Origin of the sequence: Vandammella animalimorsus (assembly GCF_002285285.1) — a bacterium.
GTDB lineage: Bacteria > Pseudomonadota > Gammaproteobacteria > Burkholderiales > Burkholderiaceae_C > Lampropedia > Lampropedia animalimorsus.
The window spans coordinates 57,672-102,625 of the sequence record NZ_NSJF01000008.1; the positions used below are offsets into that span (position 1 = coordinate 57,672).

Annotated in this window: 42 protein-coding genes and 2 pseudogenes; 24 read left to right on the top strand and 20 right to left on the bottom strand. The window is 66.9% G+C overall.

Features of this window, described 5'->3' with window-relative positions:
• Positions 1-101: 101 nt before the first annotated feature.
• The 9 genes from CK620_RS12790 to CK620_RS12830 form a co-directional block, all read right to left on the bottom strand.
• The gene (locus CK620_RS12790; RefSeq protein WP_095539917.1) at positions 102-473 is read right to left on the bottom strand and encodes a dihydroneopterin aldolase; all 372 of its coding nucleotides are present in this window, start codon (positions 471-473) and stop codon (positions 102-104) included.
• A 49-nt stretch (positions 474-522) separates the two neighbouring features.
• Complete coding sequence (locus tag CK620_RS12795; protein ID WP_095550631.1) at positions 523-1,839, bottom strand: O-antigen ligase family protein; 1,317 nt, start codon at positions 1,837-1,839, stop codon at positions 523-525.
• Positions 1,817-2,668: a glycosyltransferase family 2 protein gene (locus CK620_RS12800; protein WP_095550632.1), complete on the bottom strand. Its 852-nt coding sequence runs from the start codon at positions 2,666-2,668 to the stop codon at positions 1,817-1,819. Before CK620_RS12800 ends, CK620_RS12795 begins: the two co-directional genes overlap by 23 nt.
• A gap of 193 nt (positions 2,669-2,861) precedes the next feature.
• Entirely contained in the window at positions 2,862-3,281 is a 420-nt protein-coding gene (locus CK620_RS12805; RefSeq protein WP_095550633.1) for a glycerate kinase, read from the bottom strand.
• Positions 3,282-3,323: 42 nt separating this feature from the next.
• Positions 3,324-3,863: a hypothetical protein gene (locus CK620_RS12810; RefSeq protein ID WP_143326103.1), complete on the bottom strand. Its 540-nt coding sequence runs from the start codon at positions 3,861-3,863 to the stop codon at positions 3,324-3,326.
• 13 nt (positions 3,864-3,876) lie between these two features.
• Positions 3,877-5,334, bottom strand: coding sequence for a phosphatase PAP2/dual specificity phosphatase family protein (locus CK620_RS12815; protein WP_095550635.1), 1,458 nt, complete (start codon positions 5,332-5,334; stop codon positions 3,877-3,879).
• Between the two features lie 23 nt (positions 5,335-5,357).
• Positions 5,358-7,151, bottom strand: a complete 1,794-nt coding sequence (locus tag CK620_RS12820; protein ID WP_095550665.1) for a bifunctional alpha/beta hydrolase/class I SAM-dependent methyltransferase — start codon at positions 7,149-7,151, stop codon at positions 5,358-5,360.
• Between the two features lie 284 nt (positions 7,152-7,435).
• Positions 7,436-11,287, bottom strand: a complete 3,852-nt coding sequence (gene recB, locus CK620_RS12825; protein ID WP_095550636.1) for an exodeoxyribonuclease V subunit beta — start codon at positions 11,285-11,287, stop codon at positions 7,436-7,438.
• Between the two features lie 43 nt (positions 11,288-11,330).
• Positions 11,331-11,915: a DUF4124 domain-containing protein gene (locus tag CK620_RS12830; protein WP_095550637.1), complete on the bottom strand. Its 585-nt coding sequence runs from the start codon at positions 11,913-11,915 to the stop codon at positions 11,331-11,333.
• A gap of 280 nt (positions 11,916-12,195) precedes the next feature.
• On the opposite strand from CK620_RS12830, the gene CK620_RS12835 reads away from it, so the two are divergent.
• From CK620_RS12835 to CK620_RS12860, 6 genes are read left to right on the top strand one after another with little or no spacing between them, the layout of a single operon-like run.
• Entirely contained in the window at positions 12,196-13,062 is an 867-nt protein-coding gene (locus CK620_RS12835; RefSeq protein WP_095550638.1) for an ABC transporter ATP-binding protein, read from the top strand.
• Positions 13,062-13,856, top strand: a complete 795-nt coding sequence (mlaE, locus tag CK620_RS12840; protein ID WP_095550666.1) for a lipid asymmetry maintenance ABC transporter permease subunit MlaE — start codon at positions 13,062-13,064, stop codon at positions 13,854-13,856. Before CK620_RS12835 ends, mlaE begins: the two co-directional genes overlap by 1 nt.
• A gap of 55 nt (positions 13,857-13,911) precedes the next feature.
• Positions 13,912-14,421 carry an outer membrane lipid asymmetry maintenance protein MlaD gene (mlaD, locus tag CK620_RS12845; RefSeq protein WP_095550639.1) on the top strand — a complete coding sequence of 170 codons (510 nt, stop codon included), beginning with the start codon at positions 13,912-13,914 and terminating at the stop codon, positions 14,419-14,421.
• A gap of 37 nt (positions 14,422-14,458) precedes the next feature.
• Positions 14,459-15,241, top strand: a complete 783-nt coding sequence (locus tag CK620_RS12850; RefSeq protein ID WP_095550640.1) for an MlaA family lipoprotein — start codon at positions 14,459-14,461, stop codon at positions 15,239-15,241.
• Between the two features lie 60 nt (positions 15,242-15,301).
• A complete protein-coding gene (locus CK620_RS12855) occupies positions 15,302-15,940 on the top strand; it encodes an MlaC/ttg2D family ABC transporter substrate-binding protein (protein ID WP_095550641.1) in 639 nt (212 codons plus the stop codon).
• Positions 15,941-15,953: 13 nt separating this feature from the next.
• Positions 15,954-16,292, top strand: a complete 339-nt coding sequence (locus CK620_RS12860) for an STAS domain-containing protein (RefSeq protein ID WP_238946133.1) — start codon at positions 15,954-15,956, stop codon at positions 16,290-16,292.
• A gap of 207 nt (positions 16,293-16,499) precedes the next feature.
• On the opposite strand, the pseudogene CK620_RS12865 reads toward CK620_RS12860, so the two are convergent.
• Positions 16,500-16,826: pseudogene (locus tag CK620_RS12865) on the bottom strand (winged helix-turn-helix transcriptional regulator); the annotation flags it as partial.
• Between the two features lie 113 nt (positions 16,827-16,939).
• Here CK620_RS12865 and CK620_RS12870 point away from each other — a divergent pair.
• Together CK620_RS12870 and CK620_RS12875 are read left to right on the top strand one after the other, a co-directional pair.
• On the top strand, positions 16,940-17,953 hold the full coding sequence (locus tag CK620_RS12870) for a zinc-binding alcohol dehydrogenase family protein (RefSeq protein ID WP_095550668.1): 1,014 nt from the start codon (positions 16,940-16,942) through the stop codon (positions 17,951-17,953).
• A 427-nt stretch (positions 17,954-18,380) separates the two neighbouring features.
• Positions 18,381-20,390 (top strand): BCCT family transporter, encoded by a 2,010-nt coding sequence (locus CK620_RS12875; RefSeq protein ID WP_238946134.1) that lies wholly within the window; start codon positions 18,381-18,383, stop codon positions 20,388-20,390.
• A gap of 74 nt (positions 20,391-20,464) precedes the next feature.
• Here the strand turns inward: CK620_RS12875 and ampD are convergent, their stop codons facing one another.
• The 8 genes from ampD to ypfJ all read right to left on the bottom strand — a co-directional run bounded on the left by ampD (position 20,465) and on the right by ypfJ (position 28,140).
• Positions 20,465-21,061: a 1,6-anhydro-N-acetylmuramyl-L-alanine amidase AmpD gene (gene ampD / locus CK620_RS12880; RefSeq protein WP_095550643.1), complete on the bottom strand. Its 597-nt coding sequence runs from the start codon at positions 21,059-21,061 to the stop codon at positions 20,465-20,467.
• Positions 21,062-21,156: 95 nt separating this feature from the next.
• The gene (locus CK620_RS12890) at positions 21,157-23,076 is read right to left on the bottom strand and encodes a sigma 54-interacting transcriptional regulator (RefSeq protein WP_238946135.1); all 1,920 of its coding nucleotides are present in this window, start codon (positions 23,074-23,076) and stop codon (positions 21,157-21,159) included.
• A 30-nt stretch (positions 23,077-23,106) separates the two neighbouring features.
• A complete protein-coding gene (locus CK620_RS12895) occupies positions 23,107-24,753 on the bottom strand; it encodes an acyl-CoA synthetase (protein ID WP_420894228.1) in 1,647 nt (548 codons plus the stop codon).
• A gap of 181 nt (positions 24,754-24,934) precedes the next feature.
• Entirely contained in the window at positions 24,935-25,270 is a 336-nt protein-coding gene (locus tag CK620_RS12900; protein WP_095550644.1) for a thioredoxin family protein, read from the bottom strand.
• Positions 25,267-25,521: a cysteine-rich CWC family protein gene (locus CK620_RS12905; protein WP_238946136.1), complete on the bottom strand. Its 255-nt coding sequence runs from the start codon at positions 25,519-25,521 to the stop codon at positions 25,267-25,269. Before CK620_RS12905 ends, CK620_RS12900 begins: the two co-directional genes overlap by 4 nt.
• Positions 25,522-25,532: 11 nt before the next feature.
• A complete protein-coding gene (locus CK620_RS12910) occupies positions 25,533-26,474 on the bottom strand; it encodes a phosphatidate cytidylyltransferase (RefSeq protein ID WP_095550645.1) in 942 nt (313 codons plus the stop codon).
• A complete protein-coding gene (locus tag CK620_RS12915) occupies positions 26,471-27,253 on the bottom strand; it encodes a lysophospholipid acyltransferase family protein (protein WP_095550646.1) in 783 nt (260 codons plus the stop codon). The genes CK620_RS12910 and CK620_RS12915 overlap by 4 nt, the downstream gene beginning before the upstream one ends.
• A gap of 38 nt (positions 27,254-27,291) precedes the next feature.
• Positions 27,292-28,140, bottom strand: a complete 849-nt coding sequence (gene ypfJ / locus CK620_RS12920; RefSeq protein WP_095550647.1) for a KPN_02809 family neutral zinc metallopeptidase — start codon at positions 28,138-28,140, stop codon at positions 27,292-27,294.
• A 337-nt stretch (positions 28,141-28,477) separates the two neighbouring features.
• Here ypfJ and CK620_RS12925 point away from each other — a divergent pair, with 337 nt between their 5' ends.
• From CK620_RS12925 to CK620_RS12950, 7 genes are all read left to right on the top strand, one after another.
• Entirely contained in the window at positions 28,478-29,599 is a 1,122-nt protein-coding gene (locus tag CK620_RS12925; RefSeq protein WP_095550648.1) for a 3-deoxy-7-phosphoheptulonate synthase, read from the top strand.
• A gap of 300 nt (positions 29,600-29,899) precedes the next feature.
• Positions 29,900-30,058: a hypothetical protein gene (locus tag CK620_RS14145; RefSeq protein ID WP_179290657.1), complete on the top strand. Its 159-nt coding sequence runs from the start codon at positions 29,900-29,902 to the stop codon at positions 30,056-30,058.
• On the top strand, positions 30,055-30,480 hold the full coding sequence (locus CK620_RS12930; protein ID WP_095550649.1) for a hypothetical protein: 426 nt from the start codon (positions 30,055-30,057) through the stop codon (positions 30,478-30,480). Before CK620_RS14145 ends, CK620_RS12930 begins: the two co-directional genes overlap by 4 nt.
• Before the next feature lie 75 nt (positions 30,481-30,555).
• Entirely contained in the window at positions 30,556-31,164 is a 609-nt protein-coding gene (locus CK620_RS12935) for a GTP-binding protein (RefSeq protein WP_124855659.1), read from the top strand.
• Positions 31,165-31,168: 4 nt separating this feature from the next.
• Positions 31,169-32,500 (top strand): phosphatase domain-containing protein, encoded by a 1,332-nt coding sequence (locus CK620_RS12940; RefSeq protein WP_095550651.1) that lies wholly within the window; start codon positions 31,169-31,171, stop codon positions 32,498-32,500.
• 104 nt (positions 32,501-32,604) lie between these two features.
• Positions 32,605-33,006: a hypothetical protein gene (locus CK620_RS12945; protein WP_095539892.1), complete on the top strand. Its 402-nt coding sequence runs from the start codon at positions 32,605-32,607 to the stop codon at positions 33,004-33,006.
• An 85-nt stretch (positions 33,007-33,091) separates the two neighbouring features.
• Positions 33,092-33,508, top strand: coding sequence for a roadblock/LC7 domain-containing protein (locus CK620_RS12950; RefSeq protein ID WP_238946137.1), 417 nt, complete (start codon positions 33,092-33,094; stop codon positions 33,506-33,508).
• A gap of 91 nt (positions 33,509-33,599) precedes the next feature.
• On the opposite strand, the gene CK620_RS12955 is transcribed toward CK620_RS12950, so the two are convergent.
• Positions 33,600-34,472 (bottom strand): acyl-CoA thioesterase, encoded by an 873-nt coding sequence (locus CK620_RS12955; RefSeq protein WP_095550652.1) that lies wholly within the window; start codon positions 34,470-34,472, stop codon positions 33,600-33,602.
• An 89-nt stretch (positions 34,473-34,561) separates the two neighbouring features.
• Here CK620_RS12955 and CK620_RS12960 point away from each other — a divergent pair, with 89 nt between their 5' ends.
• From CK620_RS12960 to CK620_RS13000, 9 genes are all read left to right on the top strand, one after another.
• Entirely contained in the window at positions 34,562-35,533 is a 972-nt protein-coding gene (locus CK620_RS12960; protein WP_179290658.1) for a DUF3025 domain-containing protein, read from the top strand.
• Positions 35,534-35,642: 109 nt separating this feature from the next.
• Positions 35,643-36,503, top strand: coding sequence for a protease HtpX (gene htpX, locus CK620_RS12965; RefSeq protein WP_095550654.1), 861 nt, complete (start codon positions 35,643-35,645; stop codon positions 36,501-36,503).
• A 188-nt stretch (positions 36,504-36,691) separates the two neighbouring features.
• Positions 36,692-37,507 (top strand): prolipoprotein diacylglyceryl transferase, encoded by an 816-nt coding sequence (gene lgt, locus CK620_RS12970; RefSeq protein WP_095550655.1) that lies wholly within the window; start codon positions 36,692-36,694, stop codon positions 37,505-37,507.
• A 120-nt stretch (positions 37,508-37,627) separates the two neighbouring features.
• Entirely contained in the window at positions 37,628-38,350 is a 723-nt protein-coding gene (locus CK620_RS12975) for a response regulator (RefSeq protein WP_095550656.1), read from the top strand.
• 68 nt (positions 38,351-38,418) lie between these two features.
• The gene (locus CK620_RS12980; protein WP_095550657.1) at positions 38,419-39,672 is read left to right on the top strand and encodes an ATP-binding protein; all 1,254 of its coding nucleotides are present in this window, start codon (positions 38,419-38,421) and stop codon (positions 39,670-39,672) included.
• Positions 39,673-39,800: 128 nt separating this feature from the next.
• Positions 39,801-40,748, top strand: coding sequence for an oxygen-dependent coproporphyrinogen oxidase (gene hemF, locus CK620_RS12985; protein WP_095550658.1), 948 nt, complete (start codon positions 39,801-39,803; stop codon positions 40,746-40,748).
• A 104-nt stretch (positions 40,749-40,852) separates the two neighbouring features.
• Complete coding sequence (gene rsfS / locus CK620_RS12990) at positions 40,853-41,587, top strand: ribosome silencing factor (protein ID WP_095550659.1); 735 nt, start codon at positions 40,853-40,855, stop codon at positions 41,585-41,587.
• 223 nt (positions 41,588-41,810) lie between these two features.
• Complete coding sequence (gene tldD / locus CK620_RS12995) at positions 41,811-43,358, top strand: metalloprotease TldD (protein WP_095550660.1); 1,548 nt, start codon at positions 41,811-41,813, stop codon at positions 43,356-43,358.
• Between the two features lie 242 nt (positions 43,359-43,600).
• On the top strand, positions 43,601-44,602 hold the full coding sequence (locus CK620_RS13000; protein WP_420894229.1) for an LLM class flavin-dependent oxidoreductase: 1,002 nt from the start codon (positions 43,601-43,603) through the stop codon (positions 44,600-44,602).
• 44 nt (positions 44,603-44,646) lie between these two features.
• Here the strand turns inward: CK620_RS13000 and CK620_RS13005 are convergent.
• A pseudogene (locus tag CK620_RS13005) lies at positions 44,647-44,954 on the bottom strand (4-hydroxy-2-oxovalerate aldolase); the annotation flags it as partial.

The following is a 44,954-nucleotide window of genomic DNA, read 5'->3' on the forward strand; positions in this document are numbered from 1 at the left end:
CGTCACACGCGCCCTGCCGGGACATGGGATGCAGCCGCCCCAAGGGGTCTTGTTGCAATTGGTTGCATCCGGTGCCTGGCGGTCAGCGCCCGCGCTGGGCGCTACCACTGGCCGGTTTCCATGCGGATGGCCACCTCGCAGTCGTCGAAGATGGCCAGCTTGGCGATGCGCACGCGCACGCCGATGACGCCGGGCAGCTGCATCAGCCGGTGCGAGACCTTGCCGATCAGCGTCTCCAGCAGGTTGACGTGCTCGGCCGTGCATTCGTCGATGATGATCTGGCGCACCTTGCGGTAATCCAGCACGCTGTGGATGTCGTCGTCAGCGGGCAGCAGCGGCTGCGTGCCCTGATGCAGCTCTGCATCGACCTGGATGGGCTGTGGGGCATTGCGTTCGTGCGCCAGAATGCCCAGATTGGCATCAAAGCGCAGGCCGGTCAGGGTCAGGGTCTGGGCGCCTTTGGTGTGGTGCATGGCAGTGACGCAGAGCAGCGAAAAGGAAGACGAGGTGGCCAGCGCAGAATCATGCGCGCCGCTCCAAGCGGCACAGCGCGGCCCAGCACAGTATGAGCATGAACAGGTAGAACATGGTGCCGCTGTTGTGCGCGAAGAACACCTGCGTCCAGCCAAAGCCGATGTACATCAGGACGATGGCCGAGCCCATCAGGCGCAGCGCCCACCATTGTGCCTGCTGCCATGGCGGCGGCGCTGCGGCCAGCAGTGCTGCCTGGCGCCGGCGGCTGGGCCAGAACAAGGCCAGTGGCACGCCGTAGAACGCCAGCAGCAACGCCACGCCCAGCAGCCCGCGCTTGGAGAACAAATCCAGCACCTCGTTGTGGGCGTGGTCGAAGTAAGTGGTGTTGATGTCGAATTGGCCAGCCTGCGCCAAGCGCAGCTTTTCCTGCTTGTAGCCGGCATCGCCCCAGCCCAGCCAGGGCTTTTGCTGGCCCATGTGCCAGGCCAGGCGCCAGTGCTCCAGGCGGTGCCCGATGGATGTACTGGCATCGCCCTGGGCCTGATAGGCAGCCACCTCCGTGCCCATCAGCTGCAGGCGCTGCACGACCTGTGGCAGGCTGACGGCCAGCGGCACCAGCAATACCAGCAGCAGGGCCGCCCATGGACGAGCCAGCCAAACTGTTCGGCTGGCGCGGGCTGGCTGGCGCCCAGGCAGGCGCAGCACTGGCCAGGCCAACAGCGGCAACAGCAGCAGGGCCAGCCAACCGCCGCGCGTGAGCGAGAGCACAGAAGCGCCGAATGCTGCGCCAATGGCCAGCACCAGCCCCAGCCGCATGCCCGGCCGCAGCCGTTGGTAATGGCAGGCCAGCACGATGCCGGCCAGCACCGCCAGCAGCAGCGCCAGGTTGCCAAACTGGATGGCATTGGTGTGGCCGGCGGCCCTGGCCATGCCCAGGCCGTAGACCTGCCACAGCGCGATGCCGCCGGCCCCCAGGCAGCCGGCCAGCAGGCCTTTTTCCAGCGCCTGGGCGCTGGGCGGGTGGGCCAGCGCATAGCCCAGGCAGGGCAGGGCCAGGGCGTATTTGCTGAACCGGTCCCAGCGCGCCGAGCCGGCCTGGGCATCGGCCTGGATGGCCCACATCAGCCCCATGGCCAGGATGGTGGCCGCCAGCAGCCAACTGCCAGCGCTCAGGCGTGGCAGCGTTCTGGGCCAGTGGTGCAGATTGGCCAGCGCCAGCAGCAGCAGCAGCAGCGCCCCCCAGGAATAGCCCGAGGGCAGCCACAGCGCCAGCGCTGGCACCAGGAAAGCCGCCACGCTGGTGGCGCGCTCCCAGCGCCCCTGCGGCGCGCATGGACTGGCTTCAATGGTGGCGGCGCTGGACATCGTCACTGAGGCGCTCGTAGTCGTAGCGCAGCGCTGCATAGCGCAAAAAGCTCTCCAGCGCCTTGAAGAAGCAGTAGAGGAAGCCCGCACCGCCGCCCAGCAGGCCCAGGCGCAGCAGGTAGTAGCGCACAAAGGCCACCAGCGCTGCGGCCAGGCCGCGCAGCACGCCGCCGCGCTTGCCCTGGGTCTTGCGCTTGGCCGCGCCCAGCATGGCGTACTGCATCACCTTGGACATGGAGGTGCTGACGTCGGGGTTGGTGTAGTGCACCAGCAGGGCCTGGATGTCCTTGCGCGGCGCGGGCGTGCGCAGCAGGGCCTCCTCGTGCACCACCCCCTCGAAGCGCTCGATCAATTGCCGTGGGAACAGGCGCACGACCCGGGTGCGCGACATGGTGCGCGGCAGCACCCGGCCGAATGCCACCAACTGCCAGCGGATGCACCAGACGGCCTGCCGGTCGTCCTGCGCGACGATGGCCAGCAGCTCCTTCTGGAAGGCTGGCGAGATCACCTCGTCGGCATCGAGGAAGAAGACGAAATCGCCGCTGGCGTGGTCCAGCAGGCGGTTGCGCTGCACGGCAAAGCCGTGCCAGTCCGCATGCACATGCACGGCCGCGCCCATGCTGCGGGCGATTTCCACCGTCCTGTCGGTGCTGCCAGCGTCCACCACCACCACCTCGTCGGCAAAGGCGGCACTTTGCAGGCATTGGCCAATGTGCCGCTCTTCATTGCAGGCCAGTACCGCGATGGTCAGCCGGGGCCGCTGGGCACCTGCGGGTGCCCGGCCAAGGGCCAGGGGGGCGGTATGGGAGTGTGGCAGCTCGCGGTCCATGGTGGGGCAGGCAAGGCGAGGGGCTAACGAAAAGCGGTGCGGGCAAGGCTGGGCGCGCAGGGCAAAATCCGCCAGCGGGGCGGCAGTGCGGGCGCAGCCATCGTCAAAAACCCGCCATTATCGGCGCGCCGCCAGGGCGCAGCCCATCCTGCGCAGCACTTTTTCTGGGGGCGCCGTGCGCTTGCAGCCATGTTCATGGCGTAGTGTGCCCAGCGGCATCGCTGGGGCGGCTCAGTTGCCAGCTCGCCAGACGGCCCGCACGAAAGCGGCAATCCAGCCAAGCTCCGCCCGGGTCTTGCCAGCGGTAGACCTCCTCGGCCTGGCCCAGCGGGCCTTGCGGCTCGCCCAGCGCGCGGGTGTGCTGCACGACCTGCAGCAGCGTCATGCCGGCCTGCAAGCGGCTGTTGAGCATCACGGCGCTGGAGACAAAACCCTTGGGCGAGCTGGCCGCCGCGCGCAGCACGCGCAGCACCCGGCTCAGGTGCAGCAGCACGAAGAACACCACCGCGCCCAGCGCCAGCATGAAGCCGGGCCAGCCGCGAAAGACAAATCCGGCCATGAGCAAAGCCACTGCGGCGCTCAGCCACAGCAGCAGTTTCAGTGTCGCTTGCATGGGGCGCGATTGTATCGGCGGCTGCTCATTGGCCTGCCGCCATCAAGTGCGCACCAGCACCAGCAGCGCCAGGGCCAGGGCCAGGGTTGCAGCCTGCAGCAGCAGCCAGCCGGCTTGCCGGCGCAGCAGCCGCAGGCAGGCGCGTTGGCGTTGCGGCCAGGGGCGCGGCGGCGTTGCATTGCGGCCTGGCTGCAGCCCCAGGGCCTGCAGGGCCGCATCGAGCTGGCTGGCCGCCTGCTGCGCATCACTGGCGTGGCAGGCCAGCCAGCCTAGCAGCTGCGCGTCGATGGCCGTGCGCGCGGCGGTGAGCTTTTGTGCCAATGCGGCCAGCAGGCTGATGGCCAGGCCCAGCGCCGCCCACAGACCAAGCTGGCTGGGCCAGGGCCAAGCGGTGGTTGCCAGAGCCGCCAGCACCAGCAGCGCCAGCCCAGCCAAGGCGTTGCTGCAGCCATCGATCAGTCGGCCTTGGCGCAGCACGGCCGCCAGCACGGCCCATTGGTAGCGTTGCGCGCTGGCCTCGGCCGCAGCGCTGGGGGCTGATGCTGGAGGGCATGACACCGGGCATGGCGTCGGGCCAGGCATGGCGGGCTTCCCTTCAGTCATGTGCACAGGCCCCGGGTTGCGGGTGGATGGCCGGTTCGTTGGTCAACTCGATGGCCAATTGCGCCAGCACGGCGCGGTGGCTGGCGTGCAGCACGGCCTGGGGGCGGGCCGCCTGCAATCGGGCGACGGCCGCGGCCGGGCTGGCGGCGTGGCCGTAGCGCAGCAGCCAGGCAGCCACGGCCATGGCGCTGCGCGAATAGCCCAGCGCGCAGCACACCAGCACAGCCTGGCCGGGCGCTTGGCGGCGCGCCGCCTCAATGGCGTCTGCGGCCTGCAGGCATTGCTCGGCCGTGGGGATCAGCAAGTCCAGCCAGGGCAGGGCCGTGTAATGCGCCAACTGGCGGTGTACGGCGCGCGGGCAAGGCAGCTCGGCGCACAGGTCGATCAGCGCGGCGCATTGCGGCGGCAGCTCGGGCCCAGGCCGCGCCGGCATGCGGCCCAGCCACAGGCCTGGGGCGATGGCGTTGGGCTGCGGGTGGCGCCGCGTCCACCAGTGGCGGTTCAGCCAGGCCGCCAGCGTGTAAGGAGCCAGCAGCCAGCGGCTGGCTGTGCTGTGGCGGCCATCGGGGCGCTTCTGAAAACCTGCACTGCCCCACCGGGCGTAATGGCCGGCCACCAGCAGCAGCGCCGTGGCCGGCCACAGCAGCCACAGGGCGGCGGGCTGGCCCAGGCTGGTCAGCAGCGCGGCCAGCGCCGTGCAGGCCAGCGCCCCGCCCAGGTAGCGCCGCGCCAGCCGGCGTCGGGCGGCGTCGGACGGGGCCGGGCCGGTGGCGGTGTGCGCCATTGGCGGCATGGGCCAGAGCCAGGCGGCCAACAAGCCCAGCAGCGCGCCGGTGGGCAGGTCGATGAAGTGGTGCTGCCAGGTGGTCAGCACCGACAGACCGATCAGCGCAAACCAGCCGTGCAGCAGCCAGCGAGCCCAAGGCGCTTGCAGGTGTCGCCCGTACAGCAGCCAGAGCACCACCAGCAGCGCGATGTGCAACGAGGGCGCCTGGTTGAAGGGCTTGTCAAAGCCCATCAGCGCATCGAACAGCAGGCCGAAGACGCCGTCGATGGCGGGGCGCTGCCAGGCAAAGCGCAGCGGCCACAGCAGAAAGCAGGCGATGGCCACGGCCTGCACTGTCAGCAGCCGCCGCCAGTGCGTCAGCAGCTCTTGGCGCGAGCGGCAGACGAACAGCGACAGCGCGTAGAGCAGGTTGATGGACCAGTAGGGCACGATGGTCCAGGGCCACAGCGGGATGTGGCGCTCCCAATCGAACACCACGCTGCCCACGCCCTGGCTGCCCCAGTGGCCCAGGGCGCGCTGTTCGGCCGCGTAGTTGGCCAGGCCATAGCTGGTATAGAACAACACGGCCAGCGCCAGCAGGCGCCACAGCGCTTGCCGCCAAAGGCCGGGCGGGCGCGGTGGCCGGATGGTGCTGGCGTTTGGGGTGGCGGTGGCGTGGGCCATGGCGCATCCTCGGCAACAGGCTTTCAGCCCAGGCGCTGCGCCAGCGAAACGCTGAAGATGCCCCAGCGGTCGATGCGCTGGGTCAGCTTGCGAAAGCCGGCGGCGGCCACCAGCTCGTCCATCTCGGCCTGGCTGCGCAGGCGCATCACCCAGGGCTGGCCGCCGCGGTGACTGCTCAGGGCCCGGGCGATGAGCTCCTGCTGCGGGTGCCAGGGCTGGCCGGTGTAGATCAGGTAGCCGCCCGGGGGCACGGCCTGGGCCAGCCCGGCCAGCGAGCGCGCCACCAGCGCGTTGTCGTCAAACAGCTCGTACAGGCCGGAGACCACGGCCAGCGTGGGGCGCGGCTGCAGCTGGGCCAGGTCTTGCTCGTCGAAGGCGTCGCCCTTGGCAAAGCGCGCCACGTCCGCCAGGCCCTTGGCGGCGATCAGGGCCTGGCCGTCGCGCACGTTGATATCGCTGTAGTCGCGCAGCAGCAGCTGCTCGGGCAGCGGGATCCCGGCTGGGCGCTCGGTAATGGCTTCGAGCATGTAGCGGCCGTGGCCTGCGGCGATGTCCACCATGCGCAGCGGCTGGCCGGCCTCGTGCAGGCGCTGCATGGCCAGGTGCAGCAGCTCTTCGAGGTGGCGCTTGCGCTGGCGGATGCCGCGCCAGCCGATGGAGTTCAGGTAGTTGCGATCCATGAGGCGGCCCAGCGCGCTGGGGCTGTCGGCCCGGTTGCGGTACACGTAGTCCAGCGTGCTGCCGGAGTCGAAGCCGGTCTCGAAGCCCAGCTTCAGCCCGTTGGAGAAGCGGCTGCCCCAGCGCAGCGCAGCGCGCTGCAGCTGCCAGTAGCGCTGCGCCAGCGAGCCTGGCGGCAGCGGCGCGGCCAGCGCCTGGGCCTGGGCGCAGCCGGGGCCGGCGCGGTCGGCCTGGCGCAGGCTGGGCGGCGCGGGCGCGTCCCAGGCGGCGAGGATGAAGCGCCGCGCCTGGGCCACGGCATGGGCACGGTCGCGCTCGCCCAGGGTGTCGTGGTAGAAGCCCGGCAGCACGATGTGCTCTTTGAGGCTGGCGCCCAGGCGCTCGAAAAAGCGCTGCTGCGGGCCGGTGCGCACCACAAAGTCGCTGCCCGAGACGAGCAATTGCGTGGGCACTCGGATGGCCTGGGCGTCGGCGACGATGCGCTCGGCCGTGTCGTACAAATCCAGCAGCACGTTCACGGCAATGGGCCGGGTGATCAGCGCATCGCTGGCGTAGCTGGCCGCGCGCTCGCGGTCGTGCGTCAGAAAGCGCGGCTTGACGTAGCTGTTGACGAAGAACTTGCCGCGCAGCCTGTGCAGCAGCTTCAGAGCGGGGCGAGCAAAGGGCACGTACAGCTTGATGTCGAAGGCCGGCGCGGCCAGCACCTGGGCGCGGATCGGCGGCGCGTAGTCGTGCACCCAGGTGGCGGCCAGCACCGCGCCCACGCTTTGCGCCACCAGGGCCATGTCCTGCGGGGCCACGCCGTGCTGCTGCTGCAGGTGTTGGGCAAAGCTTTGCAGGTCGCGCACATTGGTGGCAAAGCCCGGGCTGTCGCCGCGCTCGCCGTCCGACAGGCCGTGGCCGCGCGCATCCCAGGCGAAGAACTGGAACTGCGGCAGCGCCAGCTCCTCGACCAGGTGCGCCATGCGCCCCGAATGCTCGTGGCCGCGATGCAGCAGCACGATGGTGGGCGTGGGCGCTGCCGCCTGCACGCCATAGGCCGCATCGCCCTGTGCTGCCGGCGCTGCAGGCAGCACGGCCGGCCAGTGTCGGTAAAACAGCGACAGCCCGTCGTGCGTGGTGAAGCGCCGCTCCTGCATGGGTCGCGCTGCCGGGTGGGTGTTGTTGTGGGCAGGGGCGCTGGGCAGGTCGGGCTGCGGTGGCAGTGGCTGGTGTGGCATGGCGTTGACCCTCATTGGTTTGGTGTTTGGGCTGATTGGCAGGCAGGCGGAGCCGGGCACGGTGCCCAGGGTGCCGCCTGTGCGTCAATGGAGGGGTTATCGCAGAGTGATCCTGGCGCAGGGCTTTTAGGGCCTGCGCGTATCACTTCATGCTACCGTCGGAGGCGGCAGGCCGCCCTTTGGGGTGGCTTGCCCAGACCAACTCAGGCCGATGCAGGCGCGGCCAACAACGCGTCCATCTCGGCCAGCGCCGCAGCCGGCAGCGACAGGTGCAGCAGCCCGCCGTCGGCGTGGTCGGCGCCGCGCAGAAACCAGTACAGCAGGCCGCCCAGGTGCTGGTTGCTGTCGTAGCCGGGCAGGCGCTGCAGCAACAGCCGGTGCAGCGCATGGCCGTAGAGCAGGGCTTGCACGTCGTAGCGGTGCGCCAACATGGCTTCGCGCAGCGCGGCCGCGTGGTAGCTGGCCGGGCCGGGGCCGAGCCGGTTGCTCTTGTAGTCCAGCACCCAGAAGCGTTGGCGGTGTTGCAGCACCAAGTCGGCCGCGCCCATCAGCATGCCGTGCCATTGGCGTGGCTGCAGCGCGGGGCGATCCAGCCCGGGCCAGAGGTGGGCGCGGCAAATGGCGTCGATGGCCTGGGCGCTGGCCAATTGCGGCTGCTGCGCCACGGGCAGCCAGAACTCCATTTCCGGCAGGCAGTGCTCCAGCTCGCACAGGCGCGGCGCGGCCGTGGCCTGCAGCGGCAGTGGCGTGGCCAGCAGGCGGTTGAGCCATTGCTGCAGCGCCGGCCAGTGCTGCTGCATGCCCGCCAGAGTGGCCTGACGCTGCAGGCGTGCGACCTGGGCCGGATTCAGTTGTGTGGGAAAGCCCTCGGCCTGCAGCCATTCCAGTGCTTCGTGTATCCAGTTGCCCAGCTGGGCGCTGCCGCGCAGTGCATGCCAGGCTGGGGCGGCAGGCTGCGCTGGCGCGGCCCATGCAGGGTTGGGCGGTATGGCGGGCCATTCGTCCTGTGCGCCCAGGGCGGCCGGCGGTGTCAGCAGGGTCAGGGTATCGGCCAGGGCGTGTGGCGCTGTCTCCACCCTGGCTTCTGCTTCTGCCTGCGCTTTTTCCTCTGCGGTGGCAGGCTCTGGCGGTTGTAGTTCGCGCACCAGCGCACTGAAGCTGGCAATGGCGAAATGCTGGTCGGTGTGGCCAGGGTAGGCTTGCGGCGCGCGCCAATGCCGCAGGGGCTGCTCGGGCTGGTAGCGCGTGCTGGCTGCGTGCGCGGCGGCGGCCTGCACCTGGATGGCGGCGCAGGGTTCGGCCCAAGCGCGCAGCTGCGGCAGCCACTGCGCATCGTCCAGCTCGCTGTCGCCATGCACCAGATAGCCCAGGGCGCTGCGGTGCAAGGCGTTGACCTTGGCGCGCGCGCCGGGGTAGATGGGCACGCCCAGCCACAGCGCGTGGCGCGCCCGCGTCAGCGCCACGTACAGCAGGCGCAGCGCCTCGCGGCGCTCTTCTTCGCCCGCATCCTGCCCGGTGGGGCTGGGCGCGGCGGGCGTGCGGGCGCTGGATGCGCTGGGCGGGCGCTCGCCGTGCGAGGCAAAGGGCAGCATGACCACCGGGTATTCCAGCCCTTTGCTTTTGTGGATGGTGACGATCTGGATCAGCTGGGCATCGCTTTCGAGCCGCACGATTTGCTCTTCGGCCTGCATGGCGCTGTTCGCGCCCTGCTGCGCCTGCTGGATTTGCTGCGTGAAGTGGCGGATGAGCTGGTGCTCGGCTTCGCAGCCGACACTGGCCTGCTGCAGCAGCTCGGCCAGGTGCAGCACGTTGGTGAGGGTGCGCTCGCCGCGGCCGTCCTCGGCGGCCAGCCATTGGCGCGCCAGGCCCAATTGGTGGATGCTGTGGCGCAGCATGGGCAGCACGCCCTGGCGGCGCCAGATGTGCTGCAGCTGCTGCAGCAATTGCAGCTGCGCGTCCAGCAACGCTTCCTGCTCGGCCCCGGCCAGCAGGCTGGGCAGGGGCCAACCCAGCAGAGCGGTGGCAAAGGCGGCGCGCGCGCGGGCCACGTCGCCGGGCTGGGCCACGGCCTGCAGCCACAGCAGCAGGTCGCGCGCTTCGGCGCTGGCATAGACCGACTCGCGCCCGGAGAGGTACACCGCATGCAGCTGGCGCTGGCGCAGGGCGCGCTGCAGCAGCGCCGCGTCCTTCTGGTTGTGCACCAGGATGGCGATGTCGCCGGGCTGCAGGCGGCGCACGGCGCGGGGGCTGCCGTCTGCGCCGGCCTCGTACAGCGTCAGCTGCTCGCGTTGCAGCCAGGTGACGATCTGTTCGGCGCAGAGTTGGGCGAAGTGCTCCCAGGCCTCGTCCTTGGGCTGGGCCTGTTCGGGCACGCACAGCGTCATCGCGGTGAGCGCCTGCGCGCCAGCGGCTTGCTGCGGCCCCAGCCACTGGCCCAGGCCTTGGGCCTGCACAGGCTCGAACGGCAGCGGGCTGGGCTGGGCCTCATGGTCGCGAAAGCGAAATGCGCCCGGCCCGGGGCGCTGCTCGGCCTGGCTGAAGACGTGGTTGACGGCCTGCACCAGCGCCTGGCTGGAGCGGAAGTTGGTGTCCAGCGCGTCGTGGCGGCCCTGGGTCTGGCGCTTGGCCGCCAGGTAGCTGTGGATGTCGGCGCCGCGAAAGCCGTAAATGGATTGCTTGGGGTCGCCAATCAGCAGCAGGGCGTGCTCGGCCAGGTCGCGCTCGGGCTGGTAGAGGGTGTTGAAGATCTGGTACTGGCCGGGCGAGGTGTCCTGGAACTCATCGATCATGGCCGCCGGGTACTGTGCCAGCAGCTGCGCGCGCAGCGCTGCGCCATGCGCGCCGGCCAGGGCCTGTTGCACGCGCAGCAGCAGGTCGTCGAAGTCCATCACGCCCTGCTGGGCCTTGAGCTGCTGCCAGCGCTGGTGTGTGGCCGCCAGTGCGAAGGCCTGCGCGGCCTGGCCCAGGTTGGGCAATTGATCCAGGCGTTGTAGCAGGGTCTGCAATTGCGCGATTTCCTCGGGCAGCTCTTGCGGCGTCAGCGGCGGGGCCTGCGGGCGGCGCGCCTGCTGCAAGCCTTCGAGGCTCAGGCGCTGCCGGGCGGCGGCGGAGTCGCTCAGGCCGGCGATGTGCGGCGGCGGTGGCTGCTGCCGCGCCCATTGGCGCAGCGCTTGCAGCCTGGGCTGGTAAAAGCGCGCCTGCAGCTTGCGGCCATCCCAGTGGCTTTTGTGGGGGCTGCCCGCAGCGATTTGCGCATCCAGCCAGTTTTGCAGTTGATCGGCTTTTTCGTCCCAGCCGGCGGCCCATTGCGTCAGCAGCGCCTGTTGCTCTTGCAGGGCCTGCGCCAGCCAGTCGCCCAGAGCCTGGCCGGCCAGTGCGGCGTCAGCGGCGGCGTGCTCCAGAAAGGGGGCTTTTTGCAGGCGGCGGCTTTGTGCCAGCCAATGCTGGGCATCAGGCCAGAGGGCCTGCACGCGCTGCAGCACATCGCCCTGCAACGGATAGACGTGGTTGCGCCAGAAATCCAGCGCCGCCACGTCCCACAGCTGGGCGCTGTCGCTGCCCAGCTGAGCCTGGCCGAGCTGGCCGGTGAGCGCGGCGTGGTCTTGCAGGACTTTGTGGCACCAGGCGTCGATGGTGTGGATGGCGGCCTCATCCATGCCCTGGGCGGCCAGCTCCAGCCGCCAGGCGGCCAGCTCGCGCTGCGCGCCGGGCGGGTAGTGCGCGCGCAGTGCGTGCAGCAGTGCGTCGGCCTGGTCGAGCTGACCGCGGAAAAAGCGCGTGGCCTCGTGCAGGCGTTCGCGGATGCGGGCGCTGAGCTCCTGGGTGGCGGCGCGGGTGAAGGTCAGCACCAGGATGTGCGGCGGCGTCAGCGGGCCAAAGGGCGGCGCAGCGCTTGGGTCGTGGGCCGCGCCGCCGTGGCCCAGCACCAGCCGCAGGTACAGCGCGGCAATCGTCCAGGTCTTGCCCGTGCCGGCGCTGGCTTCGATCAGGCGGCTGCCCTGCAGCGGCAGGCGCAGGGCCAGCGGCGGGGCGGCCGCATCGGCAGCGGCCGTCATGCCGATGTGGCGGCGCGCGCAGCGGCCTGGCGGGGGCGGCGCATCAGCAGTTCTCGCGCACGATGGCCTGGGCGCGCTGGCGCTGCGCCTCGCGCGTGGCGTCGTCCATGTAGCCGGCGTTGCCCTTGGCGTCGGTGGTCATGACGCGGCGGCCAGGCTCCAGGCGCTTGAGCGTGGCCTGGGCGGCGGCGCATTGGGCTTTGCGCTTTTCGGCGTTTTCGCGCCGGATGCGCTCGTTTTCCTGGGCGATGCGCTCGTTCTCTTGCTTGATCTTGGCGTTTTCCTCATCTTGCGCCGCCTGCTCGCGCGCCTGGGCTTCAGCCTGGGCCTTGGCTTGCGCGTCAACGCGGGCTTTGAGCTCGGCGTCCTCGCCAGCGCTGCTCTGGGCGGGGGCGCTATCGCCGTTCTCGGTGCTGACCGGCGCGGCCGCTGCGGGGGCGGCCGGGGCGGCGTCGCGCGGCGCCTTGAGGATGCGGTTTTGCGGCACGTCCGGCGGGGGCGGGCGATCGCTGTACACCTTGCGGCCGCTGCCATCAAGCCATTGCCACTGGGGCTGGGCCTGCAGGGTGCCCAAGGCGCCCAGGGCCAGCGCGGCGGCCAGCATCATGCGAAGTGAAGTCTTGCTCATGGATCAGGTCCCTCTCTCTTTGGATGGATGGGCTTGGCTGCGGCGCGCTGGCGCACAGTGCCAGGCTGGGGCACTGCTTCGCAGCAAGGGGCCAAGTGTAGCGGGCCGGGGTCGGCCAGGGGCGGACAATGTCCGTGCGATGGCATTTGCATCCACGTGGCAGCACTGATGCTGGCCAAGCGGCTGGGAAATCACTTCGCTAGAATGGCCCGCTTGCCCGCTCTCGGGCGGCCTGGCAGGCCATTGCAATGCCCAAGACCCAGGCGCTTTTTTGACTTGTATGACATTCGGACCCAACCAAGCCGGTGCCGCCGCGCCGCTGGTGCAGATTCGCAATCTGCATTTCGGCTATGGCGAGCGCCCGATCTTGCGCGACGTGAGCCTGCAGGTGCCGCGCGGCAAGGTCACGGCCATCATGGGAGCCTCCGGCGGTGGCAAGACCACGCTGCTGCGGCTCATCAGCGGCCAGCACCTGCCGCCTGTGGGCAGCGTGTTCTTCGATGGCGTGGACGTGGGCGCGCAAACGCACAAGGGGCTTTATGCGCTGCGTCGGCGCATGGGCATGCTGTTCCAGTTCGGTGCGCTGTTTACCGACATGACGGTGTTCGAGAACGTGGCCTTTCCGCTGCGCGAACACTCGCATCTGCCCGAGGCTGTGCTGCGCGACGTGGTGCTGATGAAGCTCCATGCCGTGGGCCTGCGCGGCGCGCGAGACCTGTACCCGAGCGAGATCTCCGGCGGTATGGCGCGGCGCGTGGCGCTGGCGCGGGCCATTGCGCTGGACCCGGAGCTGATCATGTACGACGAGCCCTTTGCCGGCCTGGACCCGATTGCGCTGGGCGCGACAGCGCGGCTGATCCGCCGCCTCAACGATGCGCTGGGCACGACCAGCATCCTGGTCTCGCACGATCTGGACGAGACCTTCGCCATCGCCGATCACGTGGTGATTTTGGCCAATGGCGCCATTGCCGAGCAGGGTGCGCCGGCGCAAATTCGTCAAAGCAATGATCCGCTGGTGCGGCAATTCGTGCAGGGTGCTTTCGATGGGCCGGTGCAGTTCCACTACCCAGGCCCTGGGCTGGAAGAGGATTTTGGCTTGCCGCGATTGAGCGGGCGTGCAGAACGCGCAGCAGGAGGGCCGCCATGATGCAGCGTTGGTGGCAACCGGCCGAGGTGGGTGCGCGCGTGCGCCAGCTGTTGGCCAACTGGGGCTATGCGGCGCGCCTGTTCGTGCGCCTGTGGTTGCCGGGCTTGTTGTCGCTGCGGCGGTTTTCGCTGGTGCGCGACCAGGTGTTTTTTCTGGGCAACCGCTCGCTGACCATCATCGCCGTCTCAGGCCTGTTCGTCGGCAGCGTGCTCAGTCTGCAGCTGTACTACATCCTGCAGAGCTTTGGCTCGGCCCAGACCCTGGGCATGGTGGTGGCGCTGGCGCTGATCCGAGAGTTGGGGCCCGTGGTCACGGCGCTGCTGTTTGCCGGGCGCGCGGGCACTTCCCTGACGGCGGAGATCGGCCTGATGCGCGCGGGCGAGCAGCTCAGCGCCATGGAGATGATGGCCGTCGATCCCGTGCAGCGCATTCTGGTGCCGCGCTTTTGGGCAGGGGTCATCGTCATGCCGCTGCTGGTGGCCATCTTCAACGCGGTGGGCATTCTGGGCAGTTGGCTGATCGGCGTGGTGATGCTGGGCGTGGACGCAGGCGCGTTCTGGGGGCAGATGCAAAGCAATGTCGGCGTCTTCACCGACCTGCGCCAGGGGCTGGTCAAAAGCGTGGTGTTCGGCATTGCCGTGACCTTCGTGGCCCTGCTGCAAGGTTACGTCGCGCGGCCAACGCCCGAGGGCGTCTCGCGCGCCACCACGCGCACCGTGGTGCTGGCCTCGGTTGGCGCGGTGCTGGCACTGAACTTTTTGCTCACGGCCGTGATGTTCACGCCGGCCCATTGAGCACACAAGGGTCGCTGCACTTAGCGCGGCACATTGAGAGGAAAGCACAACAGCTATGCAGAAATCGAAAGTGGATGTTTGGGTCGGCCTGTTCGTCATGGCCGGCTTTGCGGCTTTGGTGTTCCTGGCGTTACAGGCGGCCAATTTGCTGAGCATCAACTGGCACAGCCGCAGCTACCAGGTGCAGGCGCACTTCGACAACGTCGGCGGACTCAAGCCGCGCGCGGCCGTGCGCAGCAGCGGCGTGGTCGTTGGGCGGGTGCTGTCCATCGGCTACGACGACACGCTCTACCGCGCCAAGGTGGTATTGGAATTGGACGAAAGTTACAAATTCTCGCGCGACAGCTCACTCAAAATCCTCACCAGCGGCCTGCTGGGCGACCAGTACATCGGCATCGAGCCCGGTTACGAGGATGAATACCTGCGCCAGGGCGACACCATTGCCGCCACCCAGTCGGCCATCGTGCTGGAAAACCTGATCTCGGCCTTCATGTTCACCAAGGCGGCCGAGCCTGCCGGCGGCACTGGCAGCGGCCAGGCCGCCAGCCAAGGCGGCAGCCAGTGATGCCGACCACTCAAATCCCCATGAGGGGCCTCAATCCATGCCATACCCACCACCCCGCGCCCGAAACCCGCTGACCTTGGCCCTGGCCGCCGCGCTGCTGACCGCCTGCGCCACGACTGGGCCGCATGGCGTGGGGCAGGATCCGCGCGATCCCTTCGAGGGCTTTAACCGCCGCATGTACCAGTTCAACGAAGGGCTGGATCGCGCTGTGCTGCGCCCCGTGGCCACCGGCTACCAGAAGATCGTGCCCAGTCCGGCGCGCACCGGCGTGGGCAATTTCTTCGGCAACCTGGGCGATGCCTGGTCCTTCGTCAACAACGGCCTGCAGCTCAAGGGCGAGGCCGCCATGAGCAGCTTCTTCCGCGTGGCCGTCAACAGCACCTTTGGACTGGGCGGCCTGCTGGACGTGGCCTCGGAAATGCGCCTGCAGCGCTACAAGAGCGACTTTGGCCTGACGCTGGGCCATTGGGGCGTGCCCACCGGCCCTTACGTCGTGCTGCCGCTGCTGGGCGCATCGTCGGTGCGCGATACGGCAGCGCTGCCGGTGGACATCTACGGCCATCCGCTTGCCCAGCTCAAACCGGCTGCGCACCGCTATGGATTGCGCGCGCTGGACATTGTGGACACGCGCGCGCGGCTGCTGCGCGCCAGCGATACGCTGGGCGATGCCGCGCTGGACCCTTACCTGATGGTGCGCGACTTTTATTTCAGCCGCCGTGGTCAGGCCGCAGGCAGTGATGGTCGCATTGACGCTGAGGCCAGCGATGGCTACATCCCGGAGGAGGATTACGGCGATACCCCCGCCCCTGCCGCGCAGTGAGCAGGCAGGCCGCAGCCGAGCGCGCCCGGGCGCGCTTGAAACCGAGAAAGGAATGACCCCATGCTGATGCAATCCATTTACCGCCGTTTGGGCGCAGCCCTGCTGGGCGCAGCTGCCCTGCTGGCCGCCGCGCCAGCGGCTGTGCAGGCGCAGGACTTGGCCCCCAATGCCATGATCGAAAAAGTCACCCAGGATGTGCTGGGCGAAATCCGCAGCAATCGTGGCGTACAGGCTGGCAACATTGCCGCCGCCACCGAAGCCGTGGACCGCGTGGTGATGCCGCACATCAACTTCCCGCGCATGACCGCAGCCGCCGTCGGCCCTGCCTGGCGCAGTGCCTCGCCCGAGCAGCGCCAGCAAGTCATTGCCGAATTCAAGGCCATGCTGATCCGCACCTATGCCGGCTCGCTCGATCAGGTTGGCGATCTGCAAGTCGTCGTATTGCCCATGCGCGCCCAGGCCGATGCCAATGATGTGCTGGTGCGCTCTGAAGTGCGCGGTGGCGAGCAGCCCATCCAGCTCGACTACCGCCTGCAAAAGACCCCTGGCCAGGGCATGGGCTGGAAGGTTTACAACGTCAACGTCATGGGCGCGTGGATCGTCGATTCCTACCGCAGCCAATTCCAACAGGAAATCAGCGCCGGTGGCATTGAAGGCCTGATAAAGTCGCTGCGCAACCACAACCGCAAAACCTCTTGAACCTGCCCCAACCATGACTGTGCAGCCCGCTGACCAACCCGCCATCGTGCCACTGCCCACCCGCCTGACCCGCGATGAGGTGACGCAGTGGGTGCGCAGCATCCAGCCGCAGCTGCAGGCAGCGCGCAGCGCTGGCCATGCCGTGCTGCTCGATGCCTCGGCGCTGCGGCAGTTTGACTCCTCAGCCCTGGCCGCGCTGCTGGCGTTGCGCCGCGAAATCCTCGCCCAAGGCATGCAATTTGCTGGCGTGGCCGGCATGTCGGCCACCCTGCAGTCGCTGGCCGATGTCTATGGCATCGAAGAGCTGCTGCCCCCGAGCGCGCCCGATGCGGCCGACAATGCAGGATCTTGAATGCCTTGCACGACTTCGAGCAACCGGAACCGGCCACTGGCCGGTTTTTTTGCGCTTCCTGAACAGAGGTTTGGCCGCTATTCACGCCACGGTTGGAGAGGACTTGTCAGAAAAAACGGGCGCGAGGGATGGGCGCGAGGGGCGTGTGTGCTGAGCGCGCCGAGTGCAGACCTTTCTGGAAGGCCATCATGCTGAGGGGCGGCGCACGTGCGCATCGCCCCACGCTTTCAGGGCGTGGATGACAGGGGCCAGCGTTTGGCCGTATTCAGTGAGCCGGTATTCGACCCGGGGCGGCACCTCGGCGTACACCGTGCGCGCCACCAGGCCGTCGCGCTCCAGCTCGCGCAGCTGGTTGGTCAGCATGCGCTGGGTGATGTGGGGCAGCAGGCGGCGCAATGCGTTGAAGCGCAGCACCTGCTGCGTGAGCAGGCGGTAGAGGATCACGCCTTTCCATTTGCCGCCAATCAAGGCCAGTGTGGCCTCGACCGTGCAGCCGGTGGCGCAGGTGAAGGTGTCGTGCGGGATGCGGGCCATAGTAGTTCCTTTTTCGACACTATAGGCGTTTTATGTGCGTTCTTTTCTTCTTATGGTGTAGCAGTAAGAATCGCCGGTGTGTTTTAACAGTCTGAAAGGAATCCACCGTGATGATGAAAGCCATTGGCTTCAGCCAGCCCCTGCCCGTAGCCGACCCGCGCTCGCTGGAGGACATTGAACTGCCCATGCCTGTGTGCGGCGCGCACGACCTGCTGGTGCAGGTACAGGCCATTGCCGTCAACCCGGCCGACGCCAAGGTGCGCGCCTCGGCCCGGCCCGCGCCCGGGACCTGGCGCGTGCCCGGCTGGGACGCGGTGGGCCGCGTGCACAGCGTGGGCGCGCGCGTGGCCGGCTTTGCGCCGGGCGATAGGGTGTTCTACGCCGGCAGCATCGACCGGCAGGGCACCTATGCTCAGTGGCAGAGCGTGGACGCGCGCATCGCCGCCCATGCCCCCGCGAACTGGTCCGACGAGGACGCGGCCGCCCTGCCGCTGACCGCCCTGACGGCCTGGGAGGTTCTGTTCGACCGTCTGCGCGTCGATGTGCCCGTGGCTGGCGCGGCCCCGGCCATCGTCGTCATTGGCGGCGCGGGCGGCGTGGGCTCCATCACGCTGCAGCTGGTGCGGGCGCTGACCCCGCTGACGGCCATTGCCACGGCCTCGCGCCCGCAAAGCGCGGACTGGGCGCGCCAGATGGGGGCGCAGCACGTGCTGGACCACAGCCAGCCACTGGCGCCGCAGCTTCAGGCGCTGGGCCTGGGCGCGCCGGCCTTCGTTTTGGGCACGGCGCAGACCGAGCGCTACCTGCCCGACATTGCGGAATTTCTGGCCCCGCAAGGGCGCATGGCCTTGATCGACGACCCGAAAGTGCTGGACATCGTGCCGCTCAAGCGCAAGAGCCTGTCCGTGCACTGGGAATTCATGTTCACCCGCCCCTTGCTGGGCACGGCCGACATGGCGCGCCAGCACGACATCTTGCGGCAGGTGGCCCGCCTGGCCGAGCAGGGCCGCATCGTCCCCACCCGCACGCACACCCTGGGCACGATCAATGCAGCCAACCTGCGCCAGGCCCACGCCCTGCTGGAGAGCGGGCAAACCATCGGCAAGCTGGCGTTGGCGGGGTGGTGAAGGCAAAGGGGCTGGGGCGAGAAACCAGCGTTTGTGTCGACCTTGGCGTTGACGGGGTACACTTGGCCCGCCCTTTTCTTGGCGGCGCCCACTGGCCCGGCCAGTGCCGCCAGCGCCTGTTGCCAGGCAGTGCCATAGAGCGATAGGGCGCGCCTCATGGCGCTTGCCGGTTGTGCATTGCCGCACACCTTTTTCTTAAGGGCCCACCGGGCCTTGCAGGCAGGCTTCGCGCCCGGCTGTTGCCGCACATTGGCGGTTTTCATGCAGGGCACTTCCTGAGATGCTTCTTGGGAAGGTCTGCACTGCATCCATCCATCTGCCAACTTGGGCCTCTGGTCTGCGCCGCCGCATGTGCATAGCGGCCAAGGCCGCGCTCGCCATGGCAGTCCTGTCTTTAGACCCCATCACACAGGAAAGGAACGCACTTTTGAGCCATCCCGCCTCGCCTTCCCCCGCCCAGTCCGTTGCCGCCAGCGGCGGCAGCGCCATCAACCGGCCCGTGTTCTACACGGCTTCGGCCATCATCGTCTCCATCATTGCCTTTGCCACCATTGCGCCGCAGGCGGCCGACCAGGCTTTCAAAGCGGTGCAGGCGGCCATCGTCGCCAATGGCAGCTGGTACTACGTGTTGACGGTGGCCATCATCCTGCTGGCCGTCATTTATCTGGGCGTTTCACGCTACGGCAGCATCCGCCTGGGGCCAGACCATGCCAAGCCCGATTACAGCAATGCCTCGTGGTTCGCAATGCTGTTTTCCGCTGGCATGGGCATTGGCCTGATGTTCTTCGGCGTGGCCGAGCCGGTGATGCACTTTCTCGCCCCGCCGCTGGGCGAGGGCGGCACGGTGCAGGCCGCGCGCGAGGCGATGCGCCTGACCTTCTTCCACTGGGGCGTGCACGCCTGGGCCATTTACGCCATCGTGGCGCTGATCCTGGCCTTCTTCAGCTACCGTCACAACCTACCTTTGACGTTGCGCTCGGCCCTCTACCCGCTGATCGGCGACAAGATCAATGGCCCCATCGGCCACGCAGTGGATGTGTTCGCCGTGGTCGGCACGCTGTTTGGCGTGGCCACCTCGCTGGGCTATGGCGTGTTGCAGGTCAATGCCGGGCTGAACCACGTATTCCCCTCGATCCCGGTGTCGGTGACTACGCAGATCGTGCTGATCGTGGCCATCACCGCGCTGGCCACGGTATCGGTGGCCACGGGCCTGGATCGCGGCGTGAAGCTGCTCTCGGAGCTCAACCTCGGCCTGGCGGCGCTGCTGCTGCTGTTCGTGCTGCTGGCCAGCTCCACCGTGCTGCTGCTGCAGGCGCTGGTGCAGAACGTGGGCTACTACGCCTCCAACATCGTGAACATGACCTTCAACCTGTTCGCCTACCAGAAGACCGACTGGATCGGCGGCTGGACCATCCTCTACTGGGGCTGGTGGCTGAGCTGGGCGCCCTTCGTGGGCCTGTTCATCGCGCGCGTCTCGCGCGGGCGCACCATCCGCGAGTTCGTCATCGGCGTGCTGCTGGTGCCCACGGGCTTTACCTTCATGTGGATGAGCTTCTTTGGCAACTCGGCCATCGACATGATTCTCAACCAGGGCATGGCCGAGCTGGGCCAAGTCGTCTCGCAAGACGTGTCGCTGGCGCTGTTCTCTTTTCTTGAGCGGCTGCCGTTCTCCAGCCTGTTCATCTACGTGGCGCTGTTCATGGTGGTGGTGTTCTTCGTCACCTCGGCCGACTCCGGCGCGCTGGTGATGGACATGCTGTGCGCCCACGGCAAGACCAGCGACCATCTGGGCTACCGCCTGTACTGGGCCATTGGCTCGGGCGTGGTGGCCATCGTGCTGCTGCTGGCCGGCGGCCTGGGCGCCCTGCAGACCATGGCCATCGCCAGCGCCCTGCCCTTTGTCACCGTGCTGATGGTGGCCATGTATGGCCTGTTCAAGGCGCTGCGCGTGGACATGCAAAAGCAGCTGGTGCAGCAACTGGCCGCGCCCACCGCCGCGCCCATGATGCGCGCGCGCGGCGCCTGGCGCGAGCGCCTGCACGTCATCATGGACTTCCCCGACCAGAAGGCCGTGCATCGCTTCGTGGACGGCATGGTGGCCGAGGCCTGCCGCGAAGTGGCCGAGGAGCTGGGCGCCCTGGGCGTGCAGGCGCAGGTCAGCCAGCCCGCGCCCGGCCAGGTGCTGTTGACCACCAACCACGGCAGCGAGATCGACTTCACCTACCGCGTCGTCGCCACCGCCCACGCGCAGCCGGCTTTCGTGCAGGGCGATGCCAGCCCCGCCGACGCCGATGCGCCGCAGTACTACCGCGCCGAGGTACACCTGGGCCAGGGCGGGCAGGACTACGACATCATGGGCTGGAGCAAGGACGGCGTGATCAACGACATCATCGACCAGTACCACAAGCACATGCACCTGCTGCACAGCTTGCGCTGAGCGCTTGCGTTGCCCCTGCGGTGCGCAGGGGCCTTGTCAATCGGCCTGCCGCCCTTGGGTGGCAGGCCGATTTGTCATGTGGGGAGCATGGCGGCCGGCCATTGCAGTTGTTGCTGCAGCCGGGCCCAGTCAAAGCCGGGGCCGGGGTCGCGCTTGCGCCCTGGGGCGATGTGCTCGTGGCCGGCGATGTGGGCGATGGGGTAGCGCGCGCGCAGGGCATGGCACAGCGGCGCCAGCGCCTGGTATTGCTGGCTGGTGAACAGGCCGCCTTCCAGGCCTTCGAGCTCGATGCCGATGGAGTCGTCGTTGCGGGCGTTGCGGCCGTCGTAGCAGGATTGGCCGGCATGCCAGGCGCGTGCGTCGGCATCGACGAACTGGATCAGGCGGCCATCGCGGCGGATGAAGAAGTGCGCCGAAACGCGCAGCCCGCGAATGCCCTGGAAGTAGGGGTGCGCATCCCAGTCCAGGGTGTTGGTGAACAGCTGCTGCACGGCCTGGCCTTCGAACACGCCCGGCGGCAGGCTGATGGAGTGCAGCACGATCAGGTCGATCTGGGCGGCGTCGGGGCGGGCATCGCAATTGGGCGAGGCGATCCATTGCGCAGGCAGGTAGCGGCCACCCTGCCAGTCTTGGGTTTGAGCGGTGTCGTTGATGGGAGGCTGCTGTGGCATGGGGCGTGGCGGAGATGGTCGCGGGGGCGGTGCGCACTGCGCGCGTATTGCATCCAGCGCCGGGGAGCGCGCGCCGCAGCGCTCGGCGCAGGTTTTCAGGCTCGCGCGTCCGGCTCGGTGGGGATGTTCAGGCGTTCGATGCGGTAGCGGATCTGGCGCAGGTTCAACCCCAACATGGCGGCGGCGGCGGTGCGGTTGTAGCGCGCCGCCTGCAGGGCGCGGATGAGTACGGCGCGCTCCTGCTCATCCAGCCAGGCTTGCAAATCGCTGGGCAGAGGCTCGACGGTGGCGCCGCCCGCGCTGGCGCTGCTGGTTTGACTGGTGTGAGCTGCCGGTGCGGGGCTGGCGTTGGGCGCCGGTGCGGGCGCAGCGCCACTGCCTGTGGGCAGGCCCAGACTGGGCATGGCGAACTGGGCCTGGTATTGCATCCAGGGCGCTGCGCCGGAGTGGAAGCTGGCAGGCGGTGGCGCAGGTGCGGGCGGCGGCGGTGGCGGCTCGGCCACTGGCGGCGCAGGCGCGACGGCAGGGATGGCGACAGGGGCCACGACAGCCGGGGCTGCGGGCATGGCTGCAGGCGCAGCCACAGGGGCGGCCAGGGGCGCTGTGCCCGTTGGCGTGTGATTGGGTGCGTGATCAGGTGCGGCCTGCAGCGGCGCAGCGCTGGCGTGGGTCAGGCTGCTGGCGTCGTCGATGTATTCGGGGCGCAGGATGCCGTCCTCGCTCAGGGCCATGGCGCGGTGCAGCAGGTTTTCCAGCTCGCGCACATTGCCGGGGAAGGGGCGGCGCAATACGGCGGCCATGAAGGCCGGCGAGGCTTCGACGTGTTCGAAGCCCGAATCGCGCGCCAGGCGCGCCAGCAGCGCCTCGACCAGTGCGGGCAGGTCTTCGCGGCGCTCGCGCAGCGGCGGGATGCGCACTTCGATGACGTTGAGGCGGTAGTACAAATCCTGGCGAAAACGCCCCTGCTCGACCTCCTGGGCCAGATCGCGGTGCGTGGCGCTGACCAGGCGCACATCCACGACTTCTTCTTGCGTGGCGCCCAGCGGGCGCACGCTGCGCTCCTGGATGGCGCGCAGCAGCTTGGTCTGCATGGCCAGTGGCAGGTCGCCGATTTCGTCGAGAAACAGCGTGCCGCCCTTGGCGGCCTGGAAGAAGCCAGCGCGGTCGTGCGTGGCGCCGGTGTAGGAGCCTTTTTTGGCGCCGAAGAACTCGGCCTCGAGCAGGTTTTCCGGAATGGCTCCGCAGTTGACGGCCACCAGCGGCCCGCCGGCGCGCTGGCTGTTGGCGTGCAGGGCGCGCGCCACCAGCTCCTTGCCCGTGCCCGATTCGCCATGGATGTGCACGGGCGCCATGCTGCGCGCGACTTTGCCGATGCGCTCCTTGACGGCTTGCATGATGGGCGATTGGCCCACCAGGTCGGCCAGTGCGGCTGCGCCGGGGTCATCGTCGGCTTCCTGCTTGGCGGGGGTTTTGCGCTTCCTGGGGCTGGATGCAGCAGTCGTTGTCGGTGTGGCTGGGCGCGCGTCTGCCGCCTGTGTGAGGCTGCCGGTCTGCTCGGGCTCGGCCTCATCGCATTCTGGCTCGGGCTCAGGGGCTTGCTGCGCAGCGTGCGTGGCGACTGCCTCCAGCGCGGAGGGCTTGCCCGGCAGCCCCTGCACGGCCGAGGCCACCACAGTGCGCAGCTGTTTGAGCTCCACCGGCTTGGCCAGATAGTCGAAGGCGCCGGCGCGCAGCGCCTCCACGGCGTTCTCGGCCGAGCCGTAGGCGGTGACGACGATGCAGCGCTCGGGCCGGCCGGCCGCTTGTAGTTCCAGCAGGATCTCCATGCCCAGCCCATCGGGCAGGCGCATGTCGGTGAGCACCACGTCGAAGTGCCGCTGCAGCTTCTCGCGCGCCTGGGCGACGGTTTCGGCCGACTCGACCTGGTAGCCCTCGCGCATCAGCGTCAGCTCGTAGAGCAGGCGCAGATCGGGCTCGTCGTCGATGACCAGGATGGAGGCGTTCTTCTCGGGCATGGCCCGATTATGCGGCGTGTGCCTGCGGGCTCACACGTCGATGGCCTGGGCCGAGCCCACCTGCTTGCGCAGCTCGAACTTTTGGATCTTGCCGGTGCTGGTCTTGGGCAGCGGGCCAAAGACCACGGCCTTGGGCACCTTGAAGCCCGCCAGGTGCTTCTTGCAGTGCGCCACGATGTCCTCCACCGTGGTGGTGGCGCCTTCCTTGAGTTCGACGAAGGCGCAGGGCGTTTCGCCCCATTTCGGGTCGGGCTTGGCGACCACGGCGGCGGCCAGCACGGCAGGGTGGCGGTAGAGCGCGTCCTCGACCTCGATGGAGGAGATGTTCTCGCCGCCGGAGATGATGATGTCCTTGCTGCGATCCTTGATCTTGATGTAGCCGTCGGGGTACTGCACGGCCAGGTCGCCGGAGTGGAACCAGCCGCCGGCAAAGGCCTTTTGCGTGGCCTGCGGATTTTTCAGATAGCCCTTCATGGCGATGTTGCCGCGGAACATGATCTCGCCCATGGTTTCGCCGTCCCAGGGCACGGGCTGCATGGTGTCGGGGTCGAGCACGCAGGCGTCCTGCTCCAGGTGGTAGCGCACGCCCTGGCGCGCGTTGAGCTGGGCGCGTTCGCCGATGTCCAGGGTTTGCCAGTCGTCGTGTTTGGCGCAGACGGTGGCCGGGCCATACACCTCGGTCAGGCCATAGACGTGGGTGAGGTCAAAGCCCATTTCTTCCATGCCTTCGATCATCGAGGCCGGTGGCGCGGCGCCTGCGACCATGGCCTTGACACCGCTGGGCAGGCCCGCCTTCATGGAGGCCGGGGCGTTGACCAGCATGCCGTGCACGATGGGCGCGCCGCAGTAGTGCGTCACGCCGTGCTCGCGCATGGCATCGAAGATGGCGGCCGGATCGACGCGGCGCAGGCAGACGTTCACGCCCGCGCGCGCTGCCACGGCCCAGGGGAAGCACCAGCCGTTGCAGTGGAACATGGGCAGCGTCCACAGATAGACCGGGTGCTTGGGCATGTCCCATTCAAGGATGGCCGATACCGCGTTGAGCGCCGCGCCGCGGTGGTGATAGACCACGCCCTTGGGGTCGCCGGTGGTGCCGCTGGTGTAGTTCAGGGCGATGGCGTCCCACTCGTCGGCCGGGCGCTGCCAGTCGAACTCGGGGTCGCCACGGGCGATGAAGTCCTCATAGTCGATCGCGCCGTCGAGCTGCACGGGCGCGGGGCCGTAAAGCGCGTCCTGCACGGTGATGATGGTCTTGAGGTGCTCGCTCTTGCGCAGCGGCAGGGCCTTGTGGATCAGCTGGGCGAACTCGGGATCGACGATCAGCGCCTTGGCCTCGCCGTGGTCGAGCATGAAGGCGATGGTTTCAGGATCCAGTCGGGTGTTGAGCGTGTTGAGCACGCCCCCGGCCATGGGCACGCCAAAGTGCGCCTCCACCATCGGCGGGGTATTGGGCAGGATCACGGCCACCGTGTCGTTCTTGCCAATGCCTGCTTGCTGCAATGCGCTGGCGAGCTGGCGGCAGCGCGCATAGGTCTCGCGCCAGTTGCGGCGAATTTCGCCATGCACCACGGCCAGTCGGCCGGGATAAACCTCGGCGCTGCGGCGGATGTAGTCCAGCGGGGTGATGGCAGAGAAGTTGGCAGCGTTGCGGTCCAGGTGTTGGTCGTAGGCGCTCATGATGGTGTACAGGTCTTTCTTGATGATGGAAGTGTTGGCGCGAACCTCTGTCGCATGCCGACATGGCAGGCCAGGCGCGCCGCGCGGCGACACAGGCTTGTACTGTGCCGCGCAGCGCTTGGCAATTGGCAGGAACACGGGGGTGGTCGCAGCTGCGGGAAAACCCCGGCAGGCCCTGATCTCAGGCGCCGGGCGAGCCGGGCAGCGCTGCAGCCAGTGCGGCGCGCACGGCTTCGGTCGATTCAGGGCGCACCAGCTGCGCCTGCACATGCCCATCGCGCAGCAGGAACAGCGAGGGCCAGAGCTTGACGCCAAACTCCCGCCCCAGCGGGCGGCCCTTGCCGTCCTCGATGCGGATGTGGCGCACCTGTGGGTGATCGGCCAGCGCTGCCTCCACATGGGGGCGCGCGGCGTTGCAGATGCTGCACCAGTTGGCGCCGAAATCCAGCAACACCGTACCGGGCAGTTGCTCGGCCTGGGCGCGGGTCATGGTCTCGGGTTGGTAGTCCTGGCTCATGGGGTCTCCTTGTGGCTGATGGCTTGTGACTGATGGCCCGTGGCGCAGGCGCGGCACAGGCATTGCTGGGGCTGGGCCTGCTGGGCGCGGGCCAGTGCAGCGGGTGCGATGTGGGTGTGCAGGCACCAGCAATCAAAGGGCTGGCTGGCCGCAGGCGCGGCGCCGTGCCGGGGCGCCATCATGGCGCAGCCATTGGGCGCGCCGCACAGGGGGCAACGGCCGGCGGGGCTGGCGGGCGGGGTGGGCAGCACGGGGCGCGGGCTCAAACGGGCACGCCCCAGATGTAGCGCACCAGGTGGAAGAAAATCGGGGCCGCAAAGCAAATGGAATCCAGCCGATCGAGCATGCCGCCGTGGCCTTCGATCATGTGGCCCCAGTCCTTGACGCCGCGATCGCGCTTGATGGCCGACATGACCAGACCGCCGGCAAAGCCCAGCAGGGTGACGACCAGCGCCATCAGCAGCGCATGCACCGGGCCAAAGGGCGTGATCCAGTGCAGGGCCGCGCCCAGCAGCGAGGCCAGCAGCACGCCGCCTGCGAAGCCTTCCACGGTCTTGGATGGCGACAGCGCCGGGGCGATCTTGCGCCGGCCCAGCAGCTTGCCGCAGACGTATTGCAGGATGTCCGAGCCCTGCACCACCAGCACCAGCCAGGCGATCAGCAGCAGGTTGCGCCCTTCGTAGCCGGGGATGCTGATGAGCAGCAGCGCAGGCACGGCAGAGATGCAGTAGATCGCGATCATCACGCCCCATTGCACGCTGGAGGCGCGCTCCAGAAAGCGCGTGGTGTCGCCGCCGAGCGCGGCAAAGATCGGCAGCAGCAAAAAGCCGTACACAGGCAGGAAAATGGCCATCATGCCGTACCAGCCCGTGAGGATGAAGAAGTACTGCAGTGGCAGGGCCACGTAGAAGGCCGCCAGAAGCGCAAAGTAGTCCGCGCGGCGCGTGGGCGTGAGCGTGATGAACTCGCGCAGCGCATAGAACGAAATGCCCAGGAACAGCAGCACCACGGCCACGCGCCCCAGCGCAAATGCCAGGCCCAGCACCAGGATCATGACCCACCAGGCCTTGATGCGGGCGTTGAGGTTATCGATCACCGCATGCGGCTGCCAGCCCGCGCGCAGCTTGAGTGCAAAGCCCACGGCCGAGGCCAGCAGCATCAGGCCCAGCACCAGGGCGGAGAGCAAGAAGGTCTCACGGCTCATGGCTGACCCTCCCTGGGCGCGGGCGCTGGGCCCGTGGTCGGGGTTGGCTCTGCGGCCAGCGCCGGCCCTGGGCTGTAGGGCTCGTCGGCGCTTTCGCCGCTGGCCAGGTGCAGCAGGGCCTGGCGGGCCCGCAGCAGAAAGTCCTGTTTTTCCTCACCGGGCAGCAGCTGCACTGGTGTGCCGAAATGCACTGTGCACAGCAGCGGCAGTGGAATCAGCGCGCCTTTGGGCATGACGCGATTGAGGTTGCCCAGCCAGACGGGCACGATCTCCACCTCCGGGTAGGCCCGGGCCAAGTGGTAGAGCCCGCTTTTGAAGGGCAGCAGGCCCTCGCCCATGTTGCGCGTGCCTTCGGGAAAAAGAATCAGCGAATCGCCCGCCTCCAGCGCGGCCTTGAGCGGCTGCAGCGCATCGGGCCGGGGCGCAGCGTCGGCGGCCCCCGCACCGGCGTCGGCTTCGGCCGGCGCAGCCGCTGCGCCATGGCCTGCGCCGTTGCCGTTGCGCTCGACCAGCACGCCCTGGAACACCTGGTTGATGATGTAGCGGCGCAGCCGCCCCTGCAGCCAGTAATCGGCCCCGGCCACGGGCCGGGTGCGCTTGCGCAGCAGTGGCGGCAGCGAGGCCCACAGCAGCACGAAGTCGCTGTGGCTGGTGTGGTTGGCGTAGTAAATGCGTTGCTGCGGCACGGGAGCGCAACCCAGCCACAGGCTGCGCGCACCGGTCAACGCCTTGGCCGCGCCGGAGATGGCGGCGGCGCTGAAGCGGGCCAAGATGCTCATGTGAAAGCTCGCTCTCTCCCACACAAGGTGGGCTGGGGTTACAGCTGCTGGGCGTTGAAAGTGTCGCAGGCGTTGGGGTCGCCCGTCTTCAGGCCGATATGGAACCAGCGCTGGCGTTGTGCGCTGGTGCCGTGGGTAAAGCTCTCGGGTCGCACGACGCGGCCAGCGCCGCGCTGCAGTGCATCATCGCCAATGCGCGCGGCGGCGTTCATGGCGGCCTCGATGTCGCCCTTTTCCAGGATCTGGCGTTGGCGGTCGGCATGGTGGCCCCAGACGCCGGCATAGCAGTCGGCCTGCAGCTCCAGGCGTACGCTCAATTGGTTGTACTCAGCCTGGCTGATCTGGCCGCGCAGCCGCTCGAGCTTGTGCGTCGTGCCTTGCAGGCGCTGCAGGTGGTGGCCCACTTCGTGCGCAATCACGTAGGCCTGGGCAAACTCGCCCGGTGCACCCAGGCGATGCTTGAGCTCGTCAAAGAAGCTCAAATCCAGGTAGATGGTCTGATCGGCCGGGCAATAAAACGGCCCTGTGGCCGATTGGCCCATGCCACAGCTGGTGGGCGTGGCGCCGCGAAACAGCACCATGCGCGGCTCCTGATAATTGCGGTAAATGCTGTTCCAGACATCTTCGGTGTCGGCCAGCACGACCTTGGCAAACTGGCTGGAGCGGTCGTCTGGCCCTGGCGCGGGTGCGGGCGCTTGCTGCACCTGTGGGCTGGGCAGGCCCTGCATCAGGCCCAGGATCGTCAAAGGGTTGACGCCAAAAATCCAGCCGGCGACGACGGCGACGATGATCGAGCCGATGCCCAGATTGAGGCCGCCGCCGCGCCGTCCGCCTGCGCCGCGCCGATCTTCCACGTTGCGCGATTGCCGATTGCCTTCCCAACGCATGGTGTGTGTACTCCCAGTCCAGTCAAAAAATATGGCGGGCAGTGTAGCGTCGGCGGCAAAGCATGCATCAGGGCAAATCCTTGACCCCACCGGGGCGGCCTGGAAATCTGTGCTACATTGCGCCGCTATGGCATACACCACTTGGTTTGCATTTTTTGGCTTTTATTTCTCTGTCCAAGGCGGATGAGAGGCCCAGTCGCAAACCTGTAAAGCGCCCAAGCTCTAAAAACCGCCGCAGCCCAGAAGCTCCGGCGGTTTTTTTCTGGCATGGCGTTGTGCGTTTTTCTCTTGCTGTTCTTTTTCTTTTTTTGACTATCCGACCATTACGGGGGCTCCCATGAACGCTATCGCAACACAAGGCACCGCAGCTTGGCCAGGCGCTGTCGAGAAAACCAGTCAGACAGACAACCAGCGCATTCGGGAAATCACAGTGTTGCCGCCACCAGAGCATTTGATTCGTTTCTTCCCCATTCAGGGCAGCCCGGTGGAGCGTCAGGTACTGCAGACGCGCCAGCGCATCCGCCACATCATGCACGGCAAGGACGATCGCCTGCTGGTGGTCATCGGCCCGTGCAGCATTCACGACCCGGAGGCAGCCCTTGAATACGCACGGCGCCTCAAGCCGCTGCGCGAGCAGCTGCACGATCGTCTGGAGATCGTCATGCGCGTGTATTTCGAGAAGCCGCGCACCACGGTGGGCTGGAAGGGCCTGATCAATGACCCCTACATGGATCAGAGCTACCGCATCGACGAAGGGCTGCGCATTGCGCGCCAGTTGCTGATCGACATCAATCGCATTGGCCTGCCCGCAGGCAGTGAGTTCCTGGACGTGATTTCCCCGCAGTACATCGGCGATTTGATTGCCTGGGGCGCCATCGGCGCGCGCACCACCGAAAGCCAGGTACACCGCGAGCTGGCCAGCGGCCTGTCTGCGCCCATTGGCTTCAAGAACGGCACCGACGGCAACATCCGCATTGCCACGGACGCCATCATGTCTGCCAGCCGCCCGCACCATTTCCTCTCGGTGCATAAGACTGGCCAGGTGGCCATCGTCACCACCGAGGGCAATGACGATTGCCACGTTATTTTGCGCGGCGGCAAGACGCCCAATTACCAGGCGCAAGACGTGCAGGCGGCCTGCGCCGATCTGGAGAAGGCCAATCTGCCGCCATCGCTGATGGTGGACTGCTCGCACGCCAACAGCAGCAAAAAGCACGAGCTGCAAATGACGGTGGCCAGCGACATCGCCCAACAGATTGCCGGTGGCTCGCGGGCCATTTTTGGTGTGATGATCGAGAGCAACCTGCAGCCCGGTGCGCAGAAATTCACCCCCGGCGTGGACGATCCGCAGCAGCTGGAGTATGGCAAGAGCATCACCGATGCCTGCGTGGGTTGGGATGAATCCACGCAAATCCTGCAGCGCCTGGCCGATGCGGTGCAGCAGCGCCGCAAGAGCTGAACGTTCGTTTCAAAACCTTGATGGCCTGCATCAGGCCTGAGTCAGCAGCTACGAACCAGCCCCGGGCTTTTGTGGCCATGCGGGCGTGCTTGGCGCGGGCGATGATTTCCTGGCCTGAAAACAGGGCGATAATGGCGGGTTTGGAAAATGCTGCACAGCACAATAGGCTGGCGCCGAATGGGCTTGCCTGTGTGCGCCAGCGGCTTGTTGCCATTGGGGATTGCCTGGAGGCCGTCGATGCTTTTTCAGTGTGTCGCGGCGGTATGCTCGCTCAGCCGGGCTTTTGATGGTTGATGGGCCATGGTCAAAGCTTTGCTCGCGCATGCGCAAGCTGAAGGGGCAGTGCCTGAAAAGAAGAAAGGCTTTGCCGCTGGTGGCTCTGGTGCGCAGATCGCTGTGGCGCAAAGAGTTTCCCCGGTGTGCCTAGGCCCGCTTTCGATCAATAGTTCAATGAAATGACAAGTCCAAATCCTTCAAGCCATGAAACGCAAGAGGACATCCGCTCCAAGCTGTTGTACCTCAAGCAATGGCCTGATTTTTCCAAGGAATACGATTTGGTTCGCGTAGGCGACATCGCGCGCATTTGTGCGCTGCTGGCGCGCAAGCCGACTGTGGGTTTTTTGGTGCATCGCTCGGTGGACATGCCCAGTCATAAGGTGGAAAAAGTCCTGCGCCAGCTGCAGGAGTCAGGCTGTGTGGATGTATTCCAGACAGGGCGCGATGCATTGAAGGCCCAGATTCAGACCGTGGGCGAGATTCTCTCCGACGCTGGAGATGTTCCGCCCGATGCCGCAGTGGTGCAAGAAGATGCTGCGCCGCCGGCCATGCCGACGCCAGCGGGCTCCTTTCTCAAGCGGCTCTGGAAAAAGCTTTTGTCTTGATGATGCCCACCGCCCTGCGGCCGATGAGCGGTGGCGGGGCCAATATGGCGTAATACGCGCTCTGGATGAAAAACTATGGATTGGAATATTGCGGTATTAGGTTCGGTGGGCTCGGGCAAGACGACGGCCATTCGCGCCATCAGCGACATCGAAGTGGTGGACACCGATGTCAAGCCCACTGATGAGGATACCCTGGCCCTGAAGGACACGACCACCGTGGCCATGGACATGGGGGTTATGGAGTTGGGCAGCGGTGACCGCCTGCGCCTGTACGGCGCGCCGGGCCAGGATCGCTTCGACTTCATGTGGGAAATCCTGCTGGAGCAGGCCAAGGGCGCGGTGTTGTTCGTGGACCATACCCGGGCAGAGCGTTTTGATGACTTGACCACCTACCTGGATGCCATCCGCGCGCAAAAGCCCCATGGCGATGCGCCGCTGATCGTTGCCGTGACCCATGCCGAGGCCGATGAGCGCCGTAATCTGGATGAGTACCGGCGCTTTTTCAGCCAGCGCAATAGCTGTACCTGCAGCATTTGCCAGCCCCCCGTCATGTGGTGCGATGCGCGAGAGCAGCGCGATGTGGCCTTGCTGATGGTGGTCATGGCAGCGTTGCTGGAGTCGTTCCACGCCTATCCCGAATCCGTTCTGCATGAGCGCATGAGCACTTTGCAAGTGAGGGCATGAGGCCATGGCCGCCACGGTATTGATGCAATTGACGGGCCTGGATGCCTGGTATGGCGATAAACAGGTGCTGCACGGCATCGATGTCACGCTGCCAGTGCGTGGCTGCACGGCCTTGCTGGGCCCATCGGGCACGGGCAAATCCACTTTGATGCGCTGCATTGACGCCTTCAGTCAAACGCAAGAGCGCCAGCTGCAGGAAGGCAGCTGGCGCGCCAGTTACCAGCAGGGCAATGTCTCGCACGCGCCCCTGCTGCGCATGCGGGTGCAGCAAAAGGCCCAGCGCCCTTCGGGCATGACAGGGTTGCAGTTCTTCGTGGATGGCCAAGCCGAGAGCGCCGCCAGCGTCATGCAATCGCTGCGCGAGCTGTTTGCGCAGCTGCAAGAAGTAGATCTGCTGACACGGTTGTTTGCCAGTGTGGCCGAGCTCAGTGACGTGGAGTGGGTGCTGTTTTGCATTTTGCGCGCGGCGCAGCGCGCTTCGGATTTGCTCATGCTCGATGAGCCCACTGCAGGCCTGTCAGATGCTGATGCAATGCGCGTCGTGGCGCTCATCACGCGCTTGGCGCAAACGCGCGCCATCGTCATCATCACTCATCACGTGCAACAGGCCAGGGCGCTGGCGCAGCATGTGGTGCTGCTGGGCAATGGCCGAGTCGTGGAAGCAGGGCCTGCCGGGCAATTCTTCGCTGCGCCACGTACGGCAGCAGGGCAGCACTACCTGGCCAATGGCACGCTGCCCGAGCGCAGTGAGAGCGGCGATGGCGAATCCGCACTGACGGCCTGCCTGATTGAGGAAACCATCGAAACCCTCAGCGCAGGCCGCGTGCCGCGCAACGGCAAGATCAACCCCTTGCTGCCGGCCAGGTTCCGCTGGGTGGTGCCCGACCGCCTTGCCGGCGTGTCCATCCCCGGCCTGCTGCGTGAGGCGCGTCAGGATCTGGCCGGCCTGCAAGGCGCAGGCATCGACACATTGCTGAATCTGACTGAAACCCCCTTTGACCGGGAGCTGGCTGCAGAGTTTGGCATCGACTGTTTGTTCATGCCCATCCCGGATATGACCCCGCCGACTTTGGCGCAGGCCGTGGACTTGTGTGCGCTGCTGGACAAGCAAATGGCCCAGGGCCGTTGCGTGGCCGTGCACTGCAAGGCCGGCCAGGGGCGCACTGGAACGGTGCTGGCGCTGTATTTGATGTGGCGTGCCAAAGGCCAATGGAGTGGCGAGGACTCGGTCAAAGCCATGCGCCGCATTGATCCAGGCTGGATCCAATCGGCCTCGCAAGAGGTGTTTCTGTCGGCGTTTGAGCAATTCATCCGCAGAAACGTGACGTTTACATAAAAACGCTGCGCGCCAAACAGAATTTCCTTACAATCGCGGCTTCGTTCGAACGCGTTACTGATGTAACAATATTTATTCTTACTTGATCGTGAAAGGTCCCTACGATGTCCCTGGATTCCAGCCTTGAGAAAGCCGTCACCTCCATCCCCGATTGCGTTGCCGCAGGCTATGTGGATCTGGACTCCGGCATGCTGTTGGCGATCAAGACCGTCGACTCCCATGCTCAGGAAGTGATTGACCTGCTCGCTGCCGCTACGGCCGACCTGTTCCAAGGGCCGAACGTGCAGGCCATCGAGAAAATCTTCCGCCGCGTGCGTGGCGTGCAGGAAGATGGCCGTCACTACTTCCAGGAAATCATCGTCAACAGCGATAACTTGCTGCACGTCTTCCTGCGCGGCAAAAACCAATCGCAAGTGGCTACCTTCGTGTGCCGCAAGGGCGCCAACCTGGGCATGGTGCTGACCAAGGCCCGCATGGCAATGCCCTTGATCGAGTCCTCGCTGTAAGCAAAATCCCTGCGGCGCGCGCTGTATGCAGTGTGCGCTGGTTTCGGTGGCTGCAGGCCAGAGCCAACTGAAACCATCAGATCCGATGGCGCTGGCCGTTTGCGCTTATTTCGTTTTTCTCACCATGCTGTCACCAGTAATGCAATCGCAGGCGCGAAGCATCTTGCGCGAGCTTCGTGCAGGTTCGGCACAAATCGAGCTGACGGCGTGGGTGTCATTCGACGGCTTCGTCTTGGCCGCAGCCACCGAGGCCAACGTCAATGCCGACCGCATCGGCGCCATGTGTGCCTCGTTGCTGGCCCTGTCGCGGCGCGCCACCAAGGAAATCGACGTGGGCGACCTCAAGCAGATCATTCTGGGCGGCAGCAGCGGCATCATGCTGTTGATCGAAGCTGGTACGGGCCGCGCGCTGACTCTCTCGGCGGAGAGCAGTGCCAACCTGGGTCGGATCCTGCTGGATGCCCGTAAAGCTGCCATGCGCCTGGCGGAACTGGGCGGTTGAGGGGGCGTTTTGCCTCTTGCATCGCTACGGCCCGCAGATGCGGGCCGTTGTGCTTTTGGCATGCAGCAGGCCAGTTGCCCGCCGCCATGCCTCAATCCTGCGTGGCAGGTGGCCGATAGCGCATCAGGCCTTCCTGGGCCACGGAGGCCACCAACTGCCCCTGCTGGTTGTACAGCGCGCCACGCGCAAAGCCGCGTGCGCCGCTGGCCGAAGGCGAATCCATGTCGTAGAGCAGCCATTCGTCGCAGCGGAATGGGCGGTGAAACCACATGGCGTGATCCAGGCTCACCGTCTTGAGCCCGGGCATGCCAAAGTGCAGACCATGCGGTCGCAGGGCCACGCCCAGCAAGCTGAAGTCCGAGATATAGGCCAGCAGCGCTTGATGGATCAACGGATCGTCTGGCACGGGCGCACAGGTACGCAGCCAGACTTGGTTAGTCGGCGGCAGCGGTCCATGCGCCTTGGTTGTGCGCGGATCGACAAAGCGAATCTCGAACGGCCGCTCCAGCACACTGACTGGTGGATGGTGCGGGCGCGTCTCCTGTGGCGCAGGCGCAGCGGGCATCGGGCTTTGGTGGTCGGCGCCGGGCTCCTCGCGCTGAAACGAGGCCGACATGTGGAAGATGGCGCGCCCGTGCTGCACGCCCACTACCCGGCGCGAAGTAAAGCCCTGGCCATCACGCACCGGATCGACCTCGTAGACGATGGGCGCCTGCTTATCGCCGGGCAACAAGAAGTAGCCATGCAGCGAATGCAGCCGGTGCGTCTGCACCGTGCGCGCTGCCGCCATCAGCGCCTGACCCAGCACCTGGCCGCCGAATACGGCTGGCGCGCCAATGTCGTTGCTCAGGCCGCGAAACAAGCGCTTTTCCAGCTGCTCAAGCTGCAATTGCGCAATCAACTGCGCCAATGCCTGGCGCCGCTGCGCGTCGTTGGGGAGAGTGGTGTCAATGTCGGATGCCATGAGGGGAAACTTTGAGATGGTGCAACAGCGCACCCTGCAGGCGCATTATCCAGAAAGCCCGCAGTGCAGAGCCGGCGACAATGTCGCCCATGTCGAATGAAACGCCCGCACAGTCCCCTGCCTTGCTGGCCCGGCCTGGTTGCGCTGCGCTGCAACGGCTGGATTGGGCCCAGCCCTGGCTTGCCCCCTTCGCCCAGCCGTATGGCTTACCGCTGACCCAGGCTGTGCTCGTGCAAGGCCAGCCCGTGCATCAAGCGCTCAACCAAGTGGCTCACCCCGAACTCGTGGCCACGGCTTCAGGCGCGGACGCTGGCATGGGCCATGTGCCCGGCCGCCTGGGCGTGCCGCGCTTCGTCGCACAGCAGCAATTGCCCGCTGGCACCAGCTACGAAGCCTTTATTCACGCCCACTGGGCCGTGCCCACGCGCGATCACGTGCACGACTTCTTCAACGGCCTGATCTGGCTGCACTTTCCGCGCAGCAAGGCGCGCCTGAACGCCATCCAGGCCGAGCAAATCCGCCAGCACGGCATCCAGGGCCGGCGCGGCCCGGTGCGCGATGCCTGCACCCTGTTCGACGAAAACGGCGCGCTGTTGCTGGCCCCTGAGCCTCTGTGGCAAGCCCTGCTGGCGCGCGATTGGCTGGCCCTGTTCTGGACCTTGCGCCCACTGTGGCGGCAGGCCTTTCTCGTACTTTTTGGCCACGCGCTGCTGGAGCAACTGTGCACCCCGCGCAAGCCCCTGTGCGCCCATGTGCTGACATTGCCGCTGGCCAGCAACGCGCCGCTGGCTGCCGCATGGCAGGCCGCGCTGGGCCCGGCCATGGCGCCCGGCCAGGCTGTCCAAGCCGCTCCCGAGCCCGCAGCCTGCGAGCTGCCCCAATGCCCAGCCCCCTTGCTGGCCGCCTGGGACCAGGCCCTGAGCGAGGCCCTGCAACCCGAGGCCCTGGCGCACAAGCCGCTGACGCCGCTGCCCGTGCTGGGCCTGCCCGGCTGGTGGCCCGCCAACGCCCAGCGCGTCTTCTATGAAGATCCCCAGGTCTTCCGCCCGCCCAGGTGGTGACCAGACGGTGATCCTGGGCCTACTTGAAAACCGCTGGCATGCCACCATCTGCCAGTGTTCGCATGGCGCGCAGGCGCCGTGGCCATTTTGACCAAGGAGGTTCCCCACCATGCAGCGCATTCTTCTTTTTGTTGCCACCAACCTGGCCGTTGTGCTGGTGCTGGGGGTGGTGACCAGCCTGCTCGGGCTGGATCGCGGCAGCCAGGCTGGCCTGTTGGTCATGGCCCTGGTCATGGGCTTTGGCGGTTCGTTGATCTCGCTGATGCTGTCCAAGACCATGGCCATTCGCGGCATGGGCGTGCGCCTGATCAATGAGCCCAGCAACCGTGACGAGGCCTGGATCGTCGAGACCGTGCGCCGCTTTGCCGACAAGGCTGGCATTCAAATGCCGGACGTGGGCATTTACGATGGGCCTGCCAATGCCTTTGCCACGGGCGCGCGCCGCGATGCGGCGCTGGTGGCCGTTTCCACCGGGCTGTTGCAAAGCATGACGCACGAGGAGGTCGAGGCCGTCATCGGCCATGAGGTGGCTCACGTGGCCAATGGCGACATGGTGACGATGGCGCTGATCCAGGGCGTGATGAACACCTTTGTGATCTACATCTCGCGGGTGGTGGGCGCGCTGGTCGATGCCTTTTTGCAGCGCGGCAATGAGCGCGGCGGCCAGGCAGGCATGGGGCCGGGCTACTACCTGACGGTGTTCGTCATGGATGCGCTGCTGGGCGTGCTGGCGGCGATCATCGTGGCCTGGTTCAGCCGCCGGCGTGAGTTCCGCGCCGATGCGGGCGCGGCGCAAATGATGGGCCAGCCGGTGTCAATGCAGCGCGCGCTGGCGCGGCTGGGCAATATCAACACGCAGGATTTGCCCAAGGGGTTGGCGTCGATGGGCATCTCCGGCGCCATGGGCAAGCTGTTCAGCTCGCACCCGCCGTTGGAGGAGCGCATCATGGCGCTGCAAAAACTCCAGTGATGCTTCAGTGATGCCTTCATGGGGCTGCCGAGTCGTTCGGCGCTGGCAGCCCCTGACCAACAAGGCCCGCTGCCCCAGCCACGTGCATTGGGCCAGCGGGCCTTGTGCTGTTTGGCGCTGGGCGTGCCGGCCTTCCTTTAGGATGCGTGCTGCGCCGCCCCTGCGGCGCGCACTGATTGCGCTACGCCATGCTGACCTATCCAAACATCGACCCTGTTGCGTTTTCCATCGGGCCCCTGTCCGTGCACTGGTACGGGCTGACTTATCTGGTGGGCTTTGTGCTGTTTGTCGTGCTGGGCCGCCTGCGGCTGCGGCACCCGCCGTATGCGCAGCTGGTGCAGCAGGGCCAGTGGCAGGTGCGCGATGTGGAGGATTTGCTCTTCATCGGCGTGCTGTGCATCATCATCGGCGGCCGCTTGGGCTACGTGCTGTTCTACAAGCCGGGCTATTACCTGGCCCACCCGCTGGAGATCCCGCTGATCAACAAGGGCGGTATGGCCTTTCACGGCGCGCTGCTGGGCTCTATCGTGGCCATGGTGTGGTTTGCCGTGACGCGCCGGCGGCCGTTCTGGCAGGTGGCCGATTTCGTCGCGCCCTGCGTGCCGTTGGGCTTTGCCGCTGGGCGCATCGGCAATTTCATCAATGGCGAGCTCTGGGGGCGGCTGGCCTCGCCCGATCTGCCCTGGGGCATGGTGTTTCCGCACAGCGGCAGCATGCAGCCGCGCCATCCCTCGCAGCTGTACCAGTTCCTGCTCGAAGGGGTGTTGCTGTTCGTGATTCTGTGGCTGTTCGCCCGCAAGAAGCATGCCCAGGGCCGGGTGGCGGCGCTGTTCCTGATGGGCTATGGCAGCCTGCGCTTCGTGGCCGAGTTCTTCCGCGAGCCCGATGCCTTCCTGGGGCTGCTGCCGCTGGGCATGAGCATGGGCCAATGGCTGTGCGTGCCGATGATTGCCGCCGGTGCGGGCGTGTGGATCTGGGCCGGGCGGCGCGCGCAGGCGCACTGAGGGCGCGCTTTGGCTCAGGCCGGCTTTACGCGGCCTTTACCCGCAGGACAAACGCTGCGCGGCAAGCCGGGCGATAGTGCCTGGCTGTGTCACCGTCCACTGACTGCAAGATCACCTGCCATGACCACCCCTGTTTTGATGATCGAAGACGATGCGCGCCTGGCGGCCATGGTGTCGGAGTATTTGGCCCAATCGGGCTACCGTGTCGAGCACGCGCCCGATGCCCACACCGGCCTGGCCGCCCTGCAGGGGCGCGGCGCGGGGCCAGCGCCCGAGCTGGTGGTTCTGGATTTGATGTTGCCTGACATGGACGGGCTGGAGGTTTGCCGCAGGCTGCGCGCCTTGCCTGGCGCGACCGCGCAGCTGCCCGTGCTGATGCTCACGGCCAAGGGCGACCCCATGGATCGCGTCATCGGCCTGGAGATTGGCGCCGACGATTACCTGCCCAAGCCTTTCGAGCCACGCGAGCTGCTGGCGCGCATCCGCGCCCTGCTGCGCCGCCGCCAGGCTGGCACTGTGCAGCAGACTGTGCCTGAGACCATGCGCTTTGGCTCGTTGGAGATCGACCGCAGCGCGCGCACGGTGACGATTGCTGCGCAGCCCGTGGAGCTGACCTCCTACCAGTTCGACCTGTTGGTGACGCTGGCCGAGCGCGCCGGGCGCGTGCTCACGCGCGACCAAATCATGGAGGCCGTGCGCGGCCGCGAGCTCGAAGCCTTCGACCGTTCCATCGACGTGCACATCGGCCGCATTCGCGCCGCCATCGAGAGCGACCTGAAGAACCCGCGCCGCATCCTCACCGTGCGCGGCGTGGGCTACGTGTTTGCCAAGCAGCAGGACTGAGCTGCCGCGCATCACTGGCCGTCGCGGCCGGTGCCTCCGTTATCCAGCACAGGTTTTCGCACTATCCCATGGCGCTTCGCAACCCCTTTTCCCAGCGCATGTACCTGCGCATCTGGCTGGCCGTGGTCGGCTGCGTGGCCGTGCTCATGCTGGCCGTGGGCTGGGGCTGGCGCGTGGCTGAGGAGCGCCGCGAACAGGCGCGCGTGATCGTGCCGCGCGAAGTGGTGATCAGCCGCGTGGACCGCAGCGAGCCGCCCATCCGTGGCGTTTCGGTCTTCATCCCCAGTGACGAGCCGGGCTTCAAGCTCGGCATCACCACAGAGCAAGGGCGTGAATACATTGCCAGTTTCGCGCCGCGCAACGACCGCCCGCCGCGCCCGCCGCAAAACGGCTGGTCCTTCTGGGCGCTGCCGCCCTTTGGCTACCTGTGGCTGCTGGGCCTGGTGGGCCTGTCGGTGATCATCGGCGTGTTCCCCATCATTCGCCACCTGATGAAGCGCCTGGAGACGTTGCGCCTGGGCGTGCAGAAATTCGGCGAGGGCGACCTCAGCGTGCGCATCCCCGTCGATGGCCAGGATGAGGTGGCCGAACTGGCCGGCCAGTTCAACGCCGCCGCCGCTCGTATCCAGACCCTGGTGCGCTCGCACAAGGCGCTGCTGGCCAATGCCTCGCACGAGCTGCGCTCGCCGCTGGCGCGCATCCGCATGGGCCTGGAGCTGGCCGAGCACGGCCCGCCCTCGGGTGCGGCGCGCCAGGAAATCCAGCGCAACATCGCCGAGCTGGATCAGCTCATCGACGAAATCCTGCTGGCCAGCCGTCTGGACCTGGCCGAAGACTCGGCGCTGGCGCTCGAAACGGTGGATCTCATCGGCCTGGCCGCTGAGGAAAGCGCCCGCATCGGCGCGGAGATGGACATCGACACCGGCGGCGCGGCGCCAGCCATGGACATCCTGGGCGACGCCAAACTGCTGCGGCGTGCATTGCGCAATCTGCTGGAAAACGCGCGTCGCTACAGCCAGGGAGCGATCGAGCTGGTGCTGCAGGACCAAGGCGCGCACATCGCCATCCACGTGCACGACCGCGGCCCGGGCGTGCCCGAGGCGCTGCGCGAGCGCATCTTCGAGCCCTTCTACCGCGCCCCCGGCGCCAGCGAACGCAGTGGCGGCGTGGGCCTGGGCCTGGCGCTGGTCAAGACCATTGCGCAGCGCCACGGCGGCAGCGTGCGCTGCGCACCGCGCGCAGGCGGCGGCAGCAGCTTCACGCTCACCCTGCCGCGCATGGCCCAGCCCGCCGCCCCAGCCGCAGGCGTTGGGCTGAAGTGAACCCAGGGCGATTTGCTCGGGTTCAGGCCACGGTTGCAGCCTGCTGAAGATAATGCACGCTTCGTTTTTTTCGCCGGGTGCGCATGCCATCGCTGCCTTGCGCGGCCCGCCTTCAGGAGTCTTCATCCATGTCCCACACCAACGCCTCGGCCCAGCAAGTGCGGCCGTGGCTGATCGCCCTGCAGAAAACCATCGTCGATGCCTTGCAGCACATCGAAGACCAAGCCGGCAGCGGCGTGCAGTTCGTGCGCGAGCCCTGGCAGAAATCGGCCGATGAGCCGCTGCAAGGCGATGGCATCACCTGCATCATCGAAGGCGGCCAGGTGTTCGAGCGCGCCGGCTGCGGCTTCTCGCACGTGCGCGGCGCGGCGCTGCCGCCATCTGCCACGCAAAAGCGCCCCGAGCTGGCCGGCGCCCCTTTCGAGGCGTTGGGCGTGTCGCTGGTGTTCCACCCGCGCAACCCCTACGTGCCCACGGTACACATGAATGTGCGCATGCTCTCTGCCCTGCCAGCGCAGGGCCAGGCGGTGAGCTGGTTTGGCGGTGGCATGGATCTGACGCCCTATTACGCCTATGAGGAGGACGCGCAGCACTTCCACCGTGTTTGCCAGGCCAGCCTTGCGCCCTTTGGCGCAGACAAATACCCGCGCTTCAAAACCTGGTGCGACGAGTACTTCTACCTCAAGCACCGTGGCGAGCAGCGTGGCATCGGCGGCATCTTCTACGACGATCTGTCCGAGCTGGGCTTTGAAGGCGGCTTTGCACTGATGCAGTCCGTGGGCGAGCACTTTCTGCAGGCCTACCTGCCCATCGTCGAGCGGCGCATGCACCAGCCCTGGGGCGAGCGCGAGCGCGCCTTCCAGCTCTACCGCCGTGGGCGCTATGTGGAGTTCAACCTGGTCTTCGACCGTGGCACGCACTTCGGCCTGCAATCGGGCGGGCGCACCGAATCCATTTTGCTGTCCATGCCGCCACTGGCCAGCTGGGCCTATCAGCAGCGCTTCGAGCCCGGCTCGCCCGAGGCCGAGCTGACGCAGAAATTCCTCGTGCGCCGCGACTGGTTGGAACAGGGCTGAACGCCCGCCCCGGAACAGACGCAGCAAAGGGGGCTGCGGTACACTGGCGCGCCGGGCTTTGCCCAGGGGCTCTTGACCGCATTGATTCGCACACCGCACACCGCATGAAAATCCTCAGTGAGACCACCGCCAAACGCCACCTGAGCAAGCTGCAGGCCGCCATCGTCGATGGCCTGGAAGACATCAAGGCGCAGGACATCCAGGTGTTCGACACGGCGCACCTCTCGCCCCTGTTCGAGCGCGTCATCGTCGCCACCGCCACTTCCTCGCGCCAGACCAAGGCGCTGGCGGCCAGCGTGCGCGACAAGGTGCGCGAAGCCGGCTTCGACAAGCCGCGCGTCGAGGGCGAGGACAACGGCGAATGGGTCATCGTCGATTGCGGCAGCATCGTTGCGCACATCATGCAGCCGGCCATCCGGCAGTACTACCGCCTGGAAGAAATCTGGGGCGACAAGCCGGTCAAAAAGGCCAAGCCCAAGACCCAGCCCGCCGCCACTGCCGCTGAGGATGCAGACGCAGCCGATGCCAAGGCCCCGGCCAAGCGCCCGACCGCCGTCAAGAAGGCCGCAGTGAAAAAAACGGCTGCAAAGACCACCACCAAGACCGCTGCAAAAACTGCCGCAAAGACCACGGCAAAAACCACTGCGAAAAGCGCAGCCAAGGCGCCCGCCAAAACTGCGGCAAAAACCGCAGTGAAAACCCCTGCCAAGACGGCGGCCAAAACCTCCGCTGCCAAGGCTCCGGTGAAGAAGCTCACCGTCAAGACCACCAAGGCCGCAGCCAAGAAAAGCCCCGCTGCCGCAGCGAAAAAAACCGCTGCCCGCAAGGCTGGGGCATAAGCCCTGAGAACCTGTTCAAAATCTCTGCACGGTGTGCACGCAGCGGATTTGGGCGGTCTGCTGCTGAGTTACAAAGCCTCGCCATGGCTTCGGCTATGGCTGCGTTTTGGGCCTTGCTGCCCATCCCAAACCGTTTCCTGCCCACTCGCACCGAGATTTTGAACAGGTTCTGGGCGCCAGGGGGCTCGGCAGCGGCGCGCCAGCCCTCCTACAATCTGGCGCCATGAACTCTGTACCCGCCTTCCCTGCGCTGCGCGCCGCCAGCGCGCCTACCGCCCCAGCGGCCAATCCATTTGCACAAGCTGGCCTGCCCGAGCCGACCTGCACCGAAGAGCGCCTGGCGCTGGCGCAGCAATGGCTGCTGGAGCCCTACGGCTTGCAGGAGCGCCATCTGCATGAAGCGCTGGCGCACATCCGCCAGCGCCAGGTGGACGATGCCGACCTGTACTTCCAGTACACCCGCCACGAGGGCTGGAGCCTGGAGGAAGGCATCGTCAAAACCGGCTCCTTCAGCATCGACCAGGGCGTGGGCGTGCGCGCCGTCTCTGGCGAAAAAACCGCGTTTGCCTACTCCGACGATCTCTCGCCCGCAGCGCTGATGGACGCCGCTGCCACGGTGCGCGCCATCGGCGCCGGTCGCGCCAGCGGCGCCCGCGCGCGCGTGGGCGCGCGCCGCATCGCACCCAGCCGTGCGCTATATCCGGCGCTCGATCCGATCGGCACGCTGGGCAGTGAGCAAAAGGTGGCGCTGCTGGGCCAGGTCGAGCAATTGGCGCGTGCGCGCGATCCGCGCATCGTGCAAGTCATGGCCGGGCTGGCCAGCGAATGGGACGTGGTGCTCATCGCCCGCGCCGATGGCACGCTGGCGGCCGACGTGCGGCCACTGGTGCGGTTGTCGGTCACTGTCATCGCTCAGCAGGGACAGCGCCGAGAAGTCGGCACGGCTGGCGGCGGCGGTCGATTTGGCCTGGCGCATTTCGATACCGAATTGGTGCAAGAGTATGTGGACAAGGCCGTCGATGCCGCGCTGATCAACCTGCAGGCCCGCCCTGCGCCCGCAGGCGAGATGACCGTGGTGCTCGGCCCGGGCTGGCCCGGCGTGCTGCTGCACGAGGCCGTGGGCCACGGGCTGGAGGGCGATTTCAACCGCAAGGGCTCCAGCGCCTTCAGCGGCCGCATCGGCCAGCGCGTGGCGGCCAAGGGCGTGACCGTGCTGGACGACGGCACCATCGCCCAGCGTCGCGGCTCGCTCAACATCGACGACGAAGGCCATGCCACGCAGCGCAACGTGCTGATTGAGGACGGCATCCTGGTGGGCTACCTGCAAGACGCCATGAACGCGCGCCTGATGAAGACTGCGCCCACTGGCAATGGCCGGCGCGAAAGCTACGCCCACATCCCCATGCCGCGCATGACCAACACCTACATGCTCGGCGGCCCCTACGAGAGCGCCGAAGTCATCGCCAGCATCGAACGCGGCCTGTACGCCACCAACTTCGGCGGCGGCCAGGTGGACATCACCTCGGGCAAATTCGTCTTCAGCGCCAGCCAGGCATGGTGGGTCGAAAAAGGCAAGCTGCTCTACCCCGTCAAGGGCGCCACCATCGTGGGCAATGGCCCTGAAGCCCTCAAGCGCGTGAGCATGATCGGCAACGACGTGTGCCTGGACAGCGGCGTGGGCGTGTGCGGCAAGGAAGGCCAGAGCGTGCCCGTGGGCGTGGGCCAGCCCACCTTCCGCATCGAAGGCCTGACCGTTGGCGGCACGGTGTAAGAGCCTGTTCAAAGGGTTGTTGAGATTGAGTGTTGCGGCGGTGTTTTCGGTCAAAACCGAGCAGCTGCGGCATTGAAAACGCTTGCGAGGTGTTTTGCCAAGGTGTTTCACCTTGCATATGTTTTCGCCTTGCATTTGCGACTTTTGTCTCGAAAAACCGCTTCGCAAACCCAATCTCAACAACCCCTAATCCTCTGAACAGAGCACCTAGCCAGAAAGGTCCCATGCCAAGTCACAGCCCCATGCCACGCCTGTCCATGCTCGATCTGGTCACCGTACGCCAGGGCCAGAGCATTGCCGCTGCCATCGATACCGCCGTGCGCACGGCCCAGCACGTCGAGCGTCTGGGCTTTGTGCGCTACTGGATGGCCGAGCACCACAACATGCCCGGCATCGCCAGCTCGGCCACGGCGGTGCTGATCGGCCACGTCGCTGGTCAGACCACGCGCATCCGCGTCGGGGCCGGCGGCATCATGCTGCCCAACCACGCGCCATTGGTGGTGGCCGAGGCTTTTGGCACGCTGCAGGCCATCTACCCAGGGCGCATCGACCTGGGCCTGGGCCGCGCCCCCGGCACCGACCAGCCCACCATGCGCGCCCTGCGCCGTGGCCGCGTGGAAAGCGAGGACGACTTCCCGCGTGAAGTGCAGCAGTTGCAGCAACTGCTTGACGACCCCCGCCCCGGCCAGGCGCTGGTGGCCACGCCGGGCGCCGGCAGCCATGTGCCCATCTGGTTGCTGGGCTCCAGCCTGTTTTCGGCTCAGCTGGCCGGGCAGCTGGGCCTGCCCTACGCCTTTGCCTCGCACTTCGCGCCGCGCCTGCTGCACCAGGCGCTGCAGCTGTACCGCAGTACCTTCCGTCCGTCGCCAGCACTGCAGCGGCCCTACGCCATGATCGGCGTGCCAGTGGTGGCCGCCGCCAGCGACGCCCAGGCCGAATACCTGGCCAGCAGCACCTATCAGCGCATCCTGGGCATTCTCACCAACCAGCGCGGCCTGATGCAGCCGCCCGTGCAAGGCTTCATGGAGCAGCTCGACGAGCGCGCCCGCCAGGCTATCCGCGACTTTCTGGCCATTGGCCTGATCGGCGGCCCGCAAACCGTGCAGCAGGGCCTGCAGGCCCTGGCCGCAGCCACGCAGGCCGATGAGTTCATGCTGGTGACCGACACCTTTGAGCTGGAGACGCGCCTGCAATCGCTGGACATCACCGCTGCCGCCTGGGCCGCAGTTACCGCAGCGCCTTAGGTTTCAACTCATAGTCTTGTACAGGCCAGAATCGTCGCCATGCTCTATGGCTTAGATGCGCCATCCGATCCACGTTTGAGCATATCCAGTGCCACATCGACGATCATGTCCTCCTGTCCGCCAACCATGCCGCGGCGGCCCAGTTCGACCAGGATGTCAAAGGCGTTGAGGCCATATTTTTTGGCGGCGGCCTCGCTGTGCAGCAGAAAGCTGGAATACACGCCAGCATATCCCAGGGCCAGAGTTTCGCGGTCCACCCGCACTGGGCGGCGTTGCAGCGGGCGCACCAGATCCTCGGCGGCATCAATGAGGCCGCGCACGTCACAGCCATGGTTCAGGCCCATGCGATCGA

Bases quoted from the DNA above. Each gene is read 5' to 3' on its own strand.
- CK620_RS12790 (WP_095539917.1), bottom strand. From the start codon at position 473: ATGCACCACACCAAAGGCGCCCAGACCCTGACCCTGACCGGCCTGCGC.
- CK620_RS12795 (WP_095550631.1), bottom strand. From the start codon at position 1,839: ATGTCCAGCGCCGCCACCATTGAAGCCAGTCCATGCGCGCCGCAGGGG.
- CK620_RS12800 (WP_095550632.1), bottom strand. From the start codon at position 2,668: ATGGACCGCGAGCTGCCACACTCCCATACCGCCCCCCTGGCCCTTGGC.
- CK620_RS12805 (WP_095550633.1), bottom strand. From the start codon at position 3,281: ATGCAAGCGACACTGAAACTGCTGCTGTGGCTGAGCGCCGCAGTGGCT.
- CK620_RS12810 (WP_143326103.1), bottom strand. From the start codon at position 3,863: ATGCCTGGCCCGACGCCATGCCCGGTGTCATGCCCTCCAGCATCAGCC.
- CK620_RS12815 (WP_095550635.1), bottom strand. From the start codon at position 5,334: ATGGCCCACGCCACCGCCACCCCAAACGCCAGCACCATCCGGCCACCG.
- CK620_RS12820 (WP_095550665.1), bottom strand. From the start codon at position 7,151: ATGCAGGAGCGGCGCTTCACCACGCACGACGGGCTGTCGCTGTTTTAC.
- recB (WP_095550636.1), bottom strand. From the start codon at position 11,287: ATGACGGCCGCTGCCGATGCGGCCGCCCCGCCGCTGGCCCTGCGCCTG.
- CK620_RS12830 (WP_095550637.1), bottom strand. From the start codon at position 11,915: ATGAGCAAGACTTCACTTCGCATGATGCTGGCCGCCGCGCTGGCCCTG.
- CK620_RS12835 (WP_095550638.1), top strand. From the start codon at position 12,196: ATGACATTCGGACCCAACCAAGCCGGTGCCGCCGCGCCGCTGGTGCAG.
- mlaE (WP_095550666.1), top strand. From the start codon at position 13,062: ATGCAGCGTTGGTGGCAACCGGCCGAGGTGGGTGCGCGCGTGCGCCAG.
- mlaD (WP_095550639.1), top strand. From the start codon at position 13,912: ATGCAGAAATCGAAAGTGGATGTTTGGGTCGGCCTGTTCGTCATGGCC.
- CK620_RS12850 (WP_095550640.1), top strand. From the start codon at position 14,459: ATGCCATACCCACCACCCCGCGCCCGAAACCCGCTGACCTTGGCCCTG.
- CK620_RS12855 (WP_095550641.1), top strand. From the start codon at position 15,302: ATGCTGATGCAATCCATTTACCGCCGTTTGGGCGCAGCCCTGCTGGGC.
- CK620_RS12860 (WP_238946133.1), top strand. From the start codon at position 15,954: ATGACTGTGCAGCCCGCTGACCAACCCGCCATCGTGCCACTGCCCACC.
- CK620_RS12870 (WP_095550668.1), top strand. From the start codon at position 16,940: ATGAAAGCCATTGGCTTCAGCCAGCCCCTGCCCGTAGCCGACCCGCGC.
- ampD (WP_095550643.1), bottom strand. From the start codon at position 21,061: ATGCCACAGCAGCCTCCCATCAACGACACCGCTCAAACCCAAGACTGG.
- CK620_RS12890 (WP_238946135.1), bottom strand. From the start codon at position 23,076: ATGCCCGAGAAGAACGCCTCCATCCTGGTCATCGACGACGAGCCCGAT.
- CK620_RS12895 (WP_420894228.1), bottom strand. From the start codon at position 24,753: ATGAGCGCCTACGACCAACACCTGGACCGCAACGCTGCCAACTTCTCT.
- CK620_RS12900 (WP_095550644.1), bottom strand. From the start codon at position 25,270: ATGAGCCAGGACTACCAACCCGAGACCATGACCCGCGCCCAGGCCGAG.
- CK620_RS12910 (WP_095550645.1), bottom strand. From the start codon at position 26,474: ATGAGCCGTGAGACCTTCTTGCTCTCCGCCCTGGTGCTGGGCCTGATG.
- CK620_RS12915 (WP_095550646.1), bottom strand. From the start codon at position 27,253: ATGAGCATCTTGGCCCGCTTCAGCGCCGCCGCCATCTCCGGCGCGGCC.
- ypfJ (WP_095550647.1), bottom strand. From the start codon at position 28,140: ATGCGTTGGGAAGGCAATCGGCAATCGCGCAACGTGGAAGATCGGCGC.
- CK620_RS12925 (WP_095550648.1), top strand. From the start codon at position 28,478: ATGAACGCTATCGCAACACAAGGCACCGCAGCTTGGCCAGGCGCTGTC.
- CK620_RS14145 (WP_179290657.1), top strand. From the start codon at position 29,900: ATGGTCAAAGCTTTGCTCGCGCATGCGCAAGCTGAAGGGGCAGTGCCT.
- CK620_RS12930 (WP_095550649.1), top strand. From the start codon at position 30,055: ATGACAAGTCCAAATCCTTCAAGCCATGAAACGCAAGAGGACATCCGC.
- CK620_RS12935 (WP_124855659.1), top strand. From the start codon at position 30,556: ATGGATTGGAATATTGCGGTATTAGGTTCGGTGGGCTCGGGCAAGACG.
- CK620_RS12940 (WP_095550651.1), top strand. From the start codon at position 31,169: ATGGCCGCCACGGTATTGATGCAATTGACGGGCCTGGATGCCTGGTAT.
- CK620_RS12945 (WP_095539892.1), top strand. From the start codon at position 32,605: ATGTCCCTGGATTCCAGCCTTGAGAAAGCCGTCACCTCCATCCCCGAT.
- CK620_RS12950 (WP_238946137.1), top strand. From the start codon at position 33,092: ATGGCGCTGGCCGTTTGCGCTTATTTCGTTTTTCTCACCATGCTGTCA.
- CK620_RS12955 (WP_095550652.1), bottom strand. From the start codon at position 34,472: ATGGCATCCGACATTGACACCACTCTCCCCAACGACGCGCAGCGGCGC.
- CK620_RS12960 (WP_179290658.1), top strand. From the start codon at position 34,562: ATGTCGAATGAAACGCCCGCACAGTCCCCTGCCTTGCTGGCCCGGCCT.
- htpX (WP_095550654.1), top strand. From the start codon at position 35,643: ATGCAGCGCATTCTTCTTTTTGTTGCCACCAACCTGGCCGTTGTGCTG.
- lgt (WP_095550655.1), top strand. From the start codon at position 36,692: ATGCTGACCTATCCAAACATCGACCCTGTTGCGTTTTCCATCGGGCCC.
- CK620_RS12975 (WP_095550656.1), top strand. From the start codon at position 37,628: ATGACCACCCCTGTTTTGATGATCGAAGACGATGCGCGCCTGGCGGCC.
- CK620_RS12980 (WP_095550657.1), top strand. From the start codon at position 38,419: ATGGCGCTTCGCAACCCCTTTTCCCAGCGCATGTACCTGCGCATCTGG.
- hemF (WP_095550658.1), top strand. From the start codon at position 39,801: ATGTCCCACACCAACGCCTCGGCCCAGCAAGTGCGGCCGTGGCTGATC.
- rsfS (WP_095550659.1), top strand. From the start codon at position 40,853: ATGAAAATCCTCAGTGAGACCACCGCCAAACGCCACCTGAGCAAGCTG.
- tldD (WP_095550660.1), top strand. From the start codon at position 41,811: ATGAACTCTGTACCCGCCTTCCCTGCGCTGCGCGCCGCCAGCGCGCCT.
- CK620_RS13000 (WP_420894229.1), top strand. From the start codon at position 43,601: ATGCCACGCCTGTCCATGCTCGATCTGGTCACCGTACGCCAGGGCCAG.